A 57,671-nucleotide genomic window follows, 5' to 3' on the forward strand; every position below is an offset into this window, starting at 1 on the left:
TCAGCGTCCAGCGCCAGGTCGATGCGTCGACCGACTCTGCCGCCAGCTCCTCCTCGACACCGCGTACGGCGACGACCATCGCCTCGGGGAGTCGCTCGGGTGGCTGCCCACCCACGTTCCAGCGTGTACCCAACTGCATCCGTGCCTCCAGTCCGTGTGCGGGCAGGCCGCGTCGGCGACGCGACCGGCCCGCAGGAACCGACGCTACGCCTGCTGCTCGGCGAGCTCGATCTCGGTCACCGCGAGCTCCTCGCCGTCCGTGAACGACAGGTTCTCGATCCGGCCGACCGCGGCCAGGTCGACCGCCGCACGCTCGATGAGCGCGCGCTGGTCGGCGGGGGCTGCCACGACGGCACGGGTGACCGGCGTCTTCTGGGACGCCTTGGCGGCGGTCTTCGCACCGCGGATCCCGATCAGCGCCTGGCCGACGGCCGACAGCAGCCCGGACGGCTCGGCCTGCGTCGGCAGCTCTGCGACCGTCGGCCACGCGGCCGTGTGCACGCTGGTGTCGTGGGTCCAGGCCCACACCTCCTCGGTCGCGAACGGGAGGAACGGTGCCAGCAGACGGAGCAGCGCGTCGATCGCGGCACGCAGCGCCAGGACGGCGCTCGCCTGCGTCTCGTGCGTCGCGTCCGGCGCCGTGCCGTAGGCACGCTCCTTGACGAGCTCGAGGTAGTCGTCGCAGAAGGTCCAGAAGAACCGCTCGGTGACCTCGAGCGCCCGGGCGTGGTCGAAGCCGTCGAAGGCAGCGGTCGCCTGCTCGATCACGGAGCCGAGCTCAGCCAGCACGTCGACGTCGAGGGGTTCGGTGACCGTCGTCGCGCCGCTCGGCAGTTCGAAGCCGTAGACGAACTTCGCCGCGTTGAGCACCTTGATCGCCAGACGGCGACCCACCTTGATCTGCTTCGGGTTCTGCGGGTCGAAGGCCGCGTCCGTGCCGAGCTTCGACGATGCGGCCCAGTAGCGGACCGCGTCCGCACCGTGCTGCTCGAGGATCGACAGCGGCGTGACGACGTTGCCCTTCGACTTCGACATCTTCTTGCGGTCGGGGTCGACGATGAAGCCCGAGATGCTCGCGTGCTTCCACGGGGCAACGTCGGCCTCGAGCTGGCTGCGGAGGGCTGTCGTGAAGAGCCACGTGCGGATGATGTCCTGCGCCTGCGGGCGGACGTCGTACGGGAACACGAGGTCGTACAGCGCCGGGTCGGTCTCCCACTTGCCCGCGAGCTGCGGGGTCAGCGACGAGGTCGCCCAGGTGTCCATCACGTCGAGTTCGCCCCGGAAGCCGCCGGCGACGCCGCGCTGGTCCTCCGTGTAGCCGGGAGCCGGCTCGGACGCCGGGTCGACGGGCAGCTGGGCCTCGGTCGGGACGATCGGCTGGTCGAAGACCGGGTTGCCGTCGGCGTCGAGCGGGTACCAGACCGGGATCGGCACGCCGAAGAAGCGCTGGCGCGAGATGAGCCAGTCCCCGGAGAGGCCGCCGACCCAGTTGTCGTAGCGGACGCGCATGAAGTCCGGGTGGAAGGCGATCTCCTCGCCGCGCTTCCGGAGGGTCTCCTTGAGCTGCTCGTCGCGCGCGCCGTTCACGATGTACCACTGGCGGGTCGAGACGATCTCGAGCGGCTTGTCGCCCTTCTCGAAGAACTTCACCGGGTGGTTGATCGTCTTCACGTCGCCGACCAGCTCGCCGGACTCGGTGAGGGCGTCCACGAGGACCTTCTTCGCCGAGAACACGGTCTTGCCGGCCATCTCGGCGTAGAGCTCCTTGCCGCGGGTCGACTCGATCCACGCGGGCTCGTCCGAGCGGACGCGGCCGTCGAAGCCGATGATCGCGCGGTTCGGCAGCTGCAGCTCTCGCCACCAGACCACGTCCGTGGTGTCGCCGAAGGTGCAGACCATGGCGATGCCGGCGCCCTTGTCCTGCTGCGCCAGGTGGTGCGCGAGCACCGGGACATCGACGTCGAACAGGGGGGAGCGGACGGTCGTGCCGAACAGGTCCTGGAAGCGCTCGTCGTCCGGGTGCGCGACGAGGGCCACGCACGCGGGCAGGAGCTCGGGGCGGGTGGTCTGGATGACGACGTCCTCGCCGCCGTCGGTGCGGTGGAACGCCAGGCCGTGGTACGCGCCCGGCATCTCCTTGTCCTCGAGCTCGGCCTGGGCCACGGCGGTGCGGAAGGTGACGTCCCAGAGGGTCGGGGCGTCGGCCTGGTAGGCCTCACCGCGCTCGAGGTTGCGGAGGAACGCACGCTGCGCGCTCGCCCGCGAGGTGTCGTCGATCGTGCGGTACGACTGCGTCCAGTCCACCGACAGGCCGAGCGCGCGGAAGAGGTGCTCGAACTGCTGCTCGTCCTGCACCGTCAGGCGCTCGCACAGCTCGATGAAGTTGCGGCGCGAGATCGGCAGCTGGTCGCCGGCCTTGCTCGACTTGCCGTCGCCGCCCTCGAACGGCGGCACGAAGGCCGGGTCGTAGGGGAGCTGCGGGTCGCAGCGGACCCCGTAGTAGTTCTGCACGCGGCGCTCGGTCGGCAGGCCGTTGTCGTCCCAGCCCATCGGGTAGAAGACGTGCTTGCCGCGCATCCGCTCGTACCGGGCCTTGAGGTCGGTGTGCGTGTACGAGAAGACGTGACCGATGTGCAGCGAGCCGGAGGCGGTCGGCGGCGGCGTGTCGATCGAGTACACCGCGTCCTTCGTCGCGCTGTCGCGGTCGAAGCGGTAGGTGCCGTCCTGTTCCCAGACCGGGCCCCAGACCTGCTCGAGTCCGTCGACGGTGGGCTTCTCGGGCATGGGCTTCGACATGGCGGGGCCTTTCGATCGATGTGTGCGGCACCGAGTCCGTGGTGAGGTGCCTGAGTGTCGCGAGTACAGTCCGCGGTGGCCTCATCGTAGCGGTCCGCGTCGTCGGAGCGCTCCATCTGGTAGGCTGTCGGAGTTTGTCCGGCGGACGCGGTGTCTGCGAGGACTGCACAGTCGCTCTCCGCCGGATGCCCGAAGGCAAGACACAGCACTACCGGAGGAACGAACGTGGCACCGAACGAAGCACACCAGCACGGCGACCGGCCGTTGCGCACCAAGGCCCAGGCCAAGCGCGCACGCCGCAAGCTGACCGAGGACGACGTCACCGTCGTCGAGGAGTCGCTGCTCAAGCGTGCCGTCGCCGCCGCGGCCCTCGGCAACGCGATGGAGTGGTTCGACTTCGGCATCTTCGCCTACCTGACGGTCACCATCTCGAAGGTGTTCCTGCCGGCGGGCGACCCCACGTCGAACCTCGTCGCGACCTTCGGGTTCTTCGCGGCCGCGTTCATCGTCCGCCCGATCGGTGGTGCCGTCTTCGGCCCGATCGGCGACAAGATCGGCCGTCAGAAGGTCCTCGCGCTGACGATGATCCTGATGGCGGCCGGCACGCTCATGATCGGCCTGATCCCGTCCTACGACACGATCGGCTTCTGGGCCCCGGTCCTGCTGCTCGTCGCCCGCTTCGTGCAGGGCTTCTCGACCGGTGGTGAGTACGGCGGCGCGGCGACCTTCATCGCCGAGTACTCGCCGGACAAGCGCCGCGGCTTCATGGGCTCGTGGCTCGAGTTCGGCACGCTCGCCGGCTACGTGCTCGGTGCCTCGATCGTCACGATCCTGCAGTACACGATGCCCGAGGACACGCTGCTCAGCTGGGGCTGGCGCATCCCGTTCATGATCGCCGGCCCGCTCGGACTCATCGGGCTCTACCTCCGCCTGAAGCTCGAGGAGACCCCGGCGTTCCAGAAGCAGCAGGAGCAGGCCGCCGAGCGCGAGTCGCAGAAGACGCCGTTCCTCAAGCTGTTCGCCGAGAACTGGCGCTCGCTCCTCATCTGCATCGGTCTGGTCCTCGTGTTCAACGTGACCGACTACATGCTGCTGTCGTACATGCCGACCTACCTCGAGACGAACCTCGGCCAGAACGCCACGTTCGGCCTGATCCTCATCGTCATCGTGATGATCCTCATGATGGTCGTCATCACCTTCGGCGGCCGCCTGTCCGACAAGTTCGGCCGCCGTCCGGTCCTCGCCGCGGGCTGCATCGGCTTCATCGTCCTGTCGTGGCCGGCGCTCAAGCTCGTCCAGTCGGGCACCGGCGCGGGCGTGTTCTTCGGTCTGCTGATCCTCGGTCTCGTGCTGGTCACGTTCACCTCGACCATGCCGTCGACCCTCCCGGCGCTGTTCCCGACGATCATCCGCTACGGCGCCCTGGCGATCGCGTTCAACGTGTCCGTCTCGCTGTTCGGCGGCACGACCCCGCTCGCGACGCAGGCGCTCATCGCCGGAGCGAAGGACGCCGGCCTGTCGTGGGCCGAGGACATCCCCGCGTTCTACCTGATGCTCGCCGCCGTGATCGGCCTCGTCGCGGTGTTCTTCACCAAGGAGACCGCTGCCACCCCGCTCATGGGCTCGGGCCCCACGGTCGCCCACGAGGACGAGGTCGCCGGCGTCATCGAGGACTACAACGACCCGACCTCGGAGCTCGCACAGTCCGACTGGGCGAAGGACTTCTCGACGAGCGAGATCCCGATCATCTCGGGCGACGCCCCGAAGCCGGGCACGGACAAGGAGCACGCGGGCTCGTAGCCGTCCCTTCCGTGAAAGCGACAGTGTCCCGCCGATCTTCGGTGGGGCACTGTCGCTTTCGCGGACCGATCCACCGCGACGTGGCCCCGAGAAGCTCGCGGTGCAGCGCTCAGGCGCCGCGGGCGAGCCCGGCGGAGGCGTCGACCAGGCGCGCGGTCGCCGGGTGCTCCGGCGCGCCGAGCACCTGCTCCGCGGGACCCTGCTCGACGACCCGCCCCTGGTCCACGACGATCACCTCGTCGGCCATCCGGCGGACGGCACGCAGGTCGTGCGACACGAACACCATCGCCACGCCGGTCTCGTCGCGCAGCCGTTCGAGCAGCGTGAGCACCGCGTCCTGCACGGTCGCGTCGAGTGCCGTCACGGGCTCGTCGAGCACGACCACCTCGGGCGAGCTCGCCAGCGCCCGGGCGATCGCCAGCCGCTGCCGTTGCCCGCCGGACAGGGTGCGCGGGGCGCGGGTCCGCAGCACGGGGTCGAGTCCCACCCGACGGAGTGCGGTGTCGACCGCGTCGGCCAGCCCGCCCCGCGCCCGGCGTTCCCGACCGTCGGTCAGGGCGTCGGCGAGCACGCGTTCGACCGTCCACCGCTCGTCGAAGGTCGCAGCGGGGTCCTGCACGACGGCGGCCACCCGGTGCCGTCTGCTCCGTCGGTCCCGTTCGGACAGCGGGACCCACGGCCGACCGTCGAGCGTGACGGTGCCGGCGTCGGGCGTCTCGAGCCCGAGCAGCATCCGCGCCACCGTCGTCTTGCCCGACCCGGAGGCGCCGATCACGCCCGTCACCCGTCCGGGTCGGACCGCGATCGAGACCTCCTGCACGGCGGGTACCCCGTCGTACGACCGCGAGAGCCCGGCCCCGTGCAGCACCGGCGACGGCCCCAGCACCCGCGAGCGCTCCGGCGCCGACAAGCGGTGCGGCGCCGGCTCTGCCTCCGGCGCCGCACCGCGGCCGGCGTGCCGGTCGTCACCGGCCCGGGCCGCACGGACCAGGGCCTGCGTCACGGGGTGCTCGGGCGCGCCGAGCACGTCGGCGACCGGCCCGTGCTCGACCACGGTGCCGTCGTCGACGACCAGCACGCGGTCGGCCCACCCGGCGACGAGCCCGAGGTCGTGCGTGATGACGAGCAGCCCGGCACCGCGCTCCTGCACCGCCCGGAGCTGCTCCATCACGGTGACGGCCACGGCCGCGTCCAGCGCAGTCGTCGGCTCGTCCGCCACCACGAGCGCGGGGGAGGCCACGGTCGCCGCCGCGATGAGTGCGCGCTGTCGCATCCCGCCCGAGAGCACGCCGGACCGCCGGCCGTCGGTCGCCATCGCCGGGTCGAGTCCCACGCCCGCCAGGGCCGCACGGACGGCGTCGACCCGGTCGGCTGCGCGGAGGTCGGTGTGCAGGCGCAGCGCGTCGGCGACCTCGCGGCCGACGGGGCGGAGGGGGTCGAGGGCGCCGAGGGCCTCCTGGCCGACGTAGCCGACGGACCGCCCTCGGAGACGACGCCAGCGCCGCTCGGTGTGGGAGCGCACATCGGTGCCGACGAGCTCCAGCCGATCGGCGGCGACGTCGGCTCCCGGTGCGGAGAGGCCGAGCACCGCCCGGGCGGTCACGGTCTTGCCCGAGCCGGACGCCCCGACGAGGGCGACGCACTCACCGGCGTCGACGTGCAGGTCGACGCCGTGCACCACCGACCTGCCGTCGATCGACACCGAGAGCCCCCGGACGTCGAGCACGCGCGTCCCCACGGGCAGCACGGCACCGACCAGCGCCGGGGCATCCTCGGGCACCCGCTCCCCGCCCGTCACCGCGGGGCCCCCGTCCGACGGACGGCGCGCTCGAGCACCGTCACCGCGCGGCCCCCGTCCGACGCACCGCGCGCCCGAGCACCGTCACCGCGGTCGCCAGCACGACGATCGCGAGGCCCGGGCACGTGCTCATCCACGGCGCGGTCAGCAGGTAGGTGCGGCCGTCCGCGAGCATCGCCCCCCACTCCGGGGCAGGCGGCGGTGTCCCGACGCCGAGGTAGCTGAGCGCCGACGCCCACACCACCGCCTGACCGACCCCGAGCGTGGCGACGGCCACGACGGGCCAGAGCGCCGCGGGCAGCACGTGGCGGAACAGGATCCGGCCGGGGGAGCGGCCCTGCAGCACGGCGGTCTCGACGACCTGCGACGACCGCGCGCTCCGGACCAGGCCGCGGACGATCCGGGCGTACCCGGGCGCCGTCGCGAAGCCCACCGCCAGGGTCGCCGGCACCGGTCCGGGCCCGGTCACCGCGATGACGACGAGCGCGACGAGCAGCAGCGGCAGCGCGAACGCCACCTCGGTGACCCGCCCGACGACCGCGTCGACGAGCCGACCGCCGAGACCGGCGAGCGTGCCGAGCAGGACCCCGCTGAGGCCGCCGACGAGCGTCGCCGCGACGCCGACCAGGAGCGAGGCCCGGGTCCCCGCGACCACGCGAGCGAGGACGTCACGCCCGGACTCGTCGGTCCCGAACGGGTGCGCCGCTCCGGGTGGCGTCAGCGCGTCGGTCGGGTGCACCGCGAGGGGGTCGCCGCCGCCGAGCAGCGACGGCCACACCGCGGCCACGACCGCCACCGCGACGACGACCGCTGCGGCCGTGCCCGCCGGGCCGAGCGTCCCCCCACGGAACCGCTCGGACCGTCGGGTCCGTCCCTCGGACGCACCGGCCTGGAGGCCCGGGTCCAGCACCCCGCTCACCGTGCGTCCGCCCCGTGCTGCGTCCGCACGCGCACGCGCCCTCGCTGCACCGGTCCGGTCCGACGTCGGTCGCGGGTCCGTGGGTCCACCGCCTGCTCGACGAGGTCCGCGACGGCGAGCACGACGACGTACGCGGCGGCGGACACGAGGGCGATCCCGGCCACGAGCGGCATGTCCCGCTGGGTGACCGCGGTGACCAGGGCACGACCGATGCCGGGCAGCGCGAAGACCGACTCGACGACCACGGCGCCGGACACCAGCGAGCCGAAGGCCCAGGCGGACAGGGCGATGCCCGGGAGCGCCGCGTGCCGGAGCAGGTGGCGTCCGAACAGCCCGGCGCGGGACTCGCCGCGACCGCGGGCGGCGAGGGCGAACGCGGAGCGCTGGGCGTCGACCACGCCGTCGCGGACCGTCTCGGCCAGGTACCCGGCGACCGGCACGGCGACGGTGAGCACGGGCAGGACCCAGCCGCGCAGGCTGCCGTCCGACACCGCCGGCACCCACCCGAGTGCGCTGGCGAAGACCACGATGAGCACACTGCCGAGCCAGAAGTGCGGCACGACGCTCGCCGTGACGGTGATCGCCCCGGTGAGTGCTGCGGCGACCCGGCCGCGCTGCGTCGACCACCACGCGGCACCGATCGCCAGCACCCAGGCGACGACGAGTCCGGCGACCGCGAGCGTCAGCGTCACCGGGACCTGCTGCGCGAGGAGCTCGGAGACGGGCGTGCGGAACGCGTACGAGTCGCCGAGGTGCCCGGTCGCCAGGCGCCCGAGGAACACCGCGTACTGCACGAGCACCGGTCGGTCGAGCCCGTACTCGCGGCGGACGCCCTCGACCGCCTCCGCCGAGGCCTGCGACCCGGGGCCGCCGAGGATCGCCAGCGCCGGGTCGCCGGGGATCAGCCGGATCGCGACGAAGACGATCGTGGCGACCGCCCACAGCACCCCGACGCCGCCGGCCAGGCGGCGGAGTCCCCACAGGACCCAGCCCGACCACCCGCGACGGGTGCCGACACGGAGCGGAGGTGGGGCGGGCCTCCCGGCCGGCTCGCCCGTCAGCGCGCGATCCACGCGGTGCCGAACCACGGGGTGGAGACCGAGGTGGTCTCGATGCCGTGGACGGAGGAGCGGTACAGGAAGTGGTTCTGCTGGTCGTAGAGCGGCAGGACGGTGCCGCTGGCCAGGATCCGCTGCTGCGCCTGTCGGTACAGGGCGCCGCGCTCGTCGGCGTCCGACGTGCGGGCCGCACGCTCCAGCAGGTCGTCGACCGTCGGGTCGTCCAGCTGCGCGAGGTTCGCGAAGTAGCCCGACGGTGCGGGCTCGATGCTCGCGCTGTCGTACAGGATGCGGAGGACGTCCGGGCCGACCTTCGTGTACGGCGCGCTGACCACGTCGTACTCGTTCGCGGCGAGTGCGGCGTACCAGCTCGACAGGTCGAGCTCCTCGAGCCGGACGTCGAACCCGACGGCCTTCTCCGAGGCCTGGACCTGCTGGAACAGGCTGCGCTCCGCGGGCACCGACTGGTTCGTCGACACCGGGAACGTCACCGTGAGCCGCTGCCCGTCCTTCTCGCGGACCCCGTCGCTGCCGACCTTCCAGCCGGCATCGTCGAGCAGTCGCTTCGCCGTCGACGGGGAGTACTCGAAGCGCGCGGGGTCGGAGGACGCGTCGGGCTCGACGCTCGACAGCACCGAGTACGAGCGCTTCGCGGTGCCGAGGAACAGGCTCTGCAGCCCCGGGTCGATCTCGGCGCCGGCGATGAAGGCCTTCCGCACGGCCTCGTCGCGGAAGACCCCGTGCCCGGAGTTCAGCTCGAGGCGGTTCGAGGCGCCCGGCCGCGGGGCGTCGAGGTCGCGGATCGCGCCGTTCGACGACGCGCTCTTCAGCTGGTCGGGCTGGGCGTTGTCGATGACGTCGACCTGGCCGGCCTGCAGTGCCGCGTAGCGCGAGGTGGAGTCGGGCAGGAAGCGCCACGTGATGCCGTCGAGGCGGGGCTTCGTCGAGCCGGAGAGCGGCGTGTACGACGTGTTCTTCGCCAGCGTGATGCGATCGCCCCGCTGCCACTTCGTGACGGTGAACGGGCCGGTACCGACGGGGGAGGCGCAGTTCGTCGCCTGCGGGCGCTGCAGGGCCTTCGGTGACTCCATGCCGACCCAGGGCTGCGAGAACGACTCGAGCAGCGCGCTGTCCGGACGGCTGAGCGACAGCGTGACCGTGTGGTCGTCGGTCGCCGTCGCCTTCGTGATCGACTGCAGGGCGAGGTACCCCGTGCTCGACGCCGTCGTCGGGTCCTGCACGTGCTCGATGTTCGCGACGACCGCGGCCGCGTCGAACGGGGTGCCGTCGGAGAACGTCACGTCCGTGCGCAGGTCGAGCGTCAGCGTCGTGCCGTCGTCGCTCGTCGTCCACTTCGTGGCGAGCGCCGGTGTCGGCTGCCCGTTCCGGTCGAGCCCGGTGAGCATCTCGATGTACTGCGTCGACAGCAGGGCCTGCGGGTAGTTGCCGCCGACGTGCGGGTCGAGGCAGGTCGGCTCGGCGTCACCGGAGGCGTAGGTGAGCGTGCCGCCGCTGACCGGCGTGCTGTCGGAGGTGGCCGGGCCGCCGCCGGTGCAGGCGCTCAGGGCCAGCAGGACCGCGGTGGCACCCGCTGCGGCGGACAGGGTCCGGGTCGCTCGGGTCGGGATTTTCTGTACTCGGTCCAAGATCATGGCTGGACGAGTCTAGCGGTTTACTGAGCGCATGGACGAGACGATGCGCCGCGGTGGCCGCCCCCGTCGATCGAGCGCCGAGGTCCTCGCCGACGCGGCCGCCGAGCTGTTCCTCGAGCAGGGCTACGGGCGCACGACCGTCGACCAGATCGCGGCCAGGGCCGGGGTCAGCCGGGCCACGTTCTTCAACTACTTCGGGGCGAAGTCCGACGTGCTCTGGCTCGAGCTCGACGCCGCGGTCGCCGACCTGGCCGCGTTCCTGGCCGCGTCGACGGAGTCCTCGCCCGTCCGCGCCGTCGAGGAGGCCCTGGTCGCGGCCGCTCGGGCGCACGACCCGGAGCGGGTGCCGTGGGCGATCGCCCAGGCCGAGGTGATGGACATCGGCACCGAACTCGTGGCCAGCGTGGCGGCGCGGGTGATGGCGCAGCACGGCGCGGTCTCGGCGTTCGTCGGGTCGCGGACGCGGGAGCACCCGACGTCGCTCTGGCCGCAGACCGTGTCCGGGGCGATGCTCGGGGCGGCGGCCGCGGCGTTCGGGGTGTGGGTGGCCGACGGTGTCGCACGCCGGTCCCTCGTCGAGTACGTCGGCGCGGCGTTGACGCCCGTCGCGGCGGGGCTCGACGCGCGCTGAACGCCCGCCGCCGCTACTCCGTCCGCAGGGTCCCCGCGCCGCCGGCCGCGACGTCCTCCACCGTGCCGTCCCGCACGGTCGCCGGCACCTCGCCGTCGCCTCGGGCCGCGAGCGACGCGTCGCCCGGGATGCTCAGGGTGAGGACGGCCTCCTCGATGTACTGGCTCTCCTCGAGCGACGCCTCGACCCGGCGGAGCCGGACGGCGACGTGGTCCTCGAGCTCGTTGCCGGTCAGGTCGACGGCCGCCACGAGGAACACCCGGGACGGTCCGACGAACTCGAGGTGCAGGTACGTGACCCGCTCCACCTCGTCGCGCCGGAGGAGCTCGGTGAGCACGGCGTCCTCGAGCTCGGGCGAGGTGGCCTCGCCGACCAGGAACCGGCGGTTGCGCTCGATGAGCACGATCGCGACGACGCCGAGCAGGAGCCCGACCGCGATGGAGCCGATCGCGTCGAAGACCGCGAGCCCGGTCAGCTGGTGCAGGAGCACGCCGAGGAACGCGATCACGAGTCCGACCAGCGCCGCGGCGTCCTCGGCGAAGACGGCCCGGAGCGTGGGGTTGGACGACTGCAGCACGTGCCGGAGGACCGGGACGCGGCGCTTCGTCGCGGCTCCGTGCGCCTGGCGGTAGGCCTGCAGGAAGCTCGTGCCCTCGAGCACGAACGCGATGCCGAGCACGGCGTAGTTGAGCACGACGTCCTCGGCGGGGCCGGTCTCGCCGAGTTCGGTGATGCCGTGCCAGATCGACACGACGGCGCCCGCGGTGAAGAGCCCGAACGCGGCGAACATCGACCAGATGTAGGTCTCGCGGCCGTAGCCCAGCGGGTGCTTCCGGTCCCGCTTCTTCGCACCGCGGCGTTCGGCGACGAGCAGGAAGATCTCGTTGCCCGTGTCGGCCCACGAGTGTGCGGCCTCCGCGGTCATCGACGCCGACCCCGAGACCAGGGACGCGATGGTCTTGGCGACGGCGACGAGCAGGTTGGCAGCGAACGCGATGACGACGGTGAGCAGGGACTCGGGACGGTCCTGCTTCTCGGACGAGGGCATCGCTCCAGCATGCTCCGACTCTTGTAGACTCGTCCCATCAGGCGTCGACCCGGCCATCACCGGTGAGCCTCCGGAAGAACGCGGCAGCACCACCGCCGTCAGTAGACCCGGGCGGACCGGACCGCACCCTCATCCGGCGAACGAGCGGTCGGTCGCAGCGCGAGCAGCGACCGGCAAGCGAGGTGGTACCGCGGAGCACGCTCCGTCCTCGTGGAGACGAACCGAACCCACAGGAGCAGCTCGTGGCCTACCCCCTCAACGTCCCCGCCGACGGTGTCGTCCCGTCCCCGTCGTTCCCTGCCGTCGAGCAGGGCATCCTCGCCTTCTGGAAGGGCGACGACACCTTCCGGGCGTCGATCGACCAGCGCGAGGGCTGCCCCGAGTGGACCTTCTACGACGGACCGCCCTTCGCGAACGGCCTGCCGCACTACGGTCACCTGCTGACCGGGTACGCGAAGGACGTCTTCCCGCGCTACCAGACCATGCGCGGCAAGCAGGTGCACCGCCGCTTCGGGTGGGACACCCACGGGCTCCCCGCCGAGCTCGAGGCCATGCGCCAGCTCGGGATCACCGAGAAGCACGAGATCGACGACATGGGCGTCGACGTCTTCAACGCCGCGGCGAAGCAGTCGGTGCTGCAGTACACCGACGAGTGGCAGGCCTACGTCACGCGCCAGGCGCGCTGGGTCGACTTCGAGGACGACTACAAGACCCTCGACGTCACCTTCATGGAGAGCGTCCTGTGGGCGTGGAAGCAGCTGTGGGACAAGGGCCTGGCGTACGAGGGCTTCCGGGTCCTGCCGTACTGCTGGAACGACCAGACGCCGCTGTCGAACCACGAGCTGCGCATGGACGACGACGTCTACAAGATGCGTCAGGACCAGTCGGTCACGGTGTCGTTCCCGCTGCAGGGTGCCCGCGCCGCCGAGCTCGACCTGACCGGCGTCCGCGCGCTCGCCTGGACGACGACCCCCTGGACCCTGCCGACGAACGCGGCGCTCGCGGTCGGTCCGGAGATCGCGTACGCGGTCGTGCCGGCCGGGCCGGGAGGCGCGGCTGACGGTGGCGACGCCGGTTCCGCCACCTACCTGCTGGCGTCCGACACCGTGGCCGCCCACGCGAAGGACCTCGGCTACGAGTCGGCCGACGACGCCACCGCCGCCGTGCTCCGCACGGTCGTCGGCGCCGCGCTCGACGGCGTCGAGTACGAGCGGCTGTTCGACTTCCTGGCCGCGGCCGAGGGGTACGAGAACGCCTGGCGCGTCCTGGTCGCCGAGTACGTCGAGACGGGCGAGGGCACGGGCATCGTGCACCAGGCCCCGGCCTACGGCGCCGACGACCAGGAGGTCTGCGCGGCCGCGGGCATCCCCGTCGTGCTCTCCCTCGACGAGGGCGGCCTGTTCACGTCGCAGTTCGGCGAGGTCGCCGGCATGCTCTGGTCGGACGCCAACAAGCCGCTGACGAAGGCCGTGCGCGAGGCGGGCCGACTGCTCCGCCAGGCGTCCTACGAGCACAGCTACCCGCACTGCTGGCGCTGCCGGAAGCCCCTCATCTACAAGGCGGTCTCGTCGTGGTTCGTCCGCGTCACCGAGTTCCGTGACCGCATGGGCGAGCTGAACCAGGACATCAACTGGGTGCCGGACAACGTCAAGGACGGCCAGTTCGGCAAGTGGGTCGGGAACGCGATCGACTGGTCGGTGTCCCGCAACCGGTACTTCGGCACGCCGATCCCGGTCTGGGTGTCGGACGACCCGGCGTACCCGCGCCAGGACGTCTACGGCTCGCTCGAGGAGCTCGAGCGCGACTTCGGTCGCCTGCCGCTGAACGCCGACGGCGAGGTGGACCTGCACCGCCCCTTCATCGACGACCTGACCCGGCCGAACCCCGACGACCCGACCGGGCAGTCGACCATGCGCCGCATCTCGGACGTGTTCGACGTCTGGTTCGACTCCGGCTCGATGCCCTACGCGCAGGTGCACTACCCGTTCGAGAACCGCGAGTGGTTCGAGGAGCACAGCCCGGCGGACTTCATCGTCGAGTACATCGGGCAGACCCGCGGCTGGTTCTACGTCATGCACGCGCTCTCCACCGCGCTGTTCGACCGTCCGGCCTTCCGGAACGTCATCAGCCACGGCATCGTGCTCGGCTCGGACGGCCAGAAGATGTCGAAGTCGCTCCGCAACTACCCGGACGTCTCCGAGGTGTTCGACCGCGACGGCGCCGACGCGATGCGCTGGTTCCTCATGTCGTCGTCGGTGATCCGCGGCGGCAACCTCGTCGTGACCGAGGAGGGCATCCGCCAGGGCGTCCGCGAGTTCCTGCTGCCGCTCTGGTCGACGTACTACTTCTTCACCCTCTACGCGAACGCCTCGGGCGACACCGGCTACCAGGCCTCGCGCAGCACGGCGAGCACCGACGTGCTCGACCGGTACCTGCTCGCGAAGACCCGGGTGCTCGTGGCGGACGTGACCACGCACCTCGACGCGCTCGACACCCCGCTCGCGGCCCAGGCCGTCCGGGACTTCGCCGACGTGCTGACGAACTGGTACGTCCGGCGCTCGCGCGACAAGTTCTGGCTCGGCGCGGAGTCCTCGCCCGAGGCCCGTGCGGCGTTCGACACGCTGTACACCGTGCTCGAGACGCTGGCCCGTGTCGCCGCCCCGCTCGCGCCGCTCGTCACGGAAGAGGTCTGGAAGGGCCTGACCGGCGGGCGCAGCGTGCACCTCGAGGACTTCCCGGACGCGGCGGAGTTCCCGGCCGACGACGCCCTCGTCGCCGCGATGGACCGCGTGCGCGACGTCGCGTCGAAGGGCCTCGCGCTCCGGAAGGCGACCGGTCGACGTGTCCGCCTGCCCCTCGCGACGCTGACCCTCGTCGTGCCGGACCCGGCAGCGATCGAGCCGTTCGCGGACATCCTCCGCGACGAGCTGAACGTCAAGCGGGTCGTGCTCGAGCAGCAGGAGGAGTCCTCGCTCGGCCGCTACGGCATCGAGCGGAAGCTCACCGTGAACGCCCGTGCCGCCGGTCCCCGCATCGGCAAGCAGGTGCAGCAGGTGATCCCGGCCGCCAAGAAGGGCGACTGGGTCGCGACCGAGTCCGGCGTGACCGTCGGCGGGATCGACCTCGTCGAGGGCGAGTACACGCTCGACCTCACCGTCGCGGACGACTCCGTCGCGGTGGCGTTCCTCGACGGCGGTGGCTTCGCGGTGCTCGACACCGTGACGACCCCGGAGCTCGAGGCCGAGGGACTCGCCCGCGACGTCGTGCGCGCCGTGCAGCAGGCCCGCCGCGACGCCGACCTCGACGTCAGCGACCGCATCGCCCTGGCGCTCCGGGTCTCCGAGGACGCGGAGGGCGCGATCCGCACGCACGAGCAGCTCATCGCCGGGGAGACCCTGGCGACGAGCGTCGAGGTGACCACGACGACGTTCGCTCCCGGCGAGGGCTCGGACGTGGGCGACGGTGCGAAGGTGTCCGTGGAGGTGGCACGCGCATGAGCGACAGCAACCAGTACGACGACGAGCAGTACGACGACCACGACGGCGTCGAGGACCTCGGTCCGCTCGACGACACCGCCGGGGTCCGCATCCCGGTCGGACCGTCCGGTGACCAGGCACCTGCCGAGGCCCTGCCGTACGGCGGGGACGACGACGAGGTGCGGCGGGTCGAGGCGGCCCTGTACGCCCGCATCGGCGAACAGGCACCCGAGCGCCGGCTGACCGCCACACGTCGCGCCGTCGAGCTCCTCGGCGACCCGCACCTGGCCTACCCGGTCATCCACGTCACCGGCACGAACGGCAAGACGTCGACCGCGCGCATGACCGAGAGCATCGTCCGCGCGCACGGCCTGCGCACCGGCCTGATGACGAGCCCGCACCTGGTGTCGATCCGGGAGCGCATCGTCGTCGACGGCGAGCCCGTCGCCGCCGACCGCTTCGTCGAGAACTGGGACGACATCACCCCGATCCTCGAGATGACGGACCGGGAACTCAGCGAGAAGGGCGAGCAGCCGCTGACGTTCTTCGAGGCACTGACCGTCCTGGCCCTGGCATGCTTCGCCGAGGCGCCGGTCGACGTCGCCGTCATCGAGGTCGGCATGGGCGGCGAGTGGGACTCCACCAACGTCGTGCAGAGCCAGGTGCAGGTGATCACCCCGGTGGCGATCGACCACGCCAAGCAGCTCGGGTCGACCGTCGCCGAGATCGCCCGCACCAAGTCCGGCATCATCAAGCCGTCGTCGTCGGTCGTCTCCAGTGCCCAGACGCCCGAGGCCCTCGCGGAGCTCGAGCGGGCCGCGGAGCTCACCGAGTCGACGCTCGCGGTCGAGGGCACCGGGTTCTCCGTCGTGTCCGACACCCCGGCGGTCGGCGGGCAGCTCGTCACCGTGCAGGGCATCGCCGGGCGCTACGACGACCTGTTCGTGCCGCTCTTCGGCCAGCACCAGGCCCACAACGCCGCCGTCGCGATCGCCGCGGTCGAGTCGTTCCTCGGCCGCGGGTCGCAGGCCCTCGACGAGGACGTCCTGTCCGAGGGGCTCGCGGCCGCCACCAGCCCCGGACGCCTGCAGCCGATCGCGCAGGAGCCGACCGTCGTGGTCGACGCCGCGCACAACCCGCACGGTGCACGCGCGCTGGCCGAGGCGCTGCCGGTCGCGTTCCCGTCCGAGCACGTCGTCGGCGTCGTCGGGATCCTCGGCGACAAGGACGCCCGCGGCTTCGTCCGGGCGCTGAAGGACACCGTGGAGACCTTCGTCGTCACGCAGCCGCCGGGGGACCGCGCGCTCGACGCGGACGCGTTCGCCCGCATCGTCGTGGCCGAGGTCGGCGAGGACCGTGTGGTCGTCGAGCCCTCGCTCGAGCAGGCACTGCAGGAAGCCCGCGACCTGGCGGACGAGGCGGACGCCGAGGACGCCCTCGTGCTGGTCGCCGGCTCCATCGTGATGGTGGGCAAGGTCATGGAGCTGGTGCACGCGGAGGGGCTGCGCTCAGGAGGAGGTGCGGCGAAGTGACGGACGCGCCACGGGCCTCCCGGCCGGGTCGCCAGCCGCGCATGCGGAAGCCGCGCCCGCAGCGCGGTGCCCGCGAGAGCCTGCTCTCGATCACCCTCGGACTCGAGGCCGTGATGTTCTTCTTCCCGATGCTCGTCGTCTACGGGAAGGGCACGTTGCCGCCGCTCGCGGCGTTCGGTGGGGGCATCCTGGCGATCATCGTCCTCGCAGCTGCCTCACGCCTGACCGGCAAGCCCGCCGGTGTATGGTTCGGGTGGCTGCTGCAGGCGGCCATCCTCGCCACCGGGTTCATCGAACCGTTCATGTTCGCGGTCGGCGCGGTGTTCCTGGCGCTGTGGGTGTTCTGCTTCGTCAAGGGCGGTCAGCTCGACCGGCAGAACGCCGCGTTCCGGGCCGCGCAGGCCGAGGACTGACCACCACCGAACCACAGGAGAACTGCGTGTCCGATCTCGAAGAGACCCTCGTCCTCGTCAAGCCCGACGGCGTCGCCCGCCAGCTCACCGGAGAGGTCCTCCGTCGCATCGAGACCAAGGGCTACGAGATCGTCGACCTGAAGATGGTCACGGCGTCGCGCGAGCTGCTCGACCAGCACTACGAGGAGCACCAGGGCAAGCCGTTCTTCGAGCCGCTCGTCGAGTTCATGCAGTCGGGCCCGGTCGTCGCCGTGCGCGTCGCCGGCAACGGTGTCATCGCGGGCTTCCGCTCCCTCGCCGGCACCACCGACCCGACCTCGGCCGCGCCGGGCACCATCCGTGGTGACCTCGGTCGCGACTGGGGCCTGAAGGTGCAGCAGAACCTCGTGCACGGCTCGGACTCCCCGGAGTCGGCCGCCCGCGAGCTCGCGCTCTGGTTCGCCTGATCGACGGAAGCGGAGCACAGACGCGATGACGAACAACGACCGTCCCACCAAGAACGAGCGTCGGCAGCACGCCCGTGAGGTCGCCCGCCAGCGAGCCGACGCCGAGAAGCGTCGCAAGCGCCGCAACAAGTGGTTCCTGCAGGGCGGCATCGGCCTGGGCATCGTGGCCGTCGCGGCGATCATCGCGATCGTCGTGGTGAACGTGAACAGCGGGGGCACCACCTCGGCCGCCGGCCCGAAGAACATGGTCACCGGTGGCATCCAGTTCACCGGCGGCGACGGCACGATCACGCCCGTCACGACCGGTGGGGTCTCGGCGGACGGCACCCCGTCCCCGGTCGCCACGGCCGACAGCGACGGCAAGGTCAAGGTCGTCGAGTACGTGGACTGGGCCTGCCCCGTGTGCAAGCAGTTCGAGGGCGCCTACGCCGACCAGATCACCGACTTCGTGAAGAACGGTCAGGCGACGCTCGAGATCCACCCGGTGTCGATCCTCGACCGCAGCTACCTCGGCTCGCGGTACGCCAGCCGTGCCGCGAACGCCGCGATGTGCGTCGCGAACTACGCGCCGGACAAGTTCCTCGCCGTGCAGACGCAGTTCTTCGAGAAGCAGCCGGAAGAGGGCACGAAGGGCCTGACGAACGCCGAGATCGCCGACCTGGTGAAGGCCGGCGGCGCGACGGGCTCCGACGTGTCCGAGTGCCTGTCGAACGAGACGTACAAGAGCTGGGTCACGAAGATCACGAACCAGGTCACCGCGGACCCGGCCGTCGCCGGCCCCCAGGGCTTCGGAACGCCGACGATCCTGGTGAACGGGCAGCGTGTGAGCACCCTCACCGACGTCGTCCCGACCATCGAGGCCGCCGCGAAGTAGTCGGCTCCGCCGTACTCGGCCCCGCGTTCCCTCCCCGGGAGCGCGGGGCCGAGTGCTGTCCCCGGCGGATGCGGCGCGGTGCCGAGGTCGCGGACGTGGCAGGTACCTGATCGATCCGGGCGTAGCGGACGGAACCGGGCGTACCTGGTGCGTCAGTTGTACGAGGAACGCCCGATTCCGCCTTGTATCTCGGTTGTTCTGGGAAGGATCGGGCGTTCGGGCTGAGCGGGTCGGCGGACCGCGCGGAGGGAGCAGGCTCGGCAGTACGGGACGACCCGCTCACTCACCCCACGAGTGAGGAGCACGTTGTCCGTCAGAAGGCTGCCGGGCCGACCCGGCGGGCCCTCCCGAGTGGGCAGGACACGCCGTCGGCGATCCGGGCCAGGGCACGATCCGTCGCCGGAGAACCTCGAGCGTGACGGATCTGGCCCGCTCGAGGGATCGGGACTGGGACCGGGACGGGTGCATCACAGCGGTCCGGTGGCGTCAGGACGACCGGGGCGTGCGCCCAGCAGCGCCCCGGTGGCGTCAGGACGGCCGGGGGAGGGGGAACGTCAGAACGGCAGCGTCGTGAGGACCCGCGGGAACACGATCAAGATGCAGACCACGACCACGGCGTAGTTCGCCAGCACGAACGCCCACGAGTACGGCAGCAGCGTGCGCCCGACCCGCTGGAGTCCGGCGCCGAAGCGACCCTGCGCCGCGTTCCACGTCGTGAAGATCCAGAACATCGGGATCGTCACGCTCCACACCAGCAGGCACCAGGGGCAGAGGTAGCCGATCACCCACACGGTCTGCGTGAAGAGCCAGGTGACGAACACCCACGCCAGGAACACCCCGGCGTTGAACAGCACCCAGAACCAGCGGTGTCCGTTCCGCATGCCGGCGAGCAGCATCACGCCGACGGCGATCGGGGCGACGAAGCCCATCACGCCGAGCAGCGGGTTCGGGAACCCGAACAGGGAGCCCTGCCAGCTGGTCATCACCTGCGAGCAGTTCACGAACGGGCTGACGTCGCAGCTCAGGGCCTTCGACGGGTTCTCGTACTTCGCGAACTCGTCCAGGACCAGGTTGAACGCGGCGAAGAGGCCGACTGCTCCGGTGACGATGAGGAAGACCGCCATCGCGACCGGGCGGCGGGGCGTGGTTGCGCTCGTGCTCACGGCGTCATCATCGCATGCCCGTTCCGGACCTTTCCTGGCACCTCGTGCGACAATGACAGCAGTCGCGCGGCCGATCCGTGCGGCGAGAGAGCTTTCCGGGCCCAGCCCGGACGATCAGGCGCGGTGAGAGCGCGCCGTGACCGGGACTCGCGTCACCTCCGATGCCGAGCCGGTCGGGCCGGGTGCCCGACCCGGAACGACACCGGACCGCACGCCGGGACGACGCACACCGGTCACGAGAACGAACGCGGGGGCGTGGACGCCACCCGTGACAACCACAGAATTCCCGCCGTCCGACAGGACGCGAGTGGGGCCGAGGAGTGCACCAGATCCATGGTGGAGCAGAACACCGACAACCCGAACAACGAAGAAGTCGCACCGAAGCGCCGAGGCCGCCTGTTCGGCAGCCGTCGCGCCCGGTCCACCGGCCTGGAGGCCCGTGGTGACGTCGACACCGACACCACGGACGTCGAGACGGTCGCGCTGACCGGCGACGCTCCGGTCACCGACGCCGATGCGGCCGACGAGACGGCCGCGCAGGGCGCCGCTCCGGCGAGCGACCGGCCAGCGGCCCCCGAGGCGCCGGCCCCCGAGGCAGCGGAGCACGGCTCGACGGAGCACGGGTCGACCGACGACGCCGTGGCGGTCGCGGTCGAGCAGGTCCCCGCCGCAGCCGCGGAGCCCCAGGACGTCTCGACGGTCACGGGCAGCCAGCCTGTCGTCGAGGCCCCGGCGGACGACGCTGCGGCAGCCGTCGCGCCCACCGCGACCGGCCAGGTCGAGGCGACCAGCGCGCCCGAGGCCCCCAGCGCGGTGGCGACGGACGCTGACGACGTGAGCGGTGCCTCCCGGCCGGAGCCCGCCTCCGCTCCCGAGGCGGAGGAGCCCTTCGTGCCGAAGGCGACCAGCACCCTCAGCCTGATCTTCCACGCGCCGGTCCTGCCGGTCCTGCCGGAGCTGCCGGTCCGAGCCGCACGCGACGAGGACGACGACGACGAGGACGACGAGCAGGGCGGCGGTCGCCGTCGCTCGCGCCGTCGGGGCAGCAGCGCGGACCGCCAGGAGCGCGGCGTCCGCGAGCCGCGCGACCACCAGGAGCCGCGTCGCCGCGAGCCGGAGCTCATCACCGAGCCACAGCGCATCAAGGGGTCGACCCGACTCGAGGCGAAGAAGCAGCGTCGCCGCGACGGCCGTGACGCCGGTCGTCGTCGCACGGTGATCACCGAGGACGAGTTCCTCGCCCGCCGCGAGAGCGTCGACCGCCAGATGATCGTCCGCTCGAGCTCGTCGAAGATCGAGATCGGCGTGCTCGAGGACAACGTCCTCGCGGAGCACTACGTCACCAAGTCGCACAACGTCTCGCTCATCGGGAACGTCTACCTCGGCAAGGTGCAGAACGTGCTGCCCTCGATGGAGGCGGCGTTCGTCGACATCGGTCGCGGTCGGAACGCCGTGCTCTACGCGGGCGAGGTCGACTGGAACTCGGTGGACACCGGGAACCACGGTCGCCGCATCGAGGCCGCGCTCAAGCCGGGCGACAAGGTCCTCGTGCAGGTCACGAAGGACCCGGTCGGGCACAAGGGCGCGCGTCTGACCTCGCAGGTCTCGCTGCCGGGCCGCTACCTGGTCTACGTGCCGAACGGCTCGATGAACGGCATCTCGCGCAAGCTGCCCGACACCGAGCGCGCCCGCCTGAAGAAGATCCTCAAGGAGGTCCTGCCGGAGCACGCGGGCGTCATCGTCCGCACCGCGGCCGAGGGCGCGACCGAGGAGCAGCTCACCCGCGACGTGCAGCGCCTGACCAACCAGTGGGAGGCGATCCAGAAGAAGGTGCAGAACGGGCACGCCCCGGTCATGCTGCACTCCGAGCCGGACCTCCTCGTGAAGATCGTGCGTGACGTCTTCAACGAGGACTTCACGAAGCTCATCATCGACGGCGAGGCCGCGCGCGGCACGATCGAGGACTACCTCGACGCCGTCGCACCCGACCTCAAGGACCGCGTCGAGATCTACGACGGCCCGGACTCCTTCGAGGAGTACCGCCTCAACGAGCAGATCGAGAAGGCGCTCGACCGCAAGGTCTGGCTGCCGTCCGGTGGGTCGCTCGTGATCGACCGCACCGAGGCCATGACGGTCGTCGACGTCAACACGGGCAAGTTCGTCGGGTCCGGTGGCAACCTCGAGGAGACCGTCACCAAGAACAACCTCGAGGCAGCCGAGGAGATCGTCCGGCAGCTCCGCCTGCGGGACATCGGCGGCATCATCGTCATCGACTTCATCGACATGGTGCTCGAATCGAACCGCGACCTGGTGCTTCGTCGTCTCGTCGAGTGCCTGAGCCGCGACCGCACGAAGCACCAGGTGGCCGAGGTCACCTCGCTCGGCCTCGTGCAGATGACCCGCAAGAAGATCGGTGTCGGCCTGCGCGAGTCGCTCGACGAGGTCAACGCCAAGGTCAACGACAACAACGCAGACCCCGGCCCCTCGAAGGGCCGGCGCAAGGCCCGCAGCGGCAACGGCTCGACCGGTGGCAACGGCAGTGGCAACGGCAACGGCAACGGCAACGGCCAGGGAGGCAACGGGCACGCTGGCAACGCCGGCTCCGGCAACGGGTCCTCCAGCCAGTCGTCGCAGGCTCACCAGATCACGGAGGACGTCAAGAACGCGCTGTCCCGGATCGCGGCGTCGACGCTGCCCCACGACGAGGCGTCGTCCGGTGCGCCGGTGACCGGTGTGGCATCGCCCCGCGGGGGCGCCGCGACCCCGGAGGCCGAGGCCGGGGTGTCGTCGGCTGCCGACGCACCCGCGTCGAGCGCTTCGCCGGTCTCCGCCCCCGAGCGCGGTTCGGAGCAGTCCGCAGGCGGGGCAGACCGTGACGGCGAGCAGTCGTCCGGCTCGAAGCGTCGCCGCCGTCGTGGCGGTCGTGGCGCCGGCAGTGCAGCACCCGAGCAGCGCGGCGGCGAGGAGCGCGGTCGCGAGGAGCGTGCGTCCGAGCGCGGTGCCGACGAGGCTCGCGCCGAGGCCCCCGCGCCCGAGTCGGCCCCCGCGCAGAGCACTGCTCCCGAGTCGCCCGTGCAGGAGTCGGCGCCGACGAAGACCGCACCGACCCGTCGTCGCGTGAGCTCGAGCGCTCCCGTCACCCCGACCGAGAACACCGTCGCGATCCTCGACATCCCGGTGGCCGTCACCAAGCGCGAGCCGCGCCCGACCCGGGACGACGCCGAGTCGCTGCTCGACTCCGTGCTCCAGGCACTCCCGGAGCCGAAGCAGCCGGGGCAGGGCCGTTCGCGGTCGCGTCGGGTCTCGTCGCCGAGCATCAGTGCGCCCGCGTCGTCGGACGGCGACGGGCAGGACGACGGCTCCGTGATCGTGGGGGACTGACGTGACCGACGCGGGGGACCCGCACGGTCGGCAGCAGGACCGCGGGTACTACGGTGCGGGCTGGTCGCAGCCCGCACCGCCCGCGGCCGGGCCGTCCGGTGGGCAGGCGTGGTCCGGCCAGCCAGCGCCCGGTCAGCCGGGTGCTCAGGCGTGGTCGGGGCAGCCGGGCGCGCAGGCACCCGGTCAGCCGTGGCCCGGGCAGCCGGGCGGGCAGCCGTGGCCCGGGCAGCAGCCGCAGTACGGCCAGCAGCAGCCCCACGGGGAGCGGGGTCGGGCACGGGCGTCGCGGACGTCCGACCCGCGTCGGGCCTTCGCGCCGGGTGCGTCGGTCGCCAACACCACCGGTGCCCTCATCGCCGTCGTGTCGATCGTGCTCGTCGAGGTGGTCTCCGGCGTCTTCGGGCTGCTCGGCACGTCACTCGTGGTGCACCCCTTCTCGACCTCCGGCACGGGTGCGAGCCTGCTCGGCAGCTTCGTGTCCGGCGTGTTCGCCTCGCCCTTCCCGTTCTACGCGGGAGCGTTCACGGCCCTGGCGTTCCTCACGCCGATCGCGCGGCGCAGCCCGCTGCCGACGGTGCTCCTCCGTGCCGTGCTCGCCGGTGCCGCCGGGACGGTCGCCCTGGCGCTCGTCGGGGTCTTCACGGGGTCCTACGCGGCGGTCCGGACCGGTTCGGGGGTGCGACTCGTGATCGACGTGCTCACCGGGCCCCTGCAGAACGGGATCCCGTTCACGCTCATGCTCCTCGCGACGTCGACCGTCGCATGGCTCTGGCTCGGGCGTCCGCGTGGTGGGCGTGCTGCGCAGGGGGCGGCCGGCGGCCGTCTGGGGGCGGTCCGTCCTGCGGACGCCGTGCCCCCGTCGACCGTGCAGCCCGCTCCGCAGCCTCACGGTGCGCAGCAGCAGCAGCAGCAGCAGCAGCCGTACGGTCAGCGCCCTGACGACCGCTGGACGCCGCCGACGCGCTGACGCGACTGCGGCCCGTGCGGTGCGGTGCCGCAGCTGTGGCGCGTGCGCGTGCGCTGGCGCAGCTCCTGCTGACCCCTGGTCGGCGATCGTGCGGCGCGAGTCGCCGCAGACCGACCCGGAGCACGCCGCGCCACGACTCGACGTGGTGCGACGTGCTCGCGGTCGTGCGGACGACGCCGGGCTACGTGCCCATCGGGGCCTGCGGACCCTGCGCGCCCTGCGGACCCGGCTGGCAGGGCCGGCCACACGCCGGTGGTGCGGGGTGTGACGGCGCTGGGCCGTGCCTCCCGACCGATCACGCCGGACCGGTCAGCCACACGGCGGGCGCGCGAGGCGTGGCGGAGGCAGACCGTGCCGCCCGGCCGACGCGCCCGGCCGACGCGCCGCCCGACGCGCCCGGCCGACGCGCCCGGCGTCACCCCGTCGTCGGTCCCGTTCGTCGCCCCGCGGGGGAACGGCCCGGCGCGGTGCAGTCGGCACGAGCCCTGCGCCCCTGCTCCACGCGCACGGTCAGTGCGCGCGCCGGTCGTGCCCGCGCTTGTCGCGTTGCGGCACGCGCAGGCCGCTCGCGATGAGCCGGAGCACCAGCTCGCGCCCGGTGACCGCCGTCGCACCCGCAGCGACGAGTTCGTCGTAGCGCGACCGCGGCACGTCGTAGTGGTCGTGGTCGAACGCGCGGCGGGGGATCCCGGCGCGTTCGGCGAAGGCGTGGAGCTCGTCGTAGGATGCATCACTGACGAGGTGCGACCAGACGGTGTCGTGGGCGGGCCACGTCGGCGGGTCGATCAACACGGTCACGCGAGTCATCGTACGTGTGTCGCCGTTTGACCGGACCCGGGGGGATCGAGTATTCTCGATCCCTGGTGTCAGCGGGCCGTTCTGCCTGCGTCGCCGATCGGGCCCGGCCTCCGGGAGCCGCTCGTGCAGAAGTGGGCACCCGAGACTTCCCTCAAGCAGAGTACGTAAGGAATTCCACGTGGTTTACGCAGTAGTGCGCGCCGGCGGCCGTCAGGAGAAGGTCGAGGTCGGCACGATCCTCACGATCGACCGTGCCAAGGCCGACGACAAGGGCAACATCGACCTCGCCCCGGTGCTCCTCGTGGACGGTGACAAGATCACGTCGGCGGCTTCCGAGCTCGCCAACGTGACCGTCACCGCCCAGGTGCTCGAGGACCTCCGCGGCCCGAAGGTCGTCATCCAGAAGTTCAAGAACAAGACCGGGTACAAGAAGCGCCAGGGCTTCCGCGCTGAGCTCACCCGCGTCAAGATCACCTCGATCGCGTAAGGCGGGAGTAGAAGATGGCACACAAGAAGGGTGCGAGCTCCACTCGCAACGGTCGTGACTCGAACGCACAGCGCCTCGGCGTGAAGCGCTTCGGTGGCGAGGTCGTCAACGCCGGCGAGATCATCCTCCGCCAGCGTGGCACCCACTTCCACCCGGGCGCCAACGTCGGCCGTGGTGGCGACGACACGCTGTTCGCCCTCTCGGCCGGTTCGGTCGAGTTCGGCACCAAGGGCGGCCGCAAGGTCGTCAACATCGTCAACGCGTAACACCAGCGACGACAGACTCTGCGGGAGGGGCGGGCCACGTGCCCGCCCCTCCCGTTCTTTCGTGCACGACCAGCCGGCACCGCTGCGACACGTCGCGGTCCTGCTGCAACACCTAGGAGTGGACCCATGGCGACCTTCGTCGACCGCGTGACCCTGCACCTCACCGCGGGGAACGGCGGCAACGGCTGCGTGTCGGTCCGCCGTGAGAAGTTCAAGCCCCTCGCCGGCCCCGACGGCGGCAACGGCGGTGACGGCGGCGACATCGTGCTCGTCGCCGACCCGCAGGTGACGACCCTGCTCGGCTACCACCGGTCGCCCCACCGCTCGTCGAAGAACGGCCAGCCGGGCATGGGCGACATGCGCAGCGGTGTGAGCGGCGAGACACTCGAGCTGCCCGTGCCGATCGGCACCGTCGTGCACGACGAGGACGGAGAGGTCCTGGCCGACATGACCGAGCCCGGCATGCGTGTCGTCGTGGCGCCCGGTGGTCAGGGCGGTCTCGGCAACGCGGCCCTCGCGACCACGAAGCGCAAGGCTCCCGGGTTCGCGCTGCTCGGCACCCCGGGGTGGACCGGTGACGTCAGCCTCGAGCTGAAGACGATCGCCGACGTCGCCCTGGTCGGGTTCCCGAGCGCCGGCAAGTCCTCGCTGATCGCCGCGATCTCCGCAGCGAAGCCGAAGATCGCCGACTACCCGTTCACGACCCTGACGCCGAACCTCGGTGTCGTCGAGTCGGGCGAGGTCCGCTTCACCGTCGCCGACGTCCCGGGCCTGATCGAGGGCGCGTCGGAGGGCAAGGGCCTCGGCCTCGAGTTCCTCCGCCACGTCGAGCGCTGCGAGGCGCTCCTGCACGTCATCGACTGCGCGACGCTCGACCCCGGCCGCGACCCGATCAGCGACCTCGACGTCATCCTGGGCGAGCTCGAGCGCTACCCGGTGCCGGAGGGGCAGACCCCGCTGCTCGAGCGTCCGCAGCTCGTCGCGCTCAACAAGGTCGACGTGCCCGAGGCAGCCGAGCTCGCCGACTTCGTCACCGCCGAGCTCGAGGAGCGCGGCTACCGCGTGTTCCCGATCTCGACCGCGTCCCGCAAGGGCCTGCGCGAGCTGACGTTCGCCCTGGCCGAGGTGGTCGAACAGGCCCGCGCCGCCCGTCCCGCCGCCCCCGAGCAGGAGCGCATCGTCCTCCGTCCGAAGGCGGTCAACGAGAAGCCCTTCACCGTGCGCGCCGAGGGCGGCGAGGAGCACCGCTTCTACCGCGTGCGAGGCGACAAGCCGGAGCGCTGGGTCACGCAGACCGACTTCACCAACGAAGAGGCCATCGGCTACCTGGCCGACCGGCTCGCGAAGCTCGGCGTGGAGGACGGCCTGTTCAAGGCCGGAGCGGTCGCCGGGTCCACCGTGGTCATCGGTGGCGACGGCGGCATGGTCTTCGACTGGGAGCCCACGCTGACCTCGACCGCCGAGCTCATCACGAGCGCCCGCGGCACCGATGCTCGCGTCGGCGGCTCGTCGCGCCCGACGCGCAACGAGCGCCGCGAGGAGTACTTCGAGCGCATGGACGCCAAGGCCGCAGCGCGCGCCGAGCTCGAGCAGGAGCGCGTGTCCGGGCTGTGGGCCGATGACGACAGCGACGAGCAGGACTGATCGAGGCATGGCCGACACGCGCGCGCGCACCGACCTCGGCCCCGTCAGCCGGCGGCAGGACGTCCCGCGTGCGCGTCGGCTCGTCGTGAAGGTCGGTTCGTCGTCGGTCAGCGGCGACAACACCGGGCAGATCGCCGCGCTCGTGGACGCCCTGGCCGCGGCCCACGCGCGGGGCACCGAGGTCGTCCTCGTGTCCTCCGGTGCCATCGCGACGGGCTTCCCGTTCCTCGGGCTCGAAGGACGTCCGGACGACCTGGCGACCCAACAGGCAGCTGCGGCGACCGGGCAGAACGTGCTCATGTTCCGGTACCAGAAGGAACTCGACCGCCACGGCATCGTCGCGGCGCAGGTCCTGCTCACCGCAGGCGACATGCAGAACCCGACGCACCGGGTCAACGCGCAGCGGGCGGTCGACCGGTTGCTCGCGCTGCGGGTGCTCCCCATCGTCAACGAGAACGACACGGTCGCCACCCACGAGATCCGGTTCGGCGACAACGACCGACTCGCGGCGCTCGTCGCGCGGCTCCTCGGCGCCGACGCGCTCGTGCTGCTGTCCGACGTCGAGTCGCTCTACACCCGGCCGCCGGAGCACCCGGATGCCGAACCCATCGACGAGGTCCCGTTCGGCGACGAGCTCGCCGGTGTCACCTTCGGTTCGGCCGGCTCGGCCGGCGTCGGCACCGGGGGCGCGGGGACGAAGGTCGCCGCTGCGCGGCTCGCGGCCGAGGCGGGGACGTCGGTGCTCGTCACCGGTACCGCGCTCGTGGACCGGGCTCTGGCAGGGGAGCACGTGGGCACCTGGTTCCGGGCGGCGCCGCGCGGCTGATCGCGGGATCGTCGGCCGGGAGGCACGGTGCCGGCCCGGCAGTCCGGCCTCCCCGCCGTCTCCACCGGTGTGACGCGGCCAGCGTCACGGGCCCGGCAGCCGACCTAGTATCGGACCATGTCGCCGACCGCCACCGCCCTCACCCTCACCGACAAGCTGGTCGCGTCGCGTGCTGCCTCGACGGCGCTCGCCACGGCCACCACGGCGGTCAAGGACCAGGCACTGCGCGCCGTCGCGGCCGCCCTGCGCGCCGGGACGGACGCGATCGTCGCAGCGAACCACGGGGACCTCGTCGCGGGCGAGGACGGCGGGCTGTCCTCGGGGCTCCTCGACCGCCTGCGACTGGACGCCGCGCGGATCGACGCCCTCGCGGCGGCGGTCGAGCACGTGGTCGGACTCCCGGACCCGGTCGGCGACCTCGTACGGGGGTCGCGCCTGCCGAACGGGCTGCAGCTCACCCAGGTCCGCGTGCCGTTCGGGGTCGTCGGTGCGATCTACGAGGCACGCCCGAACGTCACCGTCGACATCGCCGCGCTCGCGCTGAAGAGCGGGAACGCCGTCGTGCTCCGGGGCGGGTCGGCGGCGCAGCGCACGAACGCCGAACTCGTCGAGCGCATCCGCGGTGCGGTGGCCTCGGTGGGGCTGCCCGCGGACCTCGTGCAGACCATCGACGAGTTCGGTCGCCAGGGTGCGACCGAGGTGATGCGCGCGCGCGGACTCGTCGACGTCCTGGTGCCGCGGGGGAGCGCCTCGCTGATCCAGACCGTCGTGACCGAGTCGCAGGTGCCCGTGATCGAGACGGGCGCCGGAGTGGTGCACGTGTACCTCGACGCGACGGCGCCGCTCGAGCGTGCGGTCGACATCGTGCTGAACAGCAAGGTGCAGCGGCCGAGCGTGTGCAACGCCCTCGAGACGCTCCTCGTGCACGAAGGGGCGGCCGAGCGGCTGCTGCCGGTGCTGGCGGACCGTCTCCGTGCCGCCGGGGTGACCCTGCGCGGTGACGACGCCACCCGGACGATCGTCCCCGGCGTGCTCCGCGCGACCGAGGCGGACTGGGCGACGGAGTCGATGGACCTCGACCTGTCCATCCGCGTGGTGCCGGACGTCGATGCCGCGATGGCGCACATCGCGCGGTGGTCGACACACCACACCGAGTCCATCGTGACGGACGACGTCGACACCGCCGAGCGCTTCCTGGCCGAGGTCGACTCGGCGGTCGTCATGGCGAACGCCTCGACCCGGTTCACCGACGGCGGCGAGTTCGGCTTCGGGGCCGAGGTCGGCATCTCGACGCAGAAGCTGCACGCCCGTGGGCCGATGGGGCTCCCCGAACTGACCAGTACCAAGTGGATCGTGCGCGGGCACGGACAGATCCGCGGCTAGACTGGGCGGCGACTTCCCACCCGATCGAACGGAGCACCGGACCGATGACCTTCCTCGCTGAAGCCGCTGAGCACGCCTCCGGGGTGCCCGCGTTCGTCTTCCCGATGTGCGGCGCGCTGTTCTTCACCTTCCTCGGGTTCGTGACCTGGAGCTTCCGCGACGTCGCGTACCGTCACTCGCACAAGTTCGAGGCCACCCGCCACCACGAGACGGGTGTCGACGAGTTCGGTCACACCAAGCTCTGACACGCCGCTCGATGCTGGAGAGCACGGGGCGCCCGCGCATCGGCGTGATGGGCGGCACGTTCGACCCGATCCACCACGGGCACCTCGTGGCGGCATCGGAGGTCGCCCGTGCGTTCGACCTGGACGAGGTCGTCTTCGTCCCGACCGGTCAGCCGTACATGAAGTCGGACGTCACCGACGCTGAGCACCGGTACCTGATGACGGTCATCGCGACCGCGTCGAACCCGATGTTCACGGTCAGCCGGGTCGACATCGACCGTCCGGGGCCGACGTACACGGTCGACACGCTCCGCGACCTCCACGACCAGCGACCGGATGCGCAGCTCGTCTTCATCTCGGGCGCGGACGCCGTCCAGCAGATCCTCGACTGGAAGGATCATGATGGCCTCTGGGACCTCGCGCACTTCGTCGCGGTCACCCGTCCGGGCCACGATCTGAGCATCACCGGACTGCCCGAACGCGACGTGAGCTTGCTCGAAGTCCCAGCACTGGCGATATCCTCGACAGATTGCCGCGACCGGGTCAGGCGCGGCCACCCCGTGTGGTACTTGGTCCCAGACGGGGTCGTCCAGTACATCTCCAAGCACCACCTGTATCGGAGCGTTGCATGAGTTCGTCCGACGCGCAGCCGCCTCTCTCGCGGCGTGAGGCGCGCGAGCGGGAGCGTGCCGCAGCAGCGGGCGGGCAGCCCGTCACCCCGCCACCGACCGTCGCGGCACCGTCCGACCAGCCCGAGTCACGTCGGCGGCCGGGATCGCACGTCGCGCCCGCACCGAGCGGCCCGGCGCGGTCGGCCGTCCGTCCCACCTCGGGGAGCTCCGACCCGGCGTCACAGCACGGCCCGGTCTTCCCCCTCGCACCGGCACCGGCCTCGGCGACCGAGATCGTGCCGGGGACCGGCGGTCTCACCCGCCGTCAGCTCCGGCTGATGCGCGAGGCCGAGGGACAGGCCGTGCAGCCCGTGCCGCTGCAGGCACCGACCCCGCAGTCGTCCGACCGCACCGTGCAGGACGTCATCGGGTCGGTCGACCACCTCGAGCACGACACCGAGCGTCCGCGTCCGGCCTCGGTCGACACGGCGGCGTCGGCGCGTTCTGCTCAGGTCCCGCTCGCCGCCACGCCGGTGATCGAGGCGTCCGCTGCCGCCGGTGCCCCCGGTGACGCTGCCCCCGCCGCCCGTGACGCGTCCGCCGACGACACCGCCGCCGACGACGCCCCCGAGCAGGAACCGGCCGAGGCCGACGTGCTCGACCCCGCGGCCATGGCCCAGGCGACCGAGGCCGACGGGTCCCCGGACGCGATCGAACCGCTGAGCGAGGCCGCTGCGCACGCCGAGGAGCCCCGACGTCACCGGACGACCTGGGCCCCGCCGGAGAACGACGACACGGGTGCCGACGACACGGGTGCCGACGACGCCGAGGGCCCCGATGCGGACGCCGACGCTGCCCAGGAGCCGGCACCGGCGCCGACGGCGTCGACGCCGGTCGTGTTCCCGCTGTCGCTCGACGACGACACGAACGAGGTCCCGGTCCAGCGTCCGACGCCCGCGACCGCCCGACGGTCCGACGACGGCACCAGCAGCCGGGGTGACGGTGCGAGCATCGGAGGCGAGTCGGACACCGATGCGCCGCGCGTCCCCGCGGCGTTCCGGCGGAGCCCCGAGCCGAAGCCGGTGACCACGGCCTTCGAGCCGCCGGCCGGCCACTGGACCCAGCAGGCCAGGGACACCGACGACGCCGAGGTGCACGACGTGACGGGCACCCGCCGCGTCGCCGTCCAGGACACCAACTCGATCGTGCTGCCGAACTCCGCGCTGGCGGACCCCACCGGTGCGTTGAACGCCACCGGTGAGGTCATCCTGACCGGGTCGATCGACCTGCCGGCCTCGCTGTCGTCCACCGGTTCGCACCGTCCCATCGACGGGGCCGAGGTCGACCGTCTGCTCGAGCAGCACGACGAGCAGCCGGAGACCGACGCGAGCCCCGTCCGAGCGAGCCGCGCGATCTCGAGCCACACGTCGACCCGGCAGGTCGTGCTCGCCGCCGCGAAGCCGAAGGAGTCCCGGACGCCGGTCATCCTCGGTGTCACCGTCGGGGCCGTCGGCCTCGCTGCGGCGGGCGTCATCATCGTCGCCCTGCTCACCACCCACTTCGGCGGCTGACCGCCCGCCGGACCCCTCGTCGAACGTCACCCCGTCGCCCGACCCGGCCCACCGGCCTGGTCGCTGTCGGCGGGGTGGCCTATGATCAGGACCCACCACACGGACCCGCAGAGCGCGGTGCCGACGACCGGAAGGACTCCGTGACCGCCTCCTCACGCGCACTGGAACTCGTGCAGATCGCCGCCCAGGCGGCCGACGCGAAGCAGGCCGAAGACCTCGTCGCCCTCGACGTGACCGGGCCGTTACAGCTCACCGACGTGTTCCTGCTCGCGACCGGCCGGAACGAGCGCAACGTGCTCGCCATCGCGGACGAGGTCGAGGACCGCCTGATCGCCGCCGGCGCCAAGCCGCTCCGGCGCGAGGGCCGGACCGAGGGCCGCTGGGTCCTCATCGACTTCGGCGACATCGTGGTGCACGTCTTCCACGAGGAAGACCGCCAGTACTACTCGCTCGAGCGCCTCTGGTCGGACTGCCCGACGATCCCGCTCGAGCTGCCCGTCGACCACACCGCGTAGGCGCGACGCGCCCGGGTGACGGAGTCGATTTCGTCACCCGGCGTTCGCGTGGTGTACGCTTCCATGGTGCCGCCGGGAACGGTGAGCACAGCGAAGAAGTGAGCATGGGTCTGTGGCGCAGCTGGTAGCGCACCTGCATGGCATGCAGGGGGTCAGGGGTTCGAGTCCCCTCAGATCCACCCAGACACGAAGCCCCCGCCGGACATCCGGCGGGGGTTTCGTCGTTCCGAGGGGCTGGCAGTCGGCAGCTGCCAGCTGCGAGCTGGCAGTCAGCAGCCGGCCCGCCGGCGTCCGTCCGGGCCTCCCGGTCCCACTACGCTGTTGCGCATGAGCAACGACGCGCCCCTGGCCGGAGCCCCGCTGTCCGGATCCGCCCTGACGATCACCGCCGGCGGGTACACCGCCGAGATCGCCTCGGTCGGTGCGTCACTCCGGACCCTCCGGGCCGACGGACGCGACCTGGTCGTGCCGTTCTCCGCCGACGAGGTCCGTCCGGCCTTCCGCGGCGCCGTCCTCGCGCCGTGGCCGAACCGGGTCGTCGACGGCCGCTACTCGTTCGGCGGGCAGGACCACGAGCTCGCGCTGACCGAGCCGAAGCGGCACCACGCGCTGCACGGGCTCGTCGCGTGGACCGACTTCCGCACCGTGGCCCACGAGCCCGACCGTGCCGTGCTCGCCACGACGGTCCCGGCGCAGGAGGGGTACCCGTACCGTGTCGAGGTGCTCGTCGAGTACCGCGTCGATGCCGACGGCCTGCACACGACCGTCACCGGCACCAACACCGGTGGGGACGCGGCTCCGTGGGGGACCGGCCCGCACCCGTACCTCGTCGCCGGCGAGGGCCGTGTCGACGACTGGACCCTGACCCTGCCCGCCGCCGAGGTGCTCGAGGTCACCGAGGACCGTCTCGTGCCGACCGGTCTGGCCCCCGTGCACGACGAGTTCGACCTGCGGACGGCGACCCCGATCGGCGAGCGGTTCATCGACCACGCGTTCACCGGCTTCGACCGCGACGCCGAGGGACTGGCGACGATCGCGCTCACCGCGGCGGACGGCCACGGCGTCCGGGTGTCCTTCGGGCCGGAGTGCGGCTGGGCGCAGGTGCACACCGCCGACCACGTCGTGCCGGAGTACCACCGCGTCGGCCTCGCGGTCGAGCCGATGACGTGCGCACCGGACGCCTTCAACGCGGGCGAGGAGGCCGGGCTCGTCGTGCTGGCTCCCGGCGCCGCGCACGCCGCCTCGTGGACGATCGCCGCGGTCTGACCCGAGCGCGGGTCCTCGCGCGTCGGCTCGACGTCGCGCCGGACCTCGGTGCGCTGGCGGCCGCCACCACGTCCGACGTCGTCTGGCTCGACTCCGGGCTGCCGGAGGGTGCTCCGGAGGCCGCTCGCGGACGCGCCCGGTGGTCGCTCCTCGCCCACACGGACGGGCCGTTCGCGACGCGGTTCCGGCACGAGGACCGACGCGCGGTGCTCGACGTCCCGCCCGCGGCACGGCGGTGGTTCGGGACGTCCCGGTCCGAGGACCGTCCGGCGTTCGCCGTGCTCGACGACCTGCTGACGCGGACACCGCTGCTCGACGCGCCGGTGCCCGGCTGCGGCTTCGCGCTCGGTTGGGTCGGGTTCCTCGGGTACGAGCTCGGCCGGGAGTCCGGTGGGCCCGACCGCACCGCGGCGCACGCGGACGCCGACCTGCGCTTCGCGGACCGGGCGCTCGTCGTGCACGCCGACGGTCGCGCCTGGGCGCTCGCCCTGGTGGCCGACGACGAACCGACGGCCAGTGCGGCGAACCGTGCGTGGCTGGCGGGGCCGCACACGGGACGGCCGCCGGCCGACGTGCCGGACGGTGCTCCGGGCCTCCAGACCGTCGCCGACGGACGCGTGTCCCGCGACGCGTACGAGGCCGCGGTCGAGGCGTGCCGCGCCGAGATCCGCGAGGGGAACGCGTTCCAGGTGTGCCTCACGACCGCCTTCGCGGTCGGCGCGTCCGGACGGGAGGCCCCGCTCCCGCCCGCCACCGACCCGCACCTGGTCGAGTACCTGCGACTGCGCCGTGCGGACCCCGTCCCGTTCGGCGCCTGGCTGCGACTCGGCCCGCTGCGGGTCGCCAGCCGGTCCCCGGAGCGGTTCCTGCAGGTGGACGCCGACGGAACGGTGGTCGCGGAGCCGATCAAGGGCACGCGGCCCCGCGACACGGACCCGGGACGCGACGCCGCGGCGCGCGCGGCGCTCGCGGCGAGCGCGAAGGACCGCGCCGAGAACGTGATGATCGTCGACCTGCTGCGGAACGACCTGCTCCGCACGGCGGTGCCCGGGTCGGTGCACGTGGAGCGGCTCTGCGACGTCGAGACCTACGCGACCGTGCACCAGCTCGTGTCGACGGTCTCGGCCGCGCTGCCGGCAGGGGCGTCCCGTGCGGCCCTCGTGCGCGCTGCGTTCCCGCCCGGATCGATGACGGGGGCGCCGAAGATCAGCGCGATGGCGATCGCCGACCGGCTCGAGGGGGCGCCCAGGGGCGTGTACTCGGGGGTCGTCGGGTACTTCTCGGCGGACGGCTCGATCGACCTGTCGGTGGCCATCCGCACACTGGTGACGGTGCTGGACGACCGAGGTGCGGAACGGTCGCGGACGTTCGGGGCCGGCGGTGCGGTGACGTGGTCCTCGGTCGCATCGGACGAGGCGGACGAGGTCGAGACGAAGACGCGGTCGGTGTTCGGGGCACTGGGGGTCACCGCCACCTGGTGACGCCGGGCGTGTCGAACGGGTGTTCGACCAGGGTGTCCACCGGATGTCGGACCCGGTTGACATCATCGAACACATGTTCGAATATGAGGGCATGCAGACGGCGGCCGCACTCCTGTCGCCCGGGCCCGTGGGGGCGACCGGGCCGGATGCCCCTGCTCGCCCGGATGCCCCTGCTCGCCCCGGCGGCCGGTCGGGGGCGGCCCGCCCGACCCGGCGCGTCGACCACCTGGGGGACGCCCGTGCTGCGCTCGAACGCATCACGGCGCTGCGCTCCCGGGTGTCCGAGATGGAAGCGCCCCGCGTCGACGTCCAGGGGCTCCCCACCGCCGACGCCCTGCAGTCGCTGCTGCCCGGCGGTGCGATCCGGGTCGGGGGCTCCTACGCCGTGCAGGAGTCCGTGCTGCTCGCCATGACCATGCTGCAGGCGGCCTCGTCCGAGGGGGCCTGGTGCGCCGTGGTCGGGGTGCCGTCCTTCGGGGTCGAGGCAGCGGCGGCGATGGGCATCGACCTCGAGCGGCTCGTGCTCGTGCCCGACCCGGGCGACCAGTGGCTCACGGTGACCGCTGCGCTCGCCGACGTGGCGCAGATCGTCCTGACCCGACCGCTCGGCCGGGTCGTGCCCGGCGACGTCTCCCGGCTGTCCGCGCGGTTGCGACAGCGCGGCGGAGCGCTCGTCGCCCTCGGGGCCTGGCCCGGTGCCGACGTCACGCTGCGGGTGAGCGGCTCGGTGTGGACCGGCATCGGCGACGGCCACGGGTACCTGGCGGAGCGACGGGCCACGGTGACGGCGTCCGGTCGCGCGGGGGCCGGGCGTCCCGTCAGCGCCGACCTGCTGCTGCCGGCGGCGGACGGTGCGGTGCGACCCGCCGCACCCCTCGTCGCCCGGGCCGGTGGGACGGACACGGGCGCTCCGGGCAGCGTCGGCAGCGCAGTCGCCGACGGCGCAGGGGTGTCGCGGGTGCTCCGCCCGGTCGCGGTGGCCTCGTGAGCCCGCGGGGACGGGCCCGTGCCGCCTCGCCGCGCGGCACGACCCGGGGGACCGCCGGCGCCGGGGTGCCGGGGCGGGGAGCCGTGCGTGCCGACGCCCTGGCGCGTGGCGGGGCCCTGCCGGAACCGCCGCCCGCGCGCACCATCGTGCTCTGGTGCCCGGACTGGCCGGTGATCGCGGCCGCCCGGGCTGCGGGGTCACCGCCCGAGCACCCCTTCGCGCTGGTGGCCAAGGGGCTGGTGTTCGCCAGCTCGGCCAGTGCACGGCAGCAGGGGGTGGTCCGTGGCCTCCGCGTGCGCGAGGCCCAGGCCCGCTGCCCGGAACTCGTGGTCGAGCCGTACGACGACGCGCTTGACCACCGTGCGTTCGAACCCGTCATCCGTGCGATCGAGGCGGCGGTCCCCGGGGTCGAGGTCCTGCGTCCCGGCACGATCGCCCTGCGCTCCCGGGGGCCGGCGCGCTACTACGGCGGCGAGCGGGCGGCTGCGGCGACGCTGGCCGGCATCGCCGCCGACCACGGTGCCCCGGGTGTGCGCGCCGGGGTGGCGGACACCCCGTTCGCGGCGGAGCAGGCGGCGCGGGCGCGTCCGGTGCGTCCGGGGGAGCGGGTGCGCATCGTGCCGGTGGGCGGTTCGGCCGCGTTCCTGGCGGACCTGCCGCTCGGGGTGCTCGGCGACCCCGACCTGGCGATGGTGCTCGGGCGGCTCGGCATCGCCACGCTCGGCGACTTCGCCGCGCTCGGCGACGAGCAGGTCCGCGACCGGTTCGGTGTCGCCGGGGCCTTCCTGCACCGGCTGGCGGGCGGCCGCGACCCGCGCGAGGTCGCCGCGCGGACGGTCCCGCCGGAGCTCCGGGTCGAGGCGTCCTTCGAACCACCGCTCGACCGCGCCGACCAGGTGGCGTTCGCCTTCCGTCGATCGGCCGACGACTTCGCCGCACGGCTGCGCGCGGCGGGACTCGTCGCGACCACGATCCGGGTGGGCATCGTCGACGAACGCGACCTGCTGCTCGAACGGACCTGGGTGCACCCGCGCTGGTTCGACGCCGCCGACGTGGTCGACCGCGTGCGCTGGCAGCTCGCCGGCGGCGTGGACCCCTCCGGGCTCGAGGCGCCCGTGGTCCAGGTGGTGCTCGAGCCGGTCGCGGTCGACGACGCGTCGAACCACGAGCGCGGGCTCTGGGGGACCGGGCCCGACGAGCGGGTGCACCACGCCCTCGCCCGGGTGCAGGGGCTCGTGGGGCACGAGGGCGTGGTCACCCCGCGGGTCGGCGGGGGCCGCACGCTGGCCGAGCGGGTCGTGCTCGTGCCCTGGGGTGACGCCCCGGTGGGTGGCGAGCGGGCGCTGGCGACCGTCCGCGACCGACCGTGGCCGGGCAGGCTCCCGGGCCCGCCGCCCGCGACCGTGCTCGAGCGACCTCGTCCGGTGGACGTCGTGGCGGCGGGCGGCGACACCGTCGACGTCGACGACCGTGGCGCGCTGACCGGGGTGCCGGAACGGTTCCGGGCCGAGGGCGAGCGCGGCGGCCGGTTCGCGTCCGTGACCGCGTGGGCGGGGCCGTGGCCGCTCGTGGTGCGCTGGTGGGAGGCCGGCGGGCGGCGACTGCACCGGCTGCAGCTCGTCGACGACGACGGTCGGGCCTGGTACCTGGTGCTCGCCGACCACCGGTGGTGGGCCGAGGCGGTCGCGACGTGAAGGAGACCTGATGGGCTACAGCAACCCACCGATCCCGTGGTCGCAGTTCGAGCGCGCCCTGTCGGACGGGCGACCGGACAGCGCGCACGCCGGCGACGGCGGGGACAGCCCGGCGTGGTCGCGCAAGCGGTCCCGGTACGTCCCGCCGACACCCACGGCCGACGACGACGCCCCGGTCGTGCCGTACGCCGAGCTGCACGCGCACTCGACCTTCAGCTTCCTCGACGGTGCCAGCGGTCCGGAGCACCTGGTCGAGGAAGCTGCGCGGCTGCACCTGCACGGCCTGGCGCTGACCGACCACGACGGGTTCTACGGTGCTGCCCGGATGGCCGAGGTGGCCGAGGCGTACCCGACCGTGACGACCGTGTACGGCACCGAGCTGTCCCTCGGCCTGACCGAACCGCAGAACGGCGTCCCCGACCCGGAGGGCACGCACCTGCTGCTCCTCGCCGACGGGCAGGACGGCTACCACCGGCTCGCGGCGGCCGTCACGCGGGCGAACCTGGCCGCCGGCGCCGAGAAGGGGCGGCCGCAGTACGACCTCGACGAGCTCGCGGCGCAGGCCGACGGGCACTGGCGGGTCCTCACGGGGTGTCGGAAGGGCACCGTCCGCCAGGCCCTCGAGCGCGGGGGCGAGTCGGCGGCGGACGAAGCCCTGCGGGCACTGCTCGACCGGTTCGGCACGGCCGGGGTGGTCGTCGAGCTGACCGACCACGGCGAACCGCTCGACACCGCCAGGAACGACGTCCTCGCGACGCTCGCGGCACGGCACGGACTGCCCGTCGTGGCGACCGGGAACGTGCACTACGCGACCCCGGACCGCTTCCCGGTGGCGACCGCGCTGGCGGCCGTGCGGGCTCGGCGCAGCCTCGACGAGATCGACGGCTGGCTCCCGGCAGCCCCGACCGCCCACCTGCGGTCCGGCGCCGAGATGGCCAGGCGCTTCGCCCGCTGGCCCGGGGCGGTCGAGACGAGCGTCGACCTGGCCGACGAGCTCGGCTTCCGCCTGCGGACCGCCAAGCCCGGGCTGCCGGACGTCGAGGTCCCCGAGGGGCACACCACGATGTCGTGGCTGCGCGAGCTCACCTGGCAGGGCGCCCGACGGTTCTACCCGGGCAGCGCCGACGGTGTCGACCCGGAGAAGCGCGAACGCATCGAGCGGGAGCTGTCCGTCATCGCGGACAAGGACTTCCCGGGGTACTTCCTGATCGTGCGGGACATGGTGCAGTACGCCCGACAGCGCGGCATCTTGTGCCAGGGACGTGGCTCGGCAGCGAACTCGGCCGTCTGCTACCTGCTCGAGATCACCGCGGTCGACTCGATCCGGTACGGGCTGCCGTTCGAGCGGTTCCTGTCGGCGATGCGCGACGAGGAGCCCGACATCGACGTCGACTTCGACTCGGACCGTCGCGAAGAGGTGATCCAGTACGTCTACGAGAAGTACGGTCGGTTCAACGCGGCACAGGTCGCGAACGTCATCACCTACCGGCCGAAGGGCGCCGTGCGGGACATGGCGAAGGCGCTCGGGCACAGCCCCGGGCAGCAGGACGCCTGGTCGAAGCAGGTCGAGCGGTGGGGGTCGGTCACCGAGAGCCAGGACCACGACATCCCGGACACCGTGGTCGACATGGCCCAGCAGGTGCTCGGCTTCCCGCGGCACCTCGGCATCCACTCCGGGGGCATGGTGCTCACCGACCGGCCCGTGGGCGAGGTCGTGCCGATCGAGCACGCCCGGATGGACGGCCGCACCGTACTGCAGTGGGACAAGGACGACTGCGCCTACATGGGGCTCGTGAAGTTCGACATGCTCGGGCTCGGGATGCTCGCGGCGCTGCAGTACTCGTTCGACCTGGCCGACGAGCACTGCGGGGAGCGCTGGGACATGCACTCGATCCCGAAGGAGGAACAGGGCGTCTACGACCAGCTCTGCCGGGCGGACACGATCGGGGTGTTCCAGGTGGAGTCCCGCGCGCAGATGGGCACCCTCCCGCGGCTGCTGCCCCGACGGTTCTACGACCTGGTGATCGAGGTCGCGCTGGTTCGCCCGGGGCCGATCCAGGGCGGCGCCGTGCACCCGTACATCCGGCGCCGGACGGGCGAGGAGCCGATCACGTACATCCACCCGTCGCTCGAGCCGGTGCTCGAGCGGACGCTCGGGGTGCCGCTGTTCCAGGAACAGCTGATGCAGATGGCCATCGCGGTCGGCGGCTGCTCGGGGGACGACGCGGACCTGCTCCGGCGGGCGATGGGGTCGAAGCGCGGCCTCGAGAAGATCGAGCGGTTGCGCGAGAAGCTCTACGCGGGGATGGCGGCGAACGACATCCACGGTGCGGACGCCGACGCGATCTACGCCAAGATCCAGGCGTTCGCGAACTTCGGGTTCGCGGAGAGCCACTCGATCAGCTTCGCGCTCATCGTCTACGCGAGCGCCTGGATGCGGCTGCACTACCCGGGAGCGTTCCTGGCGGCGCTGCTCCGGGCGCAGCCGATGGGGTTCTACTCGCCGCAGACCCTCGTCGCCGACGCCCGGCGGCACGGGGTGCGGGTGCTGCGACCGGACGTCCTGTGCTCGGCGGTCGACGCGTCGCTGGAGCCCCTGCCCGACGGCGAGGGCGGTCCCTCGGGGGCCGACGCGTGCCTGGCCGAGGAACAGCCACCCGTGCTGCCGTTCGACGGCTCGCTGCCCGACGACACCGCGGAGCACCGTCGCGACGGCGCCTTCGCCGTCCGCCTGGGACTCGTCGAGGTCGCCTCGCTCGGTCGGCGGAGCGCCGAGGCGATCGTCACGGAGCGCGAGGCGCACGGACCCTTCACCGACATGTCCGACCTCGCCCGCCGGGTCCGGCTGACGACGGCGCAGCTCGAGGCGCTGGCCGCGGCGGACGCCTTCGCCGGGCTCGGCATCGACCGACGCAGCGGCATGTGGTCGGCGGCGCAGGCGGCTGCGGAGCGCCCCGACCAGCTGCCCGACACGCAGGTCACCGTGCAGCCGCCGCTGTTCGGGCAGATGACGAGCGGGGACGTCCTGATCGCGGACATGTGGTCGACGGGCATGTCGACCGACGACCACCCCGTGCACCACGTCCGACCACGACTGCGTGCCCGCGGGGTGCTCAGCGTGCAGGACACCGCGACGGCGGAGACCGGACGGCGGGTCGAGGTGGGCGGCATCGTGACGCACCGGCAGCGTCCGGCGACGGCGTCGGGCATCACGTTCCTGAACGTCGAGGACGAGACCGGGCTGGTGAACGTCATCTGCAGCGTCGGCGTGTGGGGACGGTACCGCCGGGTGGCACGGGAGTCGCCGGCCGTGGTGGTGCGGGGGATCCTGGAGCGGTCGCCGGACGGCGTGGTGAACCTGGTGGCGGACCGGATCGAGCACCTGCCGCTGGCGGTGCGGACCCGGTCGCGGGACTTCCAGTGACCGGTCAGGACCCGGTCTGCTCGCGCACCACGGGGATGCGCACGGTGACCTCGAGGCCACCGGAGCGGACGTTGCGGAGGGCAGCCGTGCCTCCCGACCGTTCCGCGATAGCGCGCACGATCGCGAGCCCGAGGCCCGAGCCGCCCGGCACCGGCACCCCACCCGTCGCCGGGTCCGGGTCGCGGCGCGACGTCCGGGCCTCGTCCGGTCGGGTGAACCGGTCGAACGCGACGGGGATGAACGACTCGGGGACGCCGGGTCCGTCGTCCGTGACCTGCAGGACGCCCTCGTCGCCCTCGACCCGCCACGACACGAAGACGCCGCCGCCGCGGGGGAGCGCCGCGACCGCGTTGCTCGCCGTGTTCGTGACGAGCTGCGCCATGCCGCCAGTGTCGAGGCGGAAGCGCGGTTCCGCGGCTCCGACGGGGTCCGGGGTGCGCTCGAGGTCGAAGTCGACCGTGATGTCCTTCGTCGACGCGATGAGGCGCACCCGGTCGACGGCGGCCATGACCTCGTCGCCCAGGTCGCTCCAGGTGGTGGTCGGCTGCGCACCGTCCTGTTCGCGTTCCTCGGCGTCCTCGATGCGTGACAGCGTGAGCAGGTCGTTCGCGAGCCGCGAGAGCCGGGCGACGCTCCGCTTGGCGCGGTCGATGTGCGCCGCGAGCGCTGCCGCGTCGTCGCCGTCGAGCGAGGCCAGGTCGAGCTGGGTGGTCAGGATCGCGAGGGGGGTCCGCAGCTCGTGGCTGGCGTCCGAGACCATCTGGCGCTCGCGCTCCGTCACCTGGCGGGTGCGGGCGAGGAACGCGTTCAGCGTGGTGGCGAGCGAGGCCAGTTCGTCCTGTGCCGGGCCGACCGGCAGCTCGGCGCGCTCGGGGGCGACGGAGAGTCGTTCGGCTTCGCGGCGCATCCGGTTCACGGGGCGGAGCGCGGCGGTCGCGAGGGCCCAGGACGCGATGCCGAAGGCGATGAGGATCGCGAGACCGGTGAGCGACAGGGTCGTGGTGAGGTCGTCGACCACGATCGCCTCGGCCTGCGAGTTCCGAGCGGCGACGACGGTCCAGCGCCCGGCGGCGTTGACCGGGTGCTCGATCACGACCCGGTACTCCGACCCGGAGACGGTGATGAGCGACGTGCCCGACTCGGTCGACGTCAGGCTGCCGAGTGCCCGTTCGACCCTGGGTGGCATGGTGGACAGCCGGATCTGGCCGGAAGGCGCCACGACGGCGACGAGCTGGGCGTTGCCCGGCGCGGACAGGTCGGGGTCGCTGTCGACCTCGAGCGTCGCCACGTACGGGTCGACGTCGGCGTCGAGCAGGGTCCGCGTGGCACTCGCGACCACGCTGACGACCTGGAAGCGCATGACGAGCACGAGCAGCAGGATCACGACCGCGGCGATGGCCGTCGAGCCGATGGTGATGCGCGCGCGGAGCGAGAGCACCCGGAGCGGCCGGGGCAGCCCGCGTCCGCCGCGCACCGTCCCGGTGGTGGGTGCCGACCCGGTCACGCCCCGAGCAGGTCGAGCCGGTAGCCGCGGCCCCGGACCGTCGCGATGGCGACCGTCGCCTCGTGCGAGGTCAGCTTCTTGCGGAGGTACGAGATGTACTGCTCGACGACGTTCGGGTCGACGTGCTGCGAGCCGTCCCAGACCTCCTCGAGGATCTTCGGGCGGTCGACGACCGTGCCGACCGACCGCGCGAGCAGCCGGAGCAGGGCGAACTCGGTCGGGCTGACGGCGACGCGCTGGCCCTTGATCGAGACCCGTCGGGCCTCGGAGTCGATGGCGACGTCGCCGACCTCGATGACCCGCTGCCCGGCGGCCGACTCGCGGCGACCGAGCGCACGGAGCCGGGCGGTCAGCTCGGCGAAGGCGAAGGGCTTCGTCAGGTAGTCGTCCGCGCCGGCGTCGAGCCCGAAGACCCGGTCGTCGACGGCGTCGCGCGCGGTGACGAGCAGGATGCGCACTGGGTCCTCGCGCTCGCGGATCCGGCGGGCGAGCTCGAAGCCGGACATGCCCGGCATCATGACGTCTACGACTGCGAGGTCGAAGGCCTGCTCGCCGAGGGCGATGAGCGCCTCGACACCGTTCTCGACCGCCGTGACGCGGTACCCCTCTGCCGCGAGCCCACGCTCCATGAGCGCGCGCATCTCGTCGTCGTCCTCGACCACCAACAGGCGCATGATCGACCTCCTCGGCCCCCATCGTGGCAGGGAACGGTCACCAGTGGGCGGTTCCGGGTGGGAAGTCGCTGAATCTCGTCACAGTGACCCCGGTCCGTCGACCGAGCGCACGGTGCCGCCGGCGCGTCACTCGGACGAGGGTAGGACGCTCCGTCCCGCAGAGTGGGGTATCGGCCCCTCGGGCGCCGCGTTGCTAGAGTCCGCACCGGACACGGCGTACCCGACGCAGTGTCCCGAGGGGGCACCGTGCAGGATCAGGAGAACCGTCCGTACCGTCCGGACGACAGCGTCCACCCGGCGATCGTCCGGTTGACCGTGGAGCTGGAGGCGGCGCGGTACGGCATCGGCGTGCTGGGCGAACTGGAGGACGCCGGGCGCGAGCGGGTCGTCGCCGAGCTGCTGAGCGCGGTGCCGGACGTCGCGAGCCGCGCGGCCCACGAGGCCGGCGCCGAGCGAGCGGTCGCGACCATCCAGGGCTTCGGCGGGACCCCGTCCCGGGACCACGAGCCGGCCGCGGCGCTGTGGGACCGGCTGGTGCTCACCGCCGTCGAGGCAGCCGGAGCCGTCGACGCTCCCGCTGCCGTCGACGCTCCCGCTGCCGTCGACGCTCCCGCTGCCGTCGACACGGACGCTGTCGCAACGGCGGCAGTGTCCGACCACGCAGCGCACCACGCCACGGCCTGACGGCGCCCCGTGCGTCGGCCTGACGGCGCCCCGCGCGCCGGCCTGGCCCGCGGCGGGCCTCAGTCGTCCTCGCCGAGCAGCTCCTCGCGCACGCGCCTGATGTCCTCGAGCAGGGCGCCGATCAGCACCCAGTGGCGCGAGTTCGGCCGGACGACCTCGAGCGGCGCCGTCAACGCGGGCTCCGTCGCCGTCGTGTCGTCCCCACCGGTGCCGGTGAAGCCGTCTCGCTCCGCGTGGTGCAGCCGCGTCGCCTCGACCCGTGCGCTGAGGGCCCGGACGTCCGCCCCGACGCGGGCGACCTCGGTCGCGATGCTCCCCACCACCGGGTCCGACCGGAGGTCCGGCGCGGTGTTGTCGCGGATCGCCCGGGTCATCCCGGTGACGCGCGTGACGAGCACGCGCAGGTGCTCGGCGATCGCCGTGTCGCGCTGCAGGATCGTCCGGTGCCGGCCGCCGCGCGGGTTCATCGTCAGCGACTCGCCCGCAGCGGTGAGCGAGGCCTCGGCCCGCGCGTGCTGCTGCCGGAGCGCCCGCGCCTGCCGCAGGGCCTCGTCCCACCGGGCGGCCTCCCAGCCCTCGGTGAGACCGATCGCGATCCGCTCGAACGCGGCGGCGGTGTCGCGCGCGAGTCGGGCGACCGCGAGGTGCGCCGGCTCGAGCAGGACCGGCGGCACGATCACGGCATTCACCGCCAGAGCGACGACCGCACCGATGACGGTCTCGAGGATCCGGTCGGCCGAGTAGTTCGGCGTGACGACCCCGGCGGTGAGCACGAGCATGCCGCTGATGCCGACCTGGGTGGCGGAGGTCGGGGTCAACCGGAGCGCCCAGCTCAGCAGGATCGCGAGCACGATGACGACGAGCACGACCCAGACCGAGTCGCCGAGCAGCAGGTGGAACGCGGTCGCGAGCACGACACCGAGCACCACGCCGGCGCTGCGCTCGAGCCCCTTGACGAAGGACTGGTTGATGCTCGGCTGCACGACGAGCAGCGCGGCGATCGCGGCGAAGGTCGGGAACGGTCCGTCGATGAGGACACGGCACAGCAGCACCGCGGCGACCACCGCGACCGCGGTCTTGACGACCTGCAGGAACGGCGTTCGGCTGGAACTGCGGAGACGCGCGACCGGGTTCACGTCGACCACGGTAGCCACCAGCCGCACGCCGAGCCGTGCACGATGGCGACGAATCCGCCGTGGCACGGTTGACTGGTCCCGTGTGGCCCAACCACGAGCGCGTCATCCCGCAGGCCTTCGCCGGCTCCGGGACCTCCGTCGTGGCCGCACGCGCGCACTCGGTCGAGCCGTCGGGCAACGGGTACCTCTACGGCTACGAGGTCGACACCGTGGACCGGGCCGGGCAGCGCGCCACCGTCCTGACCTACGTCGACACCGGTGGCGCCCACGACCAGAACAGCGCCATCGTCACCGACCCCGCCACCGGTGAGCCCGTCTCGGTCTGGGCCTACCCGAACGACCCGGGGTTGCCGGTGCTGCCGCAGGTGACGTACCGCGACGCCGTCGCCGAGCTCCTCGCGGGCCTCGGCATGCCGGTGACCGATCCGGTGCTGTCGGTCGCCGCCTACCGCCCGGGCAAGCGCGCGGTGGTGCGCGTCGACGCTCCGGAGCGCGTGCTGTTCCTGAAGATCGTCCGCCCGCACCGCGTCGCGCCGATCGTCGAGACCCACGAACAGTTCGTCGCGGCCGGGCTGCCGGTCCCGCGGGTGCTGTCGAGCCGGGGTGACGGGCTGCTCGTGCTCGAGCGCATCCGCGGCGTGCCCGCGGGGAGCCGGATCACCGAGATCGCCGACGACCCGCGGTTCGTCGCGTCCCTCGCCGCCCTGACCGGCCGCATCGCGACGGTCCCGATGACGCAGCAGGCGCGAGCCGACGCGATGGACCACGCGGACTGGCACCGCCGGACGCTCGTCGCCGCACTGCCGCAGGACGCCGCCGAGGTCGACGAGCTCTACGACGCCATCGGTCGCCGGTCCATCGGCTGGGGCGCCGCCACGAAGCAGGTCGTGCACGGCGACCTGCACCTCGAGCAGGTCTTCGTCGACGAGGACGAGCCGTGGCGCATCTCCGGTCTGCTCGACATCGACACCGCCGGCTGGGGCTTCCCGGTCCGCGACGTCGGGGCGGTCGTCGCCCACCTGGTCGTCACCGGGCTGTGGCACCGGTCCCGCGGGGACGCGGAGCGCGGGGCCGCGGCCGAGCGGCTCGCCGACGCCGTCGCCCGCGACTGGGTCGCCCGGAACCCCGGGGAGGCCGACCGCATCGGTCCGGCGATCGGCGCGCAGCTCCTCGCCCACGCGGGCGGGCAGGCCACGACCGGGTCGGAGAACGGGATCCGGACGGCCCAGCAGCTGTTGGCGGCGACCCGCGCCGCGCTCGCCGAGGCGACGCCGACCGTGCCGTCGGACGGTGTGTTCCGTCCGCGGTCCGCACCGCAGGTCTGACCGGGCCGTCCGCCGGACGCGGCCGGGCAGGTGGCGGGGAGTCGCGCCTCCCGACCGACGTCGGTCCCGGCCACGTCGGGTCGGACGGGAGGCACGACGCGCGCGGGTCCCGTCGAGTCGCCTCCGTCGGGGGTGCGGGAGTAAACTGTGCGCAGCACGCACCGTGTCGTCGCGTGCCGCGTCGTTTCCGGACGCGGCTGTCGGTCACAGAACCGACGCGGGGACCGGATCCGTGGGCGTCCGACGGGCACCACGTGCGTGCGACGGCGCCGGCTCCCGGCGCGGATCGTCGTGTCGAGCACCCGCGGGGTGCCGGCCGCACGAGCCGCAGGAGTCCACCGGACGTCCCACGACGGGACCGGCGCACGAGCGGGCCAGGGTGGCCCGTGGACCGGGGTCGCACCAGACGCCGGTCGAGGACTTCCCGCCACGACGGCGGCTCGCCCGTGCGGAACGGGCGCAAGGAGGAGGAGCGTTGGCTCGATCAGGCACCCGGCGAGCAGCCGGCGGGACGCGGACCGCGTCGCGCCGCACCCGGCCGCTGGACAACGACGGTGTCATCCCGGTGCTCGCCCGCGCGGTGCGCGAGGTCGAGGCCGCGGCGCAGCGCGGACCGCTCAAGGCGTCCAACCGGTCGAAGTTCCAGGCGGTGGCCCTGCTGATGCGCGAGGAGCGTGCGCGGGTCAAGGCCGACCCGGAGCTCACCGACGCGCAGCGTGCCGAGCAGCTCAAGCGTCTCGACGGCGTCGCCACGATCCTGGCGAAGACCGCCGCGCGCGACACCAGCGTGATCCAGCTGCTGACCGAGGAGGCCTCGGTGAGCGAGGCGACGCGGACGGTCAAGCGCGACATGATGATCGCCGGCGGCATGGAGCTGCAGCCCGAGGAACTCGTCATCGCGGCGGAGCCCTCGCCCGTGGTCGAGTCGCCCGTGCGCGCGGTCGTGCCGCAGGCGGTCGTGCAGCGGCAGCTCGCCAACCCGTTCCTGCCGCCGGACTTCGCCCTCGCCGACCAGCCCGTCGCGCACCCGCGTCGCCTGGCGAACTGGGAGCTGTTCGGTCCGCTGTTCAAGTCGTTCGAGTACGGCGCGGGCGGGGGAGCGGCGTCGATGCAGCTGCCCGAGCCGACGTCGCTGCACTCGCGCTCCGGCACCACGCTGATGAAGCACCAGGCGGAGCTCGTCGCCGCCGCGTCGCACGGACACCGGACCTTCCTGCTCGCCGACGAGCCCGGCCTCGGCAAGACCGCGCAGTCGCTGCTCGCCGCCGACGCCGCGAACGCCTTTCCGCTGCTGGTCGTCGTGCCGAACGTCGTGAAGACGAACTGGGCGCGCGAGGCCGAGCGCTGGGTGCCGAACCGCACCGCCACCGTCATCCACGGCGACGGCGACGACCTGGACGGCTTCGCCGACATCGTCATCGTGAACTACGAGATCCTCGACCGGCATGCCGGGTGGCTCGGGTCCTTCGGGTTCAAGGGCATGGTCGTCGACGAGGCGCACTTCATCAAGAACAAGGAGTCGCAGCGCTCCCGGTTCGTGCTGCAGCTCGCCGAGCAGATCCGTTCGCGGGTGTCGTCGCCGCTGTTCATGGCGCTGACCGGTACCCCGCTGATCAACTCGGTCGAGGACTTCCGCACCATCTGGGAGTTCCTCGGCTGGATCGACGACAAGAAGCCCCGCGCGACGCTCATGAACGAGCTCGAGGACATCGGGCTCACCCCGGCCGACCCCGGCTTCTTCGTCGAGGCGCGCAAGGCCGTCATCGACCAGGGCATCGTCCGACGCCGCAAGGTCGACGTCGCCGCTGACATCCCCGCCCGACGCATCGCCGACATCCCGGTCGAGCTCGACGGTGACGAGGGCCGCTCGATCCGCGACGCCGAGCGGGAGCTCACCGCGAAGCTCGTCCGCCGCTACCACCAGGCGCTCGACGCCCGCACCGGTCAGGACCCGGTCGTCGGCATCGACCACAAGCTCGTCCGCCAGGTCGCGCGGTGGGAGCTCGAGGACCAGGACGCCTCGTCGACCGGCGAGAACGTGTTCTCGATGGTGCGGCGCATCGGTCGGGCCAAGGCGCAGCTCGCGGCGGACTACGCGGCGCAGCTCGCCTCGAACGTCGGCAAGGTCGTGTTCTTCGCCAAGCACCTCGACGTGATGGACCAGGCGGAGGAGGTCTTCGCCCGTCGGCACCTGAAGACCGCGACCGTCCGCGGCGACCAGACGCCCGCGCAGCGCACGGCCGAGATCGACGCGTTCGTGAACGACCCCGACGTGGCCGTGATCGTCTGCTCGCTCACCGCCGCCGGCGTCGGCCTGAACCTGCAGGTGGCGTCGAACGTCGTGCTCGCCGAGCTGTCGTGGACGTCGGCCGAGCAGACGCAGGCGATCGACCGCGTGCACCGCATCGGGCAGGAAGAGCCCGTCACCGCGTGGCGCATCATCGCGGCGCAGACGATCGACACCAAGATCGCCGAGCTCATCGACTCGAAGGCGTCCCTGGCCGCCCGCGCGCTCGACGGCTCCGACGAGGAGATCGCCGACTCGGGTGACATTCAGCTCGACGCGATGGTGGCGCTGCTGACGGAGGCGCTCGGGGGCTGAGCGTTCGGGTGCGCGCGGAGTCGCTCCGAACCACGAAACCGACATGGAACCAACGCCTCGGCCTGGTTCGATGTCGGTTTCGTGGTTCCGCTGGCGCCTCAGATGCGCGACTGCACCTCGGCCAGGGACGGGTTCGTCGCCGTGCTGCCGTCCGGGAACACCAGCGTCGGCACGGTCTGGTTGCCGCCGTTGACCTCGGCGACGAGCTCGGCCGTGCCCGGGGTGTGCTCGATGTCGACCTCGCGGAAGGGCACACCCGCCTTGGTCATCTGGTTCTTCAGCCGGGCGCAGTAGCCGCACCAGGTCGTCGTGAACATCGTGACGCCGCCGGCCTCGGGCACGAACGCGTCGCGGGTGACTGTCTCGCTCATGAGGCCCAGGCTAACCCCGCCGGTTCGGGGAACCCCGGTGACCCCTGGTAGACAAGAGCGCGTGACGGACACCCACCTCGAGATCGAGCGTACGTACGACATGCCCGAGGGCGACGCCCTGCCGGACCTCGTCGGCGTCGGCAGCATCGCCCGGACGGAGCACCAGGAGCAGTTCGAGCTCGACGCCACCTACTGGGACACCGAGCGGTACGACCTCGTCGCGTCGCGCGTGACCGTCCGACGACGCACGGGCGGCCCGGACGCCGGCTGGCACATCAAGCGCGCCGCGTCGGACACCGTCCGGCACGAGCAGCACTTCCCCCTGACCGAGGACGCCGACACGGTGCCCGACGAGGTCCTCGCCGCACTCTTCACCGAGCGCCGTGGTCGCGGCCTGCGTCCCGTCGTCCGCATCACCACCACCCGGGCGGTCACCCGGCTGCTCGACGAGGACGACGACCAGGTCGCCGAACTCGCCGACGACCGCGTGGTCGCCCGGCGCCTGGACGACCAGGCCCCCGCGACCCCGCACACCTGGCGCGAGGTCGAGGTCGAGGTGGTCGAGGGCGTCGACGAGCAGGTGGCGCACGAGCTGTTCGCATCGCTCGACGGGCGCTTCGCCGACATCGGTGCGCACCCCGCGGCGGTCACCTCGAAGCTCGCGCGGGGCCTCGAGGGTGCCCCCGCTGCGCGGCTCCGGACGGCGGAGAAGCCCGAGAAGCACACCGCCGCACGGGCACTCACCAAGCGCCTGCGCAAGCTGCGTGGCGCCCTGCTCGCCCTGGAGGCACAGCTCCGGTCCGGCGCGGACGCCGACCTCCGCGAGACGGCCCGGACGGCCTTGGACATCGCCGCCGTGCTCGGCTCGTACCGCCCGGCCTTCCCCGCCACCCCCGCTGCCGACCGCGCCGCCGAGGCCGCTGACTCGCTGGCCGCGGTGACGGCACGAGCCGCGCTGGCCGACTACCTGGTGGAGCGACTCCCGTACGCGTCCACGCCGGCGCAGGACCTGCTCGTGGACGCGATGACCCGGGAACGGGTGCTCGCCGCAACGCGCGAGCGCCGCGCCGTCGCGGTCGGCGAGGTCACGGCGTTCCTCCACTCGGAGCCGTACCTCGAACTCCTCGACGCCCTCGACGACGCGGTCGAGCGGCCGGCCCCGACCCCGTGGGCGCTGCGGTCACCGAAGCACGTCGCGCAGGACGTCTCGGCGATCGAGAAGCCCCGTGTCCGCGAACTCGTCCGGAACGCCGTCGGGGACGACGACGAGAGCGTCGGGCTCGTCGACCGTGAGGCCGCCGAGCGTGCCGCGACGGAAGAGGCCTGGCGGGCCGCGACGCGCGCTCGGGCGGCGATGGACGTCCTCGGTGACGACGCCTTCCCGCACGCGCTGTGGAAGCGGATCGGGGACGCCGCGGACGTGCTCACCGAGCGGGTGCGCTCGCTCCACGCCCTCGACGTGCTCCGCGTGCACTCCGGCATCGCCGAGCGTGGCGGCGAGGGCACGTTCGGCTACGGCGTGCTCGCGGGGGACCGTGTGCGGCTCGCGGAGGACTCCTACGACCAGGCGGTGCACGCGCTCAACCGCGTCTGAGCCCGGCGCGCGGGTAGCGCGCAGCGGGCTGCCGGTAGCGCGCCGACGGCGCGCTACCGGCAGTCGGCCCCGCTCAGCCGGCGGCGATCGGCTCCGCGGAGGCCGCCGCAGCGTTCACGTCGGCCAGGCCCAGCACGTCGAGCAGCCAGGCGAGCTCGAACGCCCGCTCACGCCAGGAGTCGTACCGCCCGCTCACCCCACCGTGCCCCGCGGCCATCTCGGTCTTCAGCAGCACCGGAGCACCGACTTCGCGGAGCTTCGCGGTCCACTTCGCCGGCTCCACGTAGAGCACACGCGTGTCGTTGATCGACGTCACGGCGAGGATCTGCGGGTACTGCACGTCGTCGCGCACGTTCTCGTACGGCGAGTACTCGCTCATGTACCGGTAGACCTCGGCGTCGTGCAGCGGGTCGCCCCACTCGTCCCACTCGATCACGGTGAGCGGCAGGTCCGGGTCGAGGATGCTGGTCAGCGCGTCGACGAACGGCACGGCGGCCAGGATGCCCGCGAAACGCTCGGGCGCCAGGTTCGCGACGGCACCCATCAGCAGGCCTCCGGCGCTGCCGCCCTCGGCCACGAGACGGTCGGCGCTCGTCCGGCCGGTCTCGATGAGGTGCTCGGCGACCGCGACGAAGTCGGTGAAGGTGTTCTTCTTCGTCAGTGTCTTGCCGTCCTCGTACCAGTGCCGACCCATCTCGCCGCCACCCCGCACGTGGGCGACCGCGAAGACGACCCCACGGTCGAGCATCGACAGGCGCATGACGCTGAAGCCCGGGTCGATCGAGTGCTCGTACGAGCCGTACCCGTACAGGTGCAGCGGCGCCGGGGTGCCGGCGTCGACCGCGTCGCGGCGCCAGACGAGCGAGATCGGTACCTTCGTGCCGTCCGGGGCGGTCGCCCAGTCACGCTCCTGCACGTAGTCGGCCGGGTCGTAGCCGCCGAGGACCGGCTGTCGCTTGAGCACCGTGACCTCGCCGGTCGCCAGGTCGAGGTCGCTCACCTCGGACGGGGTCACGAAGGACGTGTAGCCGATGCGCAGGGTCGGCTGTTCCCACTCCGGGTTGCCGCCGAGCCCCGCCGAGAACAGTGCTTCGTCGAAGGGGACCTCGTGCGCGTCGCCGTACCCGTCGCCCTCGATCGGGATGACCGCGACGCGGGGGAGCGCCTCGGCCCGGTACTCGAGCGCAAGGTGACCGGCGAAGGCGTCCACGGACTCGATGCGGCGCTCGGAGTGGTGCGCGACGACGACACGACGGTCGTGCTCCGAGGTCGGGTCGTCCGCGGGGACGTCGACGAGCTCGAAGTTCTCGGCGCCGTCGTTGTGCAGCACCAGGAAGCGGTCGCTCCCACCGACGATGGCGTGCTCGATCTCGTACTCGACGCCGTCGCGCCGCGGCCAGACGACCCGGAACTCGCCGGTCGGGTCGGCCGCGTCGAGCACCAGCGCCTCGGACGTGATCTTCGACCCGAGCTCGATGACGATGTACTGCGACGAGCGGGTGACGCCGACGCCGACCCAGTAGCGGTCGTCGGGCTCCTCGAACACCACGACGTCGTCGCCGGTGGCGCTGCCGACCGCGTGCCGCCAGATGCGGTCCGGACGCCAGGACTCGTCGACCGTCGGGTAGAACACGTACTGCCCGGACGGGTCGAAGGTGGCGCCCGATCCCGTGTCCGGGATCTCGTCGCCGAGGTCGGTGCCCGTCGTCAGGTCGCGCACGTGCAGCGTGTAGCGCTCGTCGCCCTCGACGTCCACGCCGTAGAGCAGGCGGGTGCCGTCGTCGCTGATGTCGTAGCTGCCGAGCGAGAAGAAGTCGTGCCCCTCGGCCAGGGCGTTGCCGTCGAGGACGACCTGCTCACCGGGCAGGGCCGCAGCGCCCTCGTCGACCCTGGGCGGCGTCCAGTCGTCCGGTCCGCTGATCGGCGCGCGGCACTGAACGCCGTACTGGCTGCCCTCGGCCGTGCGCGTGAAGTACCACCAGTCACCCATGCGCACCGGCACGGAGAGGTCGGTCTCCTGCACGCGGCTCCTCACCTCGGCGAAGATGCGGTCGCGGAGGCCCGCGAGGTGCGCCGTACGTGCCTCGGTCCACGCGTTCTCGGCCTCGAGGTGGGCGAGGGTCTCCGGTGACTCCTTGTCCCGCAGCCACTCGTAGTCGTCGACGAAGTCGATGCCGTGGTGGGTCCGCGTGACGGGCCGCTTGGCGGCGGTCGGCGGGGTGGCCTGGGCGTGCTCGCTGCTCACCACGCCACCCTATGCGCCCGGGCCTCGACACCTGCTCGCACGCGCTCGGTGAACGCGTCGAGCTCGGCCACCACCGCCGGCGCGATCCACGCTCGGCGCCGACGACGTGCGGTCACCGGCCGGAGGACCCCGGCCCGGCAGAGGTCGGCGACCGTGGTCTCGAGCAGCGGCTCGACCGGCCCCCTGGCGACGCCCTGCGCGATCGAGCGGCGGAGGAGGTCCTCGGCGTGGTCCTCGGTCAGGACGGCGTCCTGCTCGAGTGCCCGCCCGAGCACCGCGTGCGGGCCGGAGGCGCAGGTCGTCGCCGCGCGGTCCTGCGCCACCTCGTCGAGCAGCAGACCCGTCACGAGCGCCTCGTCCGAACCGGTGCCCACGGCGATCGCCACGTCGCGGACCCACTCGTCGACGTGCCCGTCGCGGTACTGCGTCAGGTGACGGAAGTACCTGCCGCGCTCGGCGACCAGGACGGACGAGACCGGTGGGCTCGTCCGTCGCGTCGCTCCCCGACGGCGCAGCACCGCGGCGACGAGCGCGCGGCCCGTCCGACCGTTGCCGTCGGTGAACGGGTGGACCGACTCGAACTGCGCGTGTGCGATCGCCGCCTGGGCCACCGGGTGCAGGTCGTCGCGCTCGAGGAACGCGACGAGGTCGCCCATGAGCGCGGGGACGAGGTCGGGCGGCGGCGGGACGTGGTCGGCGTCACGCGGGGTGCGTCCGCCGCCGATCCAGTTCTGCACGGTGCGGTAGCGGCCGGCGTGCGGACCGTCCACGGGATCGCCGCGCAGCAGCCCCCGGTGCGCGTCGAGGAGCGTGGCCTCGTCGAGGTGACCGGCCCCGGCTGCCCGGACCAGGCGCTCGAGGGCGTCCCCGGCCTGCACCATCGCCGAGGCGCTCGTGTTCGCCCGCACACCCACCATGGCCCGTGCGACGTCCTCGGCCGTGGCGTCCTCGTGCTCGATGCGCGAGGTCGCGGCCGCCTCGGTGCGGCTGAGCAGCCGGTGCAGGGGATCGGGACCACCGTCGTCGTCGAGGGCTCGGAGCGCGTCGAGGCTCCGGTCGAGCAGCGCCGCGGTGGCGTCGTCGGGCTCCCAGCAGGCGTCGGTGATGCGCGGTGGGACGGAGGCCGTGACGGTCGAGGTCGTCCGGACGTCGCGGTCGCCGCGGAGGGCGCTGCGCCACGGGCGGACGACGGTGCCGTGCGCGGGCCAGGTCGGTCGGGGTCGGGACACGGCGCCTCCTGGGGACTCGTCGATCGTGGGTGGCGACACGGTAGGACAGCCCAGCGCGCCGACACCAGGAATCCAGATTTCGCGGGCGAGGACGGTGGGCCGCCGTACCGTGGTGGCATGCGCAACTCCTTCGTCGTCACCGGGGCCCACGTCGTCCCCGTCACCGCTCCGCCCTTCGACGGGGGTGCCGTCGTCGTCGAGGACGGACGCATCACCGCGGTCGGCCCGGACATCGCGCCGCCGGCGGGCCTCCCGGTCGTCGACGCCGCCGGCGCCTGGCTCGTCCCCGGCTTCGTCGAGTCGCACGGCCACGTCGGCATCCACGAGGAGGCGAACGGCTGGGCCGGCAACGACACGAACGAGATGACCGACCCGAACCAGGCCGCGGTCCGGGCGATCGACGCGGTCGACATCGACGACGAGGGGTTCCGCGACGCGCTGTCCGGCGGCATCACGAGCATCGTCGTGAAGCCCGGGTCGGGCAACCCGATCGGCGGGCAGACCGTCGCCATCAAGACCTGGGGCGGGCGGACGATCGACGAGCAGCTCGTCTCCGACGCCGTGAGCGTGAAGAGCGCGCTCGGCGAGAACCCGAAGCGGGTGTACGGCGAGAAGGGGAAGACGCCGTCGACGCGGCTCGGCGTCGCCAAGGTCATCCGCGAGGCCTTCGTCGCCGCCCAGGACTACCGCACCGCGCGCGACGCAGCCGCGGCGAAGGGGGAGCCCTTCACCCGCGACCTGACGAAGGAGACGCTCGTCCGGGTGCTCGACGGCGAGCTCGCCTGGGACCAGCACGTGCACCGGCACGACGACCTCGCGACCGCACTCCGCCTGGCGGACGAGTTCGGCTACCGGCTGGTCGTGAACCACGGCACCGAGGCCCACAAGATCGCGGGCCTGCTCGCGGAGCGCGACGTCCCGGTCATCTACGGCCCGCTGTTCACGAGTCGCTCGAAGGTGGAGCTCCGCGACCGCGGCATCCCGAACGTCGTGGCGCTCGCCGCCGCCGGCGTCCGGGTGGCGATCACGACGGACGCGCCGGTCGTACCGATCGCGATGCTGGTCGACCAGGCCACCGCGGCGGTCAAGGAGGGCCTGCCCTGGCAGACCGCGCTCGAGGCCCTCACGACGAACCCCTCGGACTTCCTCGGCTTCGGCGACCGTGTCGGCCGCATCGCGCCGGGCTTCGACGCCGACCTGGTCCTGTGGGACGGCGACCCGCTCGCCGCGACCAGCCGCGCGACGCGCGTCTGGATCGAGGGCGCGTCCGTCTACGAGTGGGCCGACGGGACGGGCGTCACCACGCCGCGCTGGTGACCCGGTGACGGACTGGAGGCTCGTGGCGGCCCCGCCACGGTCCTCCCGTCCGCACGACGCAACCTCGGCGGTTGCTCGCAACGCCGTACCGCTGCGAGCAACCGCCGACGTTGCGTCCCGCGGAGGGGGCGCCGAGCGTCAGGCGTCGCGGGACAGCAGGAAGTCGTTGATGCGCTCGGTCATCGGCAGGTCCATCGTCCGGACGACGCCGTTCACCGACCGGATCGGCGCCGCCTGACGCACGCTCGACAGCAGCCAGAGGGCGTCGGCGGCCTCGAGGTCGGCCAGGGTGAGCAGCTCGTACGACGTCGCGATGCCCTCGCCCTCGGCGAAGCGGAAGACGTCGGCCTGCGTCGTCCCGGCCAGGATCCCGATGTCGGTCCGCGGCGTCACGAACCGCCCGTCGACCGACACCACGAGGTTCGCGCGGGTGCCCTCGAGCACGTAGCCGTCGGTCGACACGAAGAGCGCGTCGTCGGCGCCGCGACGCTCGGCCTCACGGAGCGCCGCCATGTTCACCGCGTAGGACAGCGTCTTCGCGCCCTGCAGCAGCCACGGCGAGGTCCGTTCGACGTCGTGCCGGTAGCCGCGGTCGAGCGTCACGACGGCGATGCCCTCGGTGCGTGCGGCGGTCTGGTCGCCGGACGGCGCCGCGTAGACCCAGCCGGTCGGACGGCCCGAGCCCTCGACGCCGCGGGTCATCACGGTCTTCGCGAACGCCTCGCGCACCGGGTCGAGCCGGGCGCACACCGCCTCGATCGCCTGTCGCCACGCGTCGAGGTCCGGCGCCGGGAGGTCGAGCATCGCGGCGGACCGGACGAACCGAGCCAGGTGCGGTTCGAGTGCCTGCGGGCGACCGTCCACCACGGTGATGGTCTCGAACACCCCGTCGCCGCGGATCGCACCGAGGTCCTGCACCTGCAGGTGCTCCTCGAGCGGCTTCGCCCACGTGTACGCGTCGGCCTCGGGGTCGTGCGGGGCGGCGTCGCGCGAGGGCTGGTTGAGGACGGCGAGGACGGTGTCGGTCATGGCACCATCCAACCGCAGCGCCGGGCCGGGGGCGTCAGTCGCGGCCGGGGAGTGCGCCCATGAGCTTCCACACCGCGGGCGTCAGCTCGGGGTGCTGCAGGGCGATGCGGCGGAGCCGGTGGTACTCCTCACCGAGCTCGGTGCCCTGCCCGGAGGCCGGGTGACCCGCCCAGTGCGCGCTGCGCTGCCCGATCGCCGCGTCGAGCTCGACCGCGTCCGCCCGGAGGATGAGCACGACCTGCTCGTCGACGGTCGGGAGCGTGGGCATGAACTCCCACGGGTCCTCGCCCGCGCGGCTGCGGTGCTCGACGATCATCGAGATCTCCTCGGCGGCCTCGGCGCGCAGCACTTCGAGGCTGCGCCCGGTCCTGCGGGGCTCAGCCATGGTGCCCCCGCAGCCCGCCTGCCATGCCAGCGATCGTACGCCAGCACGGAGCGTCCACCGGACACGTCCGCCAGACTGGGGACCGTGACCGAACGCGACGAGACGAAGTCCCAGCACGCCCCGGTCGTGGTCGTCTACCTGCTCCGTGACGGCGCCGACGGCCCCGAGGTGCTGCTCGGCGAGAAGCGCCGCGGGCTCGGTTCGGGGCGGCTCGTCGGGCCGGGCGGCAAGCGGGAGCCGGGGGAGCCGCCGGTGGCGGCAGCGGTCCGCGAGGTGGCGGAGGAGGTCGGCCTGCGCCTCGAGCCGGACGACCTGGAGGCGCGTGGCTCGTTGGACTACCGGTTCCCGTTCCGCCCGTCCTGGTCCCAGGTCTCGGACGTCTACGTGTGCCGCCGCTGGCAGGGAGAGCCCTCGGGCAGCGACGAGCTGGAGCCGCGGTGGATC

At 72.8% G+C, this 57,671-nt stretch carries 46 protein-coding genes and 1 tRNA gene (2 of these 47 cut by a window edge); 30 read left to right on the forward strand and 17 right to left on the reverse strand.

Features of this window, described 5'->3' with window-relative positions; translation table 11 throughout:
• Positions 1 to 139: the 5' portion of a hypothetical protein gene (locus ABIC52_RS04575; protein ID WP_126892563.1), read on the reverse strand. Its footprint begins 113 nt before the window's first position; the window shows 139 of its 252 coding nt (coding positions 1–139); the start codon lies at positions 137 to 139; the stop codon falls past the left edge of the window.
• A 65-nt stretch (positions 140 to 204) separates the two neighbouring features.
• Positions 205 to 2,796 carry a valine--tRNA ligase gene (gene valS, locus ABIC52_RS04580; protein WP_354026728.1) on the reverse strand — a complete coding sequence of 864 codons (2,592 nt, stop codon included), beginning with the start codon at positions 2,794 to 2,796 and terminating at the stop codon, positions 205 to 207.
• A 225-nt stretch (positions 2,797 to 3,021) separates the two neighbouring features.
• On the opposite strand from valS, the gene proP reads away from it, so the two are divergent.
• Positions 3,022 to 4,596: a glycine betaine/L-proline transporter ProP gene (gene proP, locus ABIC52_RS04585; protein ID WP_238638258.1), complete on the forward strand. Its 1,575-nt coding sequence runs from the start codon at positions 3,022 to 3,024 to the stop codon at positions 4,594 to 4,596.
• A 109-nt stretch (positions 4,597 to 4,705) separates the two neighbouring features.
• On the opposite strand, the gene ABIC52_RS04590 is transcribed toward proP, so the two are convergent.
• The 4 genes from ABIC52_RS04590 to ABIC52_RS04605 are packed head-to-tail and all read right to left on the reverse strand — an operon-like array spanning position 4,706 to position 10,023.
• Positions 4,706 to 6,376: an ATP-binding cassette domain-containing protein gene (locus ABIC52_RS04590; protein ID WP_354026729.1), complete on the reverse strand. Its 1,671-nt coding sequence runs from the start codon at positions 6,374 to 6,376 to the stop codon at positions 4,706 to 4,708.
• Positions 6,377 to 6,434: 58 nt separating this feature from the next.
• A complete protein-coding gene (locus ABIC52_RS04595; RefSeq protein WP_354026730.1) occupies positions 6,435 to 7,304 on the reverse strand; it encodes an ABC transporter permease in 870 nt (289 codons plus the stop codon).
• A 5-nt stretch (positions 7,305 to 7,309) separates the two neighbouring features.
• A complete protein-coding gene (locus ABIC52_RS04600; RefSeq protein ID WP_354026731.1) occupies positions 7,310 to 8,386 on the reverse strand; it encodes an ABC transporter permease in 1,077 nt (358 codons plus the stop codon).
• Positions 8,371 to 10,023: an ABC transporter substrate-binding protein gene (locus ABIC52_RS04605; RefSeq protein ID WP_354026732.1), complete on the reverse strand. Its 1,653-nt coding sequence runs from the start codon at positions 10,021 to 10,023 to the stop codon at positions 8,371 to 8,373. Before ABIC52_RS04605 ends, ABIC52_RS04600 begins: the two co-directional genes overlap by 16 nt.
• A 31-nt stretch (positions 10,024 to 10,054) precedes the next feature.
• Between ABIC52_RS04605 and ABIC52_RS04610 the strand changes: the two genes are divergently transcribed.
• Positions 10,055 to 10,654 (forward strand): TetR family transcriptional regulator, encoded by a 600-nt coding sequence (locus tag ABIC52_RS04610; RefSeq protein ID WP_354026733.1) that lies wholly within the window; start codon positions 10,055 to 10,057, stop codon positions 10,652 to 10,654.
• Between the two features lie 13 nt (positions 10,655 to 10,667).
• On the opposite strand, the gene ABIC52_RS04615 is transcribed toward ABIC52_RS04610, so the two are convergent.
• Positions 10,668 to 11,702, reverse strand: coding sequence for a cation diffusion facilitator family transporter (locus tag ABIC52_RS04615; RefSeq protein WP_209823315.1), 1,035 nt, complete (start codon positions 11,700 to 11,702; stop codon positions 10,668 to 10,670).
• Positions 11,703 to 11,944: 242 nt separating this feature from the next.
• On the opposite strand from ABIC52_RS04615, the gene ileS reads away from it, so the two are divergent.
• Genes ileS through ABIC52_RS04640 form a run of 5 tightly spaced genes read left to right on the forward strand, consistent with a single transcriptional unit; the run spans position 11,945 to position 18,443 of the window.
• Positions 11,945 to 15,199 (forward strand): isoleucine--tRNA ligase, encoded by a 3,255-nt coding sequence (gene ileS / locus ABIC52_RS04620; protein WP_354026734.1) that lies wholly within the window; start codon positions 11,945 to 11,947, stop codon positions 15,197 to 15,199.
• The gene (locus tag ABIC52_RS04625; RefSeq protein ID WP_126892168.1) at positions 15,196 to 16,710 is read left to right on the forward strand and encodes a bifunctional folylpolyglutamate synthase/dihydrofolate synthase; all 1,515 of its coding nucleotides are present in this window, start codon (positions 15,196 to 15,198) and stop codon (positions 16,708 to 16,710) included. The genes ileS and ABIC52_RS04625 overlap by 4 nt, the downstream gene beginning before the upstream one ends.
• 41 nt (positions 16,711 to 16,751) lie before the next feature.
• Positions 16,752 to 17,123: a DUF4233 domain-containing protein gene (locus ABIC52_RS04630; protein WP_058748842.1), complete on the forward strand. Its 372-nt coding sequence runs from the start codon at positions 16,752 to 16,754 to the stop codon at positions 17,121 to 17,123.
• Between the two features lie 26 nt (positions 17,124 to 17,149).
• Positions 17,150 to 17,569, forward strand: a complete 420-nt coding sequence (ndk, locus tag ABIC52_RS04635; protein ID WP_058728426.1) for a nucleoside-diphosphate kinase — start codon at positions 17,150 to 17,152, stop codon at positions 17,567 to 17,569.
• A gap of 25 nt (positions 17,570 to 17,594) precedes the next feature.
• Positions 17,595 to 18,443, forward strand: coding sequence for a DsbA family protein (locus ABIC52_RS04640; RefSeq protein WP_126892170.1), 849 nt, complete (start codon positions 17,595 to 17,597; stop codon positions 18,441 to 18,443).
• 554 nt (positions 18,444 to 18,997) lie between these two features.
• Here ABIC52_RS04640 and ABIC52_RS04645 read toward each other — a convergent pair.
• The gene (locus ABIC52_RS04645; RefSeq protein ID WP_238638223.1) at positions 18,998 to 19,606 is read right to left on the reverse strand and encodes a vitamin K epoxide reductase family protein; all 609 of its coding nucleotides are present in this window, start codon (positions 19,604 to 19,606) and stop codon (positions 18,998 to 19,000) included.
• Between the two features lie 333 nt (positions 19,607 to 19,939).
• On the opposite strand from ABIC52_RS04645, the gene ABIC52_RS04650 reads away from it, so the two are divergent.
• Together ABIC52_RS04650 and ABIC52_RS04655 are read left to right on the forward strand one after the other, a co-directional pair.
• Positions 19,940 to 22,987, forward strand: coding sequence for an Rne/Rng family ribonuclease (locus ABIC52_RS04650; RefSeq protein ID WP_354026735.1), 3,048 nt, complete (start codon positions 19,940 to 19,942; stop codon positions 22,985 to 22,987).
• Between the two features lies 1 nt (position 22,988).
• Positions 22,989 to 23,954, forward strand: coding sequence for a hypothetical protein (locus tag ABIC52_RS04655; protein WP_354026736.1), 966 nt, complete (start codon positions 22,989 to 22,991; stop codon positions 23,952 to 23,954).
• A 510-nt stretch (positions 23,955 to 24,464) separates the two neighbouring features.
• Here ABIC52_RS04655 and ABIC52_RS04660 read toward each other — a convergent pair.
• Positions 24,465 to 24,752 (reverse strand): DUF4031 domain-containing protein, encoded by a 288-nt coding sequence (locus tag ABIC52_RS04660; protein WP_126892572.1) that lies wholly within the window; start codon positions 24,750 to 24,752, stop codon positions 24,465 to 24,467.
• A gap of 178 nt (positions 24,753 to 24,930) precedes the next feature.
• Between ABIC52_RS04660 and rplU the strand changes: the two genes are divergently transcribed.
• From rplU to ABIC52_RS04735, 15 genes are all read left to right on the forward strand, one after another.
• The gene (gene rplU, locus ABIC52_RS04665) at positions 24,931 to 25,239 is read left to right on the forward strand and encodes a 50S ribosomal protein L21 (protein ID WP_066653169.1); all 309 of its coding nucleotides are present in this window, start codon (positions 24,931 to 24,933) and stop codon (positions 25,237 to 25,239) included.
• Positions 25,240 to 25,253: 14 nt separating this feature from the next.
• The gene (rpmA, locus tag ABIC52_RS04670) at positions 25,254 to 25,505 is read left to right on the forward strand and encodes a 50S ribosomal protein L27 (RefSeq protein ID WP_022905368.1); all 252 of its coding nucleotides are present in this window, start codon (positions 25,254 to 25,256) and stop codon (positions 25,503 to 25,505) included.
• 126 nt (positions 25,506 to 25,631) lie between these two features.
• Positions 25,632 to 27,149: a GTPase ObgE gene (obgE, locus tag ABIC52_RS04675; RefSeq protein ID WP_209677932.1), complete on the forward strand. Its 1,518-nt coding sequence runs from the start codon at positions 25,632 to 25,634 to the stop codon at positions 27,147 to 27,149.
• A gap of 7 nt (positions 27,150 to 27,156) precedes the next feature.
• Complete coding sequence (gene proB / locus ABIC52_RS04680; protein WP_354026737.1) at positions 27,157 to 27,975, forward strand: glutamate 5-kinase; 819 nt, start codon at positions 27,157 to 27,159, stop codon at positions 27,973 to 27,975.
• Positions 27,976 to 28,092: 117 nt separating this feature from the next.
• Entirely contained in the window at positions 28,093 to 29,358 is a 1,266-nt protein-coding gene (locus ABIC52_RS04685; RefSeq protein WP_354026738.1) for a glutamate-5-semialdehyde dehydrogenase, read from the forward strand.
• Positions 29,359 to 29,402: 44 nt separating this feature from the next.
• Positions 29,403 to 29,603 (forward strand): hypothetical protein, encoded by a 201-nt coding sequence (locus ABIC52_RS04690; protein ID WP_058728434.1) that lies wholly within the window; start codon positions 29,403 to 29,405, stop codon positions 29,601 to 29,603.
• 11 nt (positions 29,604 to 29,614) lie between these two features.
• Positions 29,615 to 30,214, forward strand: a complete 600-nt coding sequence (gene nadD / locus ABIC52_RS04695; protein WP_126892576.1) for a nicotinate-nucleotide adenylyltransferase — start codon at positions 29,615 to 29,617, stop codon at positions 30,212 to 30,214.
• Positions 30,211 to 31,764 (forward strand): hypothetical protein, encoded by a 1,554-nt coding sequence (locus ABIC52_RS04700; RefSeq protein ID WP_354026739.1) that lies wholly within the window; start codon positions 30,211 to 30,213, stop codon positions 31,762 to 31,764. Before nadD ends, ABIC52_RS04700 begins: the two co-directional genes overlap by 4 nt.
• Positions 31,765 to 31,904: 140 nt before the next feature.
• Positions 31,905 to 32,279, forward strand: a complete 375-nt coding sequence (gene rsfS / locus ABIC52_RS04705) for a ribosome silencing factor (protein WP_066653181.1) — start codon at positions 31,905 to 31,907, stop codon at positions 32,277 to 32,279.
• Between the two features lie 106 nt (positions 32,280 to 32,385).
• Positions 32,386 to 32,458: transfer RNA gene (locus tag ABIC52_RS04710), tRNA-Ala, on the forward strand.
• Between the two features lie 148 nt (positions 32,459 to 32,606).
• Positions 32,607 to 33,545 (forward strand): aldose 1-epimerase family protein, encoded by a 939-nt coding sequence (locus tag ABIC52_RS04715; RefSeq protein WP_126892627.1) that lies wholly within the window; start codon positions 32,607 to 32,609, stop codon positions 33,543 to 33,545.
• A complete protein-coding gene (locus ABIC52_RS04720; RefSeq protein ID WP_354026740.1) occupies positions 33,524 to 35,026 on the forward strand; it encodes an anthranilate synthase component I family protein in 1,503 nt (500 codons plus the stop codon). Before ABIC52_RS04715 ends, ABIC52_RS04720 begins: the two co-directional genes overlap by 22 nt.
• Before the next feature lie 73 nt (positions 35,027 to 35,099).
• On the forward strand, positions 35,100 to 36,014 hold the full coding sequence (gene imuA', locus ABIC52_RS04725; protein WP_354026741.1) for a DnaE2-dependent mutagenesis accessory factor ImuA': 915 nt from the start codon (positions 35,100 to 35,102) through the stop codon (positions 36,012 to 36,014).
• A gap of 83 nt (positions 36,015 to 36,097) precedes the next feature.
• Positions 36,098 to 37,708 (forward strand): DNA polymerase Y family protein, encoded by a 1,611-nt coding sequence (locus ABIC52_RS04730; protein ID WP_354026742.1) that lies wholly within the window; start codon positions 36,098 to 36,100, stop codon positions 37,706 to 37,708.
• A gap of 10 nt (positions 37,709 to 37,718) precedes the next feature.
• A complete protein-coding gene (locus tag ABIC52_RS04735) occupies positions 37,719 to 41,132 on the forward strand; it encodes an error-prone DNA polymerase (RefSeq protein WP_354026743.1) in 3,414 nt (1,137 codons plus the stop codon).
• A gap of 4 nt (positions 41,133 to 41,136) precedes the next feature.
• On the opposite strand, the gene ABIC52_RS04740 is transcribed toward ABIC52_RS04735, so the two are convergent.
• Both ABIC52_RS04740 and ABIC52_RS04745 read right to left on the reverse strand, forming a co-directional pair.
• Complete coding sequence (locus ABIC52_RS04740; protein WP_126892552.1) at positions 41,137 to 42,636, reverse strand: sensor histidine kinase; 1,500 nt, start codon at positions 42,634 to 42,636, stop codon at positions 41,137 to 41,139.
• Positions 42,633 to 43,310, reverse strand: a complete 678-nt coding sequence (locus ABIC52_RS04745; protein ID WP_066653196.1) for a response regulator transcription factor — start codon at positions 43,308 to 43,310, stop codon at positions 42,633 to 42,635. Before ABIC52_RS04745 ends, ABIC52_RS04740 begins: the two co-directional genes overlap by 4 nt.
• Before the next feature lie 246 nt (positions 43,311 to 43,556).
• Between ABIC52_RS04745 and ABIC52_RS04750 the strand changes: the two genes are divergently transcribed.
• Positions 43,557 to 43,994 carry a hypothetical protein gene (locus tag ABIC52_RS04750; RefSeq protein WP_354026744.1) on the forward strand — a complete coding sequence of 146 codons (438 nt, stop codon included), beginning with the start codon at positions 43,557 to 43,559 and terminating at the stop codon, positions 43,992 to 43,994.
• Between the two features lie 59 nt (positions 43,995 to 44,053).
• On the opposite strand, the gene ABIC52_RS04755 is transcribed toward ABIC52_RS04750, so the two are convergent.
• Entirely contained in the window at positions 44,054 to 45,130 is a 1,077-nt protein-coding gene (locus tag ABIC52_RS04755) for an FUSC family protein (RefSeq protein ID WP_354026745.1), read from the reverse strand.
• Between the two features lie 80 nt (positions 45,131 to 45,210).
• On the opposite strand from ABIC52_RS04755, the gene ABIC52_RS04760 reads away from it, so the two are divergent.
• The gene (locus ABIC52_RS04760) at positions 45,211 to 46,455 is read left to right on the forward strand and encodes a phosphotransferase enzyme family protein (RefSeq protein ID WP_354026746.1); all 1,245 of its coding nucleotides are present in this window, start codon (positions 45,211 to 45,213) and stop codon (positions 46,453 to 46,455) included.
• A gap of 475 nt (positions 46,456 to 46,930) precedes the next feature.
• A complete protein-coding gene (locus tag ABIC52_RS04765) occupies positions 46,931 to 49,057 on the forward strand; it encodes a DEAD/DEAH box helicase (RefSeq protein ID WP_174234671.1) in 2,127 nt (708 codons plus the stop codon).
• A gap of 98 nt (positions 49,058 to 49,155) precedes the next feature.
• On the opposite strand, the gene ABIC52_RS04770 is transcribed toward ABIC52_RS04765, so the two are convergent.
• Positions 49,156 to 49,428 carry a mycoredoxin gene (locus tag ABIC52_RS04770; protein ID WP_126890265.1) on the reverse strand — a complete coding sequence of 91 codons (273 nt, stop codon included), beginning with the start codon at positions 49,426 to 49,428 and terminating at the stop codon, positions 49,156 to 49,158.
• Between the two features lie 61 nt (positions 49,429 to 49,489).
• On the opposite strand from ABIC52_RS04770, the gene ABIC52_RS04775 reads away from it, so the two are divergent.
• Positions 49,490 to 51,022, forward strand: coding sequence for a CYTH domain-containing protein (locus tag ABIC52_RS04775; RefSeq protein ID WP_354026747.1), 1,533 nt, complete (start codon positions 49,490 to 49,492; stop codon positions 51,020 to 51,022).
• A gap of 73 nt (positions 51,023 to 51,095) precedes the next feature.
• Here the strand turns inward: ABIC52_RS04775 and ABIC52_RS04780 are convergent, their stop codons facing one another.
• Both ABIC52_RS04780 and ABIC52_RS04785 read right to left on the reverse strand, forming a co-directional pair.
• Complete coding sequence (locus ABIC52_RS04780) at positions 51,096 to 53,267, reverse strand: S9 family peptidase (protein WP_354026748.1); 2,172 nt, start codon at positions 53,265 to 53,267, stop codon at positions 51,096 to 51,098.
• Entirely contained in the window at positions 53,264 to 54,496 is a 1,233-nt protein-coding gene (locus ABIC52_RS04785) for a Fic family protein (protein ID WP_354026749.1), read from the reverse strand. Before ABIC52_RS04785 ends, ABIC52_RS04780 begins: the two co-directional genes overlap by 4 nt.
• 117 nt (positions 54,497 to 54,613) lie before the next feature.
• On the opposite strand from ABIC52_RS04785, the gene ABIC52_RS04790 reads away from it, so the two are divergent.
• Complete coding sequence (locus tag ABIC52_RS04790; RefSeq protein WP_354026750.1) at positions 54,614 to 55,813, forward strand: amidohydrolase; 1,200 nt, start codon at positions 54,614 to 54,616, stop codon at positions 55,811 to 55,813.
• Positions 55,814 to 55,951: 138 nt separating this feature from the next.
• Here the strand turns inward: ABIC52_RS04790 and ABIC52_RS04795 are convergent, their stop codons facing one another.
• Both ABIC52_RS04795 and ABIC52_RS04800 read right to left on the reverse strand, forming a co-directional pair.
• Positions 55,952 to 56,842 (reverse strand): aminodeoxychorismate lyase, encoded by an 891-nt coding sequence (locus ABIC52_RS04795; protein ID WP_354026751.1) that lies wholly within the window; start codon positions 56,840 to 56,842, stop codon positions 55,952 to 55,954.
• Between the two features lie 34 nt (positions 56,843 to 56,876).
• Complete coding sequence (locus tag ABIC52_RS04800) at positions 56,877 to 57,227, reverse strand: tryptophan synthase subunit alpha (protein WP_126890271.1); 351 nt, start codon at positions 57,225 to 57,227, stop codon at positions 56,877 to 56,879.
• Positions 57,228 to 57,311: 84 nt separating this feature from the next.
• On the opposite strand from ABIC52_RS04800, the gene ABIC52_RS04805 reads away from it, so the two are divergent.
• Positions 57,312 to 57,671 carry the 5' portion of an 8-oxo-dGTP diphosphatase gene (locus ABIC52_RS04805; protein ID WP_209823342.1) on the forward strand. The gene runs 147 nt beyond the window's last position, so the window shows 360 of its 507 coding nt (coding positions 1–360); its start codon is at positions 57,312 to 57,314; the stop codon falls past the right edge of the window.

The organism is Curtobacterium oceanosedimentum, from assembly GCF_040545555.1.
Classification (GTDB): domain Bacteria; phylum Actinomycetota; class Actinomycetes; order Actinomycetales; family Microbacteriaceae; genus Curtobacterium.

Coding starts and splice junctions, on each gene's coding strand:
- valS (WP_354026728.1), bottom strand. CDS start 2,796: ATGTCGAAGCCCATGCCCGAGAAGCCCACCGTCGACGGACTCGAGCAG.
- ABIC52_RS04605 (WP_354026732.1), bottom strand. CDS start 10,023: ATGATCTTGGACCGAGTACAGAAAATCCCGACCCGAGCGACCCGGACC.
- ABIC52_RS04610 (WP_354026733.1), top strand. CDS start 10,055: ATGGACGAGACGATGCGCCGCGGTGGCCGCCCCCGTCGATCGAGCGCC.
- ABIC52_RS04615 (WP_209823315.1), bottom strand. CDS start 11,702: ATGCCCTCGTCCGAGAAGCAGGACCGTCCCGAGTCCCTGCTCACCGTC.
- ABIC52_RS04625 (WP_126892168.1), top strand. CDS start 15,196: ATGAGCGACAGCAACCAGTACGACGACGAGCAGTACGACGACCACGAC.
- ABIC52_RS04630 (WP_058748842.1), top strand. CDS start 16,752: ATGCGGAAGCCGCGCCCGCAGCGCGGTGCCCGCGAGAGCCTGCTCTCG.
- ABIC52_RS04640 (WP_126892170.1), top strand. CDS start 17,595: ATGACGAACAACGACCGTCCCACCAAGAACGAGCGTCGGCAGCACGCC.
- ABIC52_RS04650 (WP_354026735.1), top strand. CDS start 19,940: ATGGTGGAGCAGAACACCGACAACCCGAACAACGAAGAAGTCGCACCG.
- rpmA (WP_022905368.1), top strand. CDS start 25,254: ATGGCACACAAGAAGGGTGCGAGCTCCACTCGCAACGGTCGTGACTCG.
- obgE (WP_209677932.1), top strand. CDS start 25,632: ATGGCGACCTTCGTCGACCGCGTGACCCTGCACCTCACCGCGGGGAAC.
- proB (WP_354026737.1), top strand. CDS start 27,157: ATGGCCGACACGCGCGCGCGCACCGACCTCGGCCCCGTCAGCCGGCGG.
- ABIC52_RS04685 (WP_354026738.1), top strand. CDS start 28,093: ATGTCGCCGACCGCCACCGCCCTCACCCTCACCGACAAGCTGGTCGCG.
- ABIC52_RS04690 (WP_058728434.1), top strand. CDS start 29,403: ATGACCTTCCTCGCTGAAGCCGCTGAGCACGCCTCCGGGGTGCCCGCG.
- nadD (WP_126892576.1), top strand. CDS start 29,615: ATGCTGGAGAGCACGGGGCGCCCGCGCATCGGCGTGATGGGCGGCACG.
- ABIC52_RS04700 (WP_354026739.1), top strand. CDS start 30,211: ATGAGTTCGTCCGACGCGCAGCCGCCTCTCTCGCGGCGTGAGGCGCGC.
- ABIC52_RS04715 (WP_126892627.1), top strand. CDS start 32,607: ATGAGCAACGACGCGCCCCTGGCCGGAGCCCCGCTGTCCGGATCCGCC.
- imuA' (WP_354026741.1), top strand. CDS start 35,100: ATGTTCGAATATGAGGGCATGCAGACGGCGGCCGCACTCCTGTCGCCC.
- ABIC52_RS04735 (WP_354026743.1), top strand. CDS start 37,719: ATGGGCTACAGCAACCCACCGATCCCGTGGTCGCAGTTCGAGCGCGCC.
- ABIC52_RS04745 (WP_066653196.1), bottom strand. CDS start 43,310: ATGCGCCTGTTGGTGGTCGAGGACGACGACGAGATGCGCGCGCTCATG.
- ABIC52_RS04770 (WP_126890265.1), bottom strand. CDS start 49,428: ATGAGCGAGACAGTCACCCGCGACGCGTTCGTGCCCGAGGCCGGCGGC.
- ABIC52_RS04790 (WP_354026750.1), top strand. CDS start 54,614: ATGCGCAACTCCTTCGTCGTCACCGGGGCCCACGTCGTCCCCGTCACC.
- ABIC52_RS04795 (WP_354026751.1), bottom strand. CDS start 56,842: ATGACCGACACCGTCCTCGCCGTCCTCAACCAGCCCTCGCGCGACGCC.
- ABIC52_RS04800 (WP_126890271.1), bottom strand. CDS start 57,227: ATGGCTGAGCCCCGCAGGACCGGGCGCAGCCTCGAAGTGCTGCGCGCC.